This window comes from Providencia sp., assembly GCF_003533305.1.
Classification (GTDB): domain Bacteria; phylum Pseudomonadota; class Gammaproteobacteria; order Enterobacterales; family Enterobacteriaceae; genus Providencia.
In genome coordinates this window covers 1-57,671 of record NZ_DOEH01000014.1, presented here as the reverse complement: position 1 = coordinate 57,671, position 57,671 = coordinate 1, and the positions used below count along the sequence as shown (strand labels likewise).

The window sequence follows — 57,671 nt, the reverse complement described above, 5'->3', positions numbered from 1 at the left end:
ATTTTTTAGGATTAAGGGGGGCTAATTCAGAATCAGTGATCATATTCAAACTAAATGATAACCCAGCAGAATTAACGCCTTGTAATACATCTTTTGCCCCCGTAAAGCTGACTGCCGCCGTAATCGCTAAAAAAGGATATTTGACTTTATATTTTAAACCTTGTGTTCCATTAGGTGCCTGCCGCTGAAAAACATGATTCTTGGGATAATACGATAAAAGTGAAGCGGGTTCATCAGATGAAAACTCAAGAGTTCTACCATGATAAATATTGTTTTCTTTATCCGTAATTGCCAACGTTGTACAAGCAAAAGCATGATTATTCATGTTATTTCCCATTATTTAATTTATAGAACACGAAAATATAAATTAATGATCATTATCTTATAGCAATAATTCCCTCAGATGCTTTCAGGATATGATAATTTAACAACTATATTTACATATAATACATAACTCAAATTAGATCCAACATAAATATAAGATAATTTCAAATTAGTCATCATAAAAAGAACTAAAAAATATATAAACCATAGGTAAATGATAAATTAAATATTGTAACAATTAGGAAAAATATTGTTTTCAAGTAAATATCAAACAGAGCAATTAAGACTTAATAAATGACGAGTTATGATTTATTAGTCATAAATAGACACTAACATAACCACATGAATAACATGGTAAAATTTAAATTGAAATATAATTTCAATTTAATGTTATGATTTTTAAATAAAAAAACACAATCAATATTAGTATCGCAAATTAGTACTAATTTTAAGATATTGGTTTAATGACCATAATCAAATTAAGACATTTAAAATAAAATTTAATATTTGCTTTGTTAATATTAAATTTCTGTCTTATATTAAATGTAGAGCTTAATTCTCAAACGCAGTAATTAACATTTAGTTATTAAGGAAATTACAGATATGAGTAAAAAGTCATTAACACCGACCTATAGTGAGCTTGATGATGTATATTCATCATTTGATTTATCTCAATCATTACCCAAAACTCAATTTCCAGCGAAAGAAAGAGATCCACGCAATGTATTTAGCGCTGTACGCGATGAGCTAATGCTTGATGGAAATTCAAGACAAAATTTAGCGACATTTTGTCAAACTTGGGTTGATGATGAAATTCGCGAATTAATGGACTTATCTATCGATAAAAACATGATCGATAAAGATGAGTATCCGCAAACAGCCGAAATCGAAAATCGCTGTGTCCACATGTTAGCTGACCTTTGGCATTCACCAGATGCAGAAAATACTCTCGGTTGCTCAACCATAGGGTCATCAGAAGCTGCAATGTTAGGTGGATTAGCCCTAAAATGGCAATGGCGTAAAAAACGCGCGGCACAAGGAAAACCTACCGATAAACCGAACTTAATTTGTGGACCCGTTCAGGTTTGTTGGCATAAATTTGCTCGCTATTTTGATGTCGAGCTCAGAGAGATCCCTCTTGAAGGCGAACGTCTCATCATGAACCCGGAAGAAGTTCTAAAGCGTGTTGATGAGAACACCATTGGCGTCGTACCCACTTTAGGTGTGACATTCACTTGCCAATATGAACCCGTTAAAGCCGTTCATGATGCCTTAGATAAACTGCAAAAAGACACTGGATTAGATATCCCTATCCACGTAGATGGTGCAAGTGGTGGTTTTCTTGCCCCGTTCTGTGCCCCCGACCTTGAATGGGATTTCCGCTTACCACGCGTCAAATCAATTAACTCTTCAGGCCACAAATTCGGTTTAGCTCCTCTTGGTGCGGGTTGGGTCATTTGGCGTGAAGCAACGGATTTACCAGAAGAACTGATATTCAATGTGAACTATTTAGGCGGTAACATGCCGACATTTGCCTTGAACTTCTCCCGCCCGGGTGGCCAAATTATCGCGCAATACTATAATTTCTTGCGTCTTGGTCGTGAGGGCTATGCAAAAATTCACAATGCGTGTTACGCAACTGCGCAATATCTTGCACGTGAAATCGAAAAATTAGGTCCTTTTGAAATGATTTTCGATGGCGACAGCCAAAAAGGGATCCCTGCAATTGCATGGAAACTCAAAAAAGGTGCCAAAGCTACAAATTATTCTTTATATGATATCGCAGATAAACTGCGCAGCCGTGGTTGGCAAGTGCCGGCCTATTCTATGCCTGCCAACCGTGAAGATCTCGTAGTTCAACGTATTTTAGTCCGTCACGGTGTCAGTTTAGATCTTGCCGCTTTGTTAATCGAAGATTTCAAACGTACTCTAGATTATTTCGATAAACACCCTGTTAGTAAACCGCTCTCTGAACAAGAAGGCGGCGGCTTCAATCATAGCTAATCAAATTGTCGATAATTAGGCCAAAGAGTCTTCATTGTTCTTTGGTCTAATTAAGTCTTAGTGTTGTACCGATTGATTTTGCTAAATACATTACAGGAGAACGTCTATGACGACGGCAACCACAGCTCCAGCAGCAAAACAGCTGAGTTTACTGGGCTTTTTTGCGATCACGGCCTCCATGGTTATGGCAGTGTATGAGTACCCAACATTTGCCACATCCGGTTTCAGTTTAGTTTTTTTCTTATTATTAGGTGGTTTGTTGTGGTTTATTCCAGTAGCGCTATGTGCTGCCGAAATGGCAACCGTAGAAGGCTGGGAAGAAGGGGGGATTTTCGCTTGGGTTTCCAATACATTAGGTGAACGATGGGGATTTGCAGCCATTTCTTTTGGCTATCTGCAAATCGCGGTCGGTTTTATTCCTATGCTTTATTTCGTACTCGGTGCGCTCTCTTATATTCTTAATTGGCCCGAGCTCAACACCGATCCCATCATTAAAACTATTGCTGCTTTAGTGATTTTATGGGCTTTAGCCTTTACCCAATTTGGTGGTACCAAATACACCGCGACGATCGCTAAAGTTGGCTTCTTTGCTGGTATCCTTTTACCTGCTCTCATTTTAGTTGGCTTAGCGATTAGTTATTTAGTGAGTGGTGCCCCACTTGCGATTGAAATAAGTGCAGCAACATTTATTCCTGACTTTACACAAATTGGGACATTAGTCGTTTTTGTTGCTTTTATCTTAAGTTATATGGGTGTAGAAGCCTCAGCAACACACGTTAATGAGATGAAAAATCCAGGTAGAGATTATCCTGCGGCGATGTTCTTGTTAATGATTGCAGCAATATGCCTTAGCTCGATTGGTGGTCTATCGGTTGCAGCGGTCATCCCTAATAGCGAAATAAATCTTTCTGCGGGTGTAGTCCAAACCTTTAATGTGCTCGTAACCCACTTCAATTCAACGCTTGAGTGGGCTGTTCGTATTATCGCAGCATTATTACTTTTAGGTGTGTTAGCCGAAATTGCATCATGGATTGTCGGTCCATCTCGCGGAATGTATGTCGCTGCACAAAAAGGTATTTTGCCGCAAAGTTTTGCAAAGGTGAATAAAAACGGCGTCCCTGTCACATTGGTTATTTCTCAGCTATTGATTACCACTGTGGCAATCATTGTGCTCACCAATACTGGCGGTGGCGGTAATATGTCGTTCCTAATTGCCTTAGCCCTAACAGTAGTCATTTATCTTTGTAGCTACTTCATGTTATTCCTCGGATATATGCATTTAGTTTGCAAACAATCTGAGAAAAAACGTGCGTTCAATATTCCTGGTGGCAAAGGCGTTAAATTAGCGCTTGCATCTGCCGGTTTGATTATCTCGATTCTTGCATTTGTGGTTTCCTTCTTCCCACCAAGCTCTTTACCCGGTGCAGGAAGCGATAATACCTATGTCACATTACTCGCTGTCAGTTTTGTTATTATTTTCTTAGTTCCGTTTATCATCTATGCATTCCATGATAAACGTGGTAAAAAAACAGGCGTCTCAATGGTACATATCAAAACACATAATGCACCAGCCAATCATTTCTTTATTCACCCACGGGCGCGCTCTACCTATCATTTAGTTCATGATGATAAGCCAGCAGACGAGCCATCGAATAAAAAATAATTCGAGTCATAATGTGAAAAAGGCTGCCAATTGGCAGCCTTTTTTTAGACTCATCATCTCATTAATAACTAACCTGTATTACGCATACCTGCGGCAACACCTGCAATCGTCACCATAAGCGCTTGCTCAACTCGTGGATCAGCATGCTCTTGCTGACGAGAACGATGCAATAGCTCAGCTTGTAATACGTTAAGTGGATCAGTGTAGACATTACGTAGTGCAATAGACTCGGCAATCCAAGGTAAATCAGCCATCAAAGCTTCATCTTTAGAAACCGCCAGCACACTTTTAATATCTTCAGAAAGCTGATTACGCAACTTCAATCCTAAAGGCCACAAACGCTCATCAACCAAACGGTGATCATAATATTCCGCCAGCCATAAATCCGCTTTAGCGTATACCATTTCTAGCATTGCAATACGGGTATTGAAGAATGGCCACTGTTTCCACATTTCATCCAGAACCGCTTGTTTGCCTTCTTTTTCAATAACATGCTTCAACGCAGCTCCTGCGCCTAGCCATGCAGGTAACATAAGACGGTTTTGTGTCCATGCAAAAATCCATGGAATAGCACGTAACGTTTCAACACCACCGGTTGGGCGACGTTTTGCGGGCCTTGAACCCAATGGTAATTTCGCGAGTTCCAATTCAGGCGTTGCAGAACGGAAATAGGGAACAAAATCAGGTTGCTCACGAACATAGTCACGATACATATCACAAGATACATCAGACAAGGAATCCATCACCGATTTCCACTCATTCTTAGGCTCTGGTGGTGGTAATAAATTCGCTTCTAAAATCGCACTCGCATACATAGCAAGACTACTGATGGTAACTTGCGGTAGACCAAACTTAAAGCGGATCATCTCGCCCTGTTCAGTCACGCGTAAACCACCTTTGAGGCTTCCTGGCGGTTGAGATAGTAACGCTGAATGCGCAGGAGCACCACCACGACCAATGGTGCCACCACGTCCGTGGAATAAGGTTAATGTAACCCCTTCTTTTTCGCATAATTTAATCAATGCATCTTGTGCACGATACTGCGCCCAAGAAGCGGCCATCACGCCTGCATCTTTTGCAGAATCTGAATAACCAATCATCACCATTTGGCGATCGTCAATTAAGTCACGATACCAGTCGATGCTCAGCAATTTTTTCATCACACTTTCAGCATTATTTAAGTCATCCAGTGTTTCAAATAATGGCGCAACCGGTAATCTCACTGACGCGCCATTTTCTTTCAAGAATAATTTTACGGCTAATACATCTGACGGGACTTTTGCCATTGAAATAACATAAGCGGCGACAGAGTCATTTTTGGATTTTGCAATAACACGACAGGTATCGAATACTTCTTGCGTTTCTTGGCTTGGCTGCCAATCTTGCGGTATTAATGGGCGAAGGGACTGTAGCTCAGCCAGTAGGAATTGTTGTTTTTCCTCTTCTGACCATTGTGCGTAATCGCCAAGTTCCAAATATTGTGTCAACTCTGAAAGTGCATCGGTGTGACGAGTGCTTTCTTGGCGTACATCAATGCGGACTAACTGTAACCCAAAGCTACGAATACGACGTAAGGTATCCAGCAATTGACCATTAGCAATGATCTTCATATTGCAGGCAATCAATGATTGATAGCATGCATATAGTGGGTCCCATAACTGTGCGTTATCCGTCAGTAAATCTGCCGGTGGAAGTACTTGCTCGCCTTTGACTCGACGTTCTAAATATTCCAATGTTGAGAATAATTGACTCCGCAAATTTTTGGCAATTTGACGATAAGGTTCATCGACATCATCGCCGCCAGCTAACGCACGCAGTTCTGGTGTGGCCTCTATCATCGATAGCTCAGAAACCAAAACTTGAATATCTTTCAAGAATAAATCAGCAGCTTTCCAGCGACTTAATAACAGAACTTCGCGGGTAACATCTGCCGTAACGTTTGGGTTACCATCACGGTCACCGCCCATCCACGAAGTAAAACGAATTGGGTTAGCTTCTACGGGTAAAACACGGCCAACGGATTCTTCTAGCTGTTCATTGAATTCACGTAAAAAGGCAGGAACGCCTTCCCACAATGAATTTTCGACCACAGCAAAACCCCATTTTGCTTCATCAATCGGGGTTGGACGAATTTTACGAATTTCATCGGTATGCCATGACTGGGCCACCAGTTGGCGCAAACGTCGCATAATGTTGTTGCGTTCATAATCGGCAATATCATCGTGATCGAGCTGAGCTAAGCAAGTATTTACTTCAACCAGTTTGTGGATCAAAGTACGACGTGCGATTTCAGTTGGATGCGCCGTCAGCACTAATTCGATGGACAGCTGTTCAACCGCTTTATGAATATCGGCATCAGTAAAATTTTTATCTTTTAATCGACTAAACAGTTTTTTTAGCGCCACAGGGTTACTTGCTGCTTCACCATGAGGTGAAATGCTATGATATTGCTCTGCAACGTTAGTCAAATTTAAAAACTGATTAAATGCCCTTGCGACTGGTAATAATTCATCGTTAGAGAGGTTCTGCAAGGTGATAAGTAGTTGTTCTCGTTGAGCTTCATTACCTGCACGAGATGACTTAGACAGTTTACGAATAGATTCGACTTTATCGAGTATATCCTCTCCTAAGGCTTCTTTAATTGTTTCGCCGAGTAGCTTACCCAGCATACTGACATTACTGCGCATTGCGGAATATTGCTGATTCATGGGACTCCTGACTTTGTGCTTCTGGCAGAATGCGATACCGAGTTATGTCACGGCTAACAAACTGCAACCAATTTCCTGTAACAAAATTTCAGCCGGCAGTGCTGGAGTTGTAGTTTTGTGATGCATGCCGCTAAATTTACCCTTAACACTATATTCATATCAGAAAAAAAACATTTTGGGGGATTTTTATGAAATTTAATTACAGTCTTATTTTTATTAATTTTTCTTATCTAAGTATTGTTTCAGCGCAATATATTGTCGATTCAGCACTTTTAAGACATGAATGTGGCTTAAGAATTAAATCATCAGAATAAAAAAATGGAAAAAAGAAAAATTCACTAAGAAATATAATCAGCATATTAATGCTGATGCAATGAATAAATATTAAATTACGCCTAAAATAATTCAAGATGCAAGCTAGTGGCAAATACTTGCTACAACCTGACATCTTGAAATATGTTAAATTTAATTTATAGCAATTGAGAAAGACGGTTTAGATCAGATTGAATAGCCCCTGCCGTAACGTCACGCCCTGCTCCTGGTCCGCGAATAACGAGAGGATTATCACGATACCAACGACTTTCAATCGCAAAAACATTATCGCCCGGTAATAAAGAAGCTAATGGATGCTCAGGTCTAACCGCTTCCACACCAACTTTAGCTTTACCTTTGACTGCATCAAAACGAGCGACATAACGCAATACCAGCCCCATTTCTTGAGCCGCTTCTAAGCGTTGCAACATCTGCTCGTTAATCACTGCGCTGTTTTCAAAAAAAGCATCTAACGAACCCGTGGCGGCTTGAGTAGGTACTAATGATTCAACACGAACTTCATCAGGTTCAATATCATAACCCGCTTCTCGCGCTAAAATAATCAGTTTACGCATGACATCTTGCCCAGATAAATCAATACGAGGATCTGGTTCTGTCAGCCCTTGCTGCCACGCTTGTTCGACGAGTTCACTAAAGGGTACCGAACCATCAAACTGTAAAAATAGCCATGAAAGCGTACCTGAAAAAATACCGCTAATGGACAGTATCGCGTCACCACTTTCTTTTAGATCTCGCACAGCATAGTTTATCGGTAGACCAGCACCAACGGTGGCATTGTATAACCAATGGCTCGATGTTTTGGTAAAGGCATCACGAATTTGACGATACTGCTGAGTAGGCGCCGCCCCAGCAATTTTATTTGCGCTAATAACGTGAAAACCATAACTTGCAAAATCAACATAGCTATCAGCTAACGCATTGCTTGCCGTGACATCTAATACAATTAAATCGTCGTAAGGATGTGCACGCATCCATAAAAAAAGATTGTCATCTTCATGTTCAATGGCTTCATCATCAAAAAATGCGAGCGCTCGGCTTGGATCAATACCTTGATAATTCAATAAACTACGACGGCTATCAACGACACCCGCTAAAACAAAATCAAAATCACTACGAGCCGAAATATTGTGTTGCTCAGTCGTAAAGAGTTCTAACCAGCGAGCACCAATATTTCCTTTACCAAACAAAACTAACCCAATACGCTTTTCTGCACGAAATAAGCTTTGATGCATTCCTTGAATAAGATGCTCAGTCTGATTAGTACGCAAAACGGCAACTAAGCTAATACCTTCTTCCGAGTGCCAGATAAATTCAACTGGCTGACCTTTTAATTCTTCATAGAAACGATGACTATGTAGCGGTTTTTTACAGACACCGGCACCGACTAGCGCCACTAATGAAAAACCTTCACGTAAAGAAAGTGTACCCGGTAATGCGGCTTCTTCGAGTACATTCAAGGCGCTTTCGACAATTTCAGAGGTATAGCACAATTGCAGAATTGATCTATCATGGTGAATACCCCGTGCAAGAGGACGCAATTGTACACGTTTTAATAATAAGTCGATGTCCTTACAAATTTGATTAAAGTCGCGCCCAGTTGCAATACGTAATTCAATTAAACAGACATCATCATGGCTAGTCACAATTTTAGCACCAGCCCCTGAGGCTAAAACACGCTCAATCTTAGTTGAGCCCTGTTCTGGCTGATAGCTGCATCTAAGTTGTAAATCAATTTGACTCACAGAGACAGGTTGCAACGTGCGAGTGTGAAGCACTGGAGCTGCAAGGCGCGCTAGCTCGCTCGCTTCATCAAGGCGTAACAGCGGTAATAGACACGCATCCTTAACTTTTCGCGGATCTGCACTGTAAACCCCTGCCACATCACTCCAAATAGTAACTTTAGCAACATCAGCCAAAGCACCCACCTGAGTTGCAGAGTAATCACTTCCGTTACGCCCAAGCAATACCGTTTCACCTTTCTGGTTACGTGAAATAAAGCCCGTTACGACGATACGATGATTAGGATATTGCACTAATTGCTGCTGCAATAGGGGTCTTGATTGTAATTCATCAACTTGAGGTTGAGCAGCTCTTTCTGCACGTAAAAATGTACGTGCATCCAACCATGAGCTTGCTATATCTTGATGTTCTAACACGGCTGACATTAAGCGTGCAGACCAAATTTCACCATGCCCAACCACCTCTGCATAGGATGCGTCATTAATGGGTTTATCGAGCAAGGCACTTAAATGTTCTAAATCTTCAATGAATAATTTATTCAGCTGGGTCGCTTTTATCTCAGGTAATAATTCACTAATCAAATCTTGTTGATAACGACGCAACGATTGTTGAACCTGATGAGCCGATATGCGGTCACTTTGACTTAATTTCAGCCAGTTAATCAGCTGATTTGTTGTACTTCCTGCAGCGGAGACAACCATTAAATCACCGGGCTGACTATAGTTAGCCATAATAGCGGCAACTCGCTGATAACACTTAGCATCAGCTAAACTACTTCCCCCAAATTTATGTAACTGCCGGTGACAAGGTGTCACCTCAACCGCTGTTAGTACACTCATCAAAAAAACTCCGCTAACGTTGTGCTGCAACCTTAAATGCATGATTTAAATCTGCAATTAAATCCTGAGGATCTTCTAAGCCGACAGAAATACGCAGTAAACTATCAGTAATACCTGCGGCAAAGCGCGCTTCAGGTGACATGCCGGCATGTGTCATGGTTGCCGTATGCGATATCAATGTTTCGACACCACCTAATGATTCAGCCAATGTAAACAAGGTTAATGCACCAAGAAAACGGCGCAATTGTGGTTCATCGCCATCAAATTCAAAACTTAGCATTGCACCAAAACCTTTTTGCTGCTTAACCGCAATATCATGGCCTGCGTGATCTTCTAATTCAGGATAATACAATTTACGCACTAAAGGCTGAGCTTTAAGATATTTTACGATTTCATGGGCATTTTGTTGCTGTTGTAAAATACGAGGAGAAAGGGTACGAATTCCTCTTAACAACAAGTAACTATCAAATGCGCCACCCGTTACACCAATATTATTAGCCCACCACGCTAATTCTATTGCCCATTTCTCTTCTTTTGCAATCACTGCACCTGCAATAATATCTGAATGACCATTGAGATATTTTGTACAAGAATGCACAACAAAATCAGCCCCTAGCGCAATAGGTTGTTGTAAAATCGGACTAAGAAAGGTGTTATCCACGACCACTAACGCACCAGCCTCATGCGCTAACTGTGCAATATGTTGTATATCAAAAATACGCAATAATGGATTACTTGGCGTTTCGATGAGCACTAATTTAGGTTTTTTATCCAGTGCTGCCTGTAGTTCAACATCATTACTCTGATCCACAAATTGAACTTGATAAGCACCTTTTTGACTTTGGCTATTAAACAAACGATAGCTACCGCCATAGCAATCGTGGGGCGCGACAAGCAGATCCCCCGGCTGTAAAAAGACAGTACATAAAAGATGAATAGCAGACATTCCACTGTTCGTCATTACCGCTCCACTACCACCTTCCAGCTGCGCTAATGTTTTTTGTACAATATCACGTCCCGGATTACCTCTTCGTGAGTAATCATGAGCTCTCGGTTCATTAAAATCAGTAAAATTATAGGTACTGGATAAATAAATTGGCGGGACAACGCAGCCAAATTGCTGATCTTCATTTAATCCATTATGAATTGCGATAGTCGACGGTTGGTGTGCCATAAACGCTTCTCCTGATTGACGATAGCTCAAATCATACGCACTAGATGTTTGGACGTCAATATATCTAGACGTCTAAACCTCTTTACGTTTATATCAACTAATGAAATAATCAGCCCTAATTATTATGTGTAAATTGATTATCAATCACACAAAAAAACCTAGCTCATTCATTTCACAAATAAAATTGTGTTAAACTGAGTAAAGTGAATTCTAGCTTATGTGCTGAATTTGTACTGATTAGAGACTTATAACAAGTTTATCTGAAAAGTAATGCGCATATTATTTTTTATTATTAATGAATATATCCAAGGTAACTCATGGCTGAATGGAACGGTGAATATGTCAGTCCGTATGCTGAACATGGCAAAAAGAGTGAGCAGGTAAAAAAAATTACAGTATCAATCCCTTTAAAGGTACTGAAAATTTTAACCGATGAGCGCACTCGCCGTCAGATTAATAATCTACGTCATGCCACTAACAGTGAATTACTGTGTGAGGCGTTTTTGCATGCGTTCACCGGACAACCACTGCCAAATGATGAAGATTTACGCAAAGAGCGTAGTGATGAGATCCCAGAAGCGGCGAAAGATATCATGCGTGAGCTCGGTATTGACCCAGATACTTGGGAATACTAATCAGCTTCGTTATTTCGGTTGATCCCACTGATTTCGTGCCATCCCTTTATTTGCAAAGTCTTAAAACTGCGCGATTAAAGAGGTGGCATTAATCTTTAATACCCACGTATAGATTACTCCTATTTATTCCTCTTTCAGAATTCCCCTCAGGTTTTATCGCTTGTATTTATCTACACTCTGCGACATCAGTTGATAACCTCTGTTAGCAACAAAAACAATGAAGGATTATGCAATGAATAAATACAATATGGCTTTTGTAAGCTTACTTGGTGGTGCTTTACTGATAACAGCAGGATGCGCATCCTCTCCTCGATATAGTCAGATCCAAGATCAAGATGTAGCCCAAGAATTATCAGAACCCGCGTCATCAGCAAAAAAACTAGGCACTAAATGGGGTGAAGATGTTGATTCGGCGGTCGTTACCGTTGCCGCAAGCCGCCTAACTGATAAACCTTATGACACTGCGGCCATTTACTATCGCGGTGAACGAGTACCAAGCAATGTCAGCACGTTATCCAAAGTTTCGTTATCGCCCGTCAATGTAAAAGTCGTAAATGAAAATGGAAGAACAATGCCTATGTATCGTAATAAACAAGGGCAATATATTCTGCCAGCTCAAGAAGGCCAACGTTATCAACTGATTATTGCTAATGCAGATAAAAATCGTACTTATGAAGTGGTGACAACGGTAGATGGTATTGATGTACTCAATGGTCGCGTAGGGTCTTATCAAAATAGTGGCTACTTAGTTCGCCCAAATAGTGAGTTAACTATTGAAGGCTTTCGCAAAAATAGCGATCAAGTTGCCGCCTTCCGTTTTGCAGCGCCAGAAGAGTCTTATGTGAATCAAAATGTACAAGGTGATGAACGCAACATTGGTGTTATTGGTGTGGCAATCTTTGAAGTCCGTGAAGAGTTACCTGATTGTGAAGCTAACCCATTCCCTGCGGATAACGGCTATGCACCAGCCCCTTGTCGTAAACGCTAACTAAAATAATCGGTTACCGTATCGAAATCTGAAGGCATTGAAATAAAAAAAACCTGCTCAACATTAAATTGAACAGGTTTTCTTAACCGCATTATTTGAACTTTATTGAGGAACATATTTATTACTAAGTGCAATATGTTGTTCGCGCAATACCGTTCAATGCATCAAAAAAGGGAAACCAAGTTCCCCTTTTTTTACAGGCTAAATTACTTCTTAGCGCCTGGGATGCTGAAACGCTGGTTGAAGCGATCAACACGACCACCTGAAGCTACATCACGTTGCTTACCAGTATAGAACGGGTGGCAGTTACCACAAACGTCTAGGTTCAGCGAGTGACCTGCTGTTGAATTAACTTTCATAACGTTACCGCAAGAACAAGTTGCAGTAATTTCTTCGTATTTAGGGTGAATACCTTTTTTCATGGGAAAACCTCTTTAAGGCCGTGCCGCCATTCCAGCCCTAACGCCGGACACCACACGTCGTGTTGATTGAATTTAATGTATTGGTAAGTTTAATATGCTTAAACAAATAAATCATACCAAAGGCGGCGGATCATACAGAAAATCTGTTTACCGCGCAATGAAAAACAAATACTTTTTGTGTTATTCTAATCAACTAATTGATATATCATCGTATAAAAAACAGACGGAAATCCAGTTATGATCGTCGTTCAGGTGGCTTTACCTGTTCCTTTGAATCGCACATTTGATTATCGCTTGCCCGATAATATGCCACTTCCCGTTATTGGAAGCCGCGTAATGGTGCCCTTTGGCAAACGCCAAGCACTGGGCATTGTTGTAAATCACAATGACAAAAGTGAATTTTCTGAGGATCAATTAAAAACCATCGACTCTACACTCGATTCACAAACACTGTTTCCCGATGACCTATGGCAACTGTTATTATGGTCTTCCCAATATTATCATTACCCTATTGGAGAAGTGCTCTTTCACGCGTTACCAACACTCTTACGACAAGGTAAAGCGGCCGAATTCACACCGATTTGGCAATGGCAAGTTACCCCTCAGGGTCTATCCATTGATCTCAATGAGCTCAAACGATCGCCCAAACAACAGCAAGCACTCGCCATATTACGTCGTCACCCTGTGTATCGTCACCAAATTAGCGAACTCGATATCAGTGACAGCGCCTTGCCGGCATTAAAGAAAAAAGAGTATGTAGAACTTCATCCCGTACAGCCAGTCACAGAAAGATGGCAACCGCAATTTGCGGTTTGCGGTGAACGACTTCGTTTGAATAGTGAACAAGCTACCGCCGTGGGAGCAATTCGTTCACAAGATAATGAATTTTCCCCTTGGCTATTAGCGGGTATTACGGGGTCAGGTAAAACAGAAATTTATCTGAGCGTATTAGAAAATGTGCTAGCTCAGGGCAAGCAAGCTCTTGTCCTTGTCCCCGAAATAGGATTAACGCCACAAACCATTAGCCGCTTTCGTGAACGCTTTAATGCACCAGTTGATGTCTTACACTCGGCGCTAAATGACAGTGAACGTTTAGCCGTTTGGCTACGGGCTAAGCAAGGAACAAATGCCATTATTATTGGGACTCGTTCTGCATTGTTCACACCATTTGCTGATTTGGGCATTATTATTATCGATGAAGAGCACGATAGCTCTTATAAACAACAAGATGGCTGGCGCTACCATGCACGGGATCTCGCTGTTTTTCGTGCCAAAAAAGACAATATCCCCATTATTATGGGCACAGCGACACCCTCTTTAGAAACCTTATGTAATGTGCAACAAAACAAATATCGCCAATTAGACTTAACTATCCGAGCCGGAAATGCACGCCCTGCAACACAACATTTAATTGATTTAAAAGGACAACCCCTTAAACACGGTCTATCACATCTGCTAATTCAGCACATCAAAGCGCATTTAGCGAATAATAACCAAGTTATTTTATTTTTAAATCGACGAGGTTATTCTCCCGCCTTGATTTGTCACGAATGTGGATGGATAGCCGAATGTCAGCGTTGCGATCACTATTATACGCTCCATCAAAACTTTCATCAGTTGCGTTGCCACCATTGCGATAGCCAACGACCTGTTCCTCGACAATGTCCAGAGTGCGGTTCCACGCACCTTGTGCCTGTGGGTATGGGAACAGAGCAACTTGAAGAGGGTATTTCAGAGCTGTTCCCTGATACGCCAGTAACCCGTATCGACCGTGACACCACCAGCCGTAAAGGTGAGCTCGAGCAGCATTTAAATGAAGTCCATGCAGGTGGCGCTCGAATTTTAATTGGCACCCAGATGCTTGCTAAAGGCCACCACTTTCCCGATGTGACATTAGTTGCATTATTAGATGTTGATGGTGCACTCTTTTCCAGTGACTTCAGAGCTGCGGAACGGTTTGCTCAATTATATGTGCAAGTTTCAGGTCGTGCTGGACGAGCAGGCAAGCAAGGTGAAGTTTTTCTACAAACTCATCACCCTGAGCACCCATTATTGCTGACTTTACTTGAAAATGGCTATAACGCGTTTACGCATGAAGCCATGGAAGAGCGCCGCATTGCGATGTTGCCACCTTATACCAGTCATATATTAATCCGTTCAGAAGATCATAATAATCAGGATTCACGTAACTTTTTACAAAATGTTAGGCAATATATTTCTCAGCATCCACAAAGTGACTCGCGACTATGGATTTTAGGTCCTACACCTTCGATTCAAGCCAAACGAGGGGGACGTTTTCGTTGGCAGCTATTATTACAGCACCCATCACGCGGATACCTTCAACAATTTATGGCTCAGCTTTTACCTGAATTACTCAAACAGCCTGAAAGTCGTAAAGTAAAATGGAATATTGATGTGGACCCAACTGATGGTTAATCATAATGTATTTAATATCAGTAATGTATAAAGTACTTAAGTGGTATCGACACATTGAGCGGGTATTATTGATAAATTAACGTATTTAGTTATTTTTTAAATTTGCTAAATTGGTTAAATTTCATCCCACATAAATTTACCTTAAGTTTTTTCGCGTCAATTATTTTCAAAATTTGCGAAGCAGCTCTAAAAAATGACGTAAGTCACAAAATTTATGTAAACTAGGTAACAGATATTGTTGTGAAACCGATTAGAATGACCTCTAATCAGAAATAATGACGTGTTCGCGCCATTCATAAAAGCAATCGATTAAATAACCCTAAGGAAGGCGTTGTGGAAAATCAAACACACAATAACACAGCAACGATGAAAGATGTTGCAAGTGCAGCGGGTGTATCAACAGCAACAGTATCCAGAACATTAATGAACCCTGAAAAAGTTTCTCTGCAAACGCGGCAAAAAGTTGAGCAAGCTGTTATTGATGTTGGTTATTATCCACATAATCTGACCCGAAGCTTCAAACGCAATGAATCCAAAACAATTCTCGTGATCGTCCCCAATATTCGCGATCCTTTCTTTAGCGATGTGATCTGTGGGATTGAAGAGCTTGCGGCACAAGAAGGTTACTTTGTCTTAATTGGTGATTGCAAACATCAACAAAAACAAGAAAATGCTTTCATCAACTTGATTATCACTAAGCAAATCGATGGCATGATATTGTTAGGCTCTAATTTGCCATTTGATGTATCAACTGAAGAACAAAAAAATCTACCCCCTATCATTATGGCCAATGAGTTTGCGCCTGAGCTAAAACTTCCAACCGTACATATTGATAATTTAACAGCGGCATTTAATGCCACTCATTACCTTCAAAAACAAGGCCATAAACTCATTGCCTGTATTGCTGGGCCAGAAAATATGCCGCTGAGTCAATATCGTCTAGAAGGTTATAAAAAAGCCATGCTACGGACAGGTGAAAGACTGAGAGAGAATTATATTCTCAGAGCTGATTTCACCCACGAAGGTGGCGCTGAAGCGGTGAAAACGTTACTCTCACTTCCTCAACCACCAACGGCTATTTTTTGTCATAGTGACATCATGGCGATAGGGGCAATGTGGCAAGCAAAAAAAATGGGTTTAACCTTGCCAGATGACCTCTCCTTTGTAGGTTTCGATAATTTAGATCAAGCTAAATATACATTGCCTGCACTCACAACCATCAATCAGCCACGTACTGAAATTGGTCTTCAAGCAATGCAATTACTGCTTGAACAGATAAAAGGAAACGCTGTAATCGCAGGTTCACGCCTCCTAGATTCTGATTTAATCATCAGAGAGAGTACAAAAGCGCCTAAAAGCTAGGCAAAATCGTTCAGGTTAAGTAACATGTGAATCTAAATGACGACTAACGATTGATAAACTAGCGAATTAATAGCGTGGCACAAAAAGATTATGTAGCGCGAGGCCGAACATCTGCCCGCAAAAAAAGCAAAGGTAAATCGAAAAAAGCACAAGGACTACCAATCACCACGTTGGTTGTTGCTGTTGCTATTGTCGGGCTATTTGTCGGCGGTTTATTTTATATCACCCACAATAAAAAAGACGCGCCACAAACTAACAGTGCTGTGACTCCGCCACCAGCAGGTAGCACGCTACCACCAAAACCAGAAGAACGCTGGCGCTATATTAAAGAATTAGAGCGTCGTGGCGTTGATTCACCTAATATAGAACAGCCTAATACAACTGGTGCGGGCAATATCATTCGCCAATCTGATTTAACACCAGAACAGCGCCAATTGCTTGAGCAGATAGATTCAGATAGACGTCAGCCGGTCACTAATCTGCAAGAGGTTCCATTTAATGGCAAGCCTGTACCGCGTTCTCAGGTCATTATCAATGAGCCGACTAAGCCTATTGAACCACCCGTTCAAAGAAAACCCCTGATTCCGAGTGAACCAAAACCAGAAACACGACCCGTTGCCCCTATTTCGCAAGCTGAACCTGAAAAAAAATCAGAACCAAAACCAATTAATAATATGCAAAATATGATGGTGCAATGTGGTTCATTCCGCACCGCTGATCAGGCTGAGTCTGTTCGGGCGACACTCGCTTTTGCAGGTATTGAAAGCCGTGTAGCCGCAGGTGGCGGTTGGCATCGTATCGTACTGGGCCCGTATTCTAAGTCAACCGCAGAAAAAATGCGTGACCGTGCAGCCGGTGTCGGTGTTTCTGGTTGTATTCTTCGCGCGTCAGGGGGTTGAAAAACTTCCTCCCCCACCCCATCTAATGATCTAACGTACTCATGTGTGGGTGTTTTTGTTCTCAATAAATTTCAAGTGATAGTTAATCAACAACTATCACTTGAAATCTCTCTCTTGAAAATCAAAACCAACCGTACTCTTTTGTCATAAAATCAGGGGCTAACTCATGACAACAATCGTAAGTGTTCGCCGTAATGGCCAGGTCGTTATTGGTGGTGATGGACAGGCGACGATGGGTAATACCGTCATGAAAGGCAATGTCCGCAAAGTCCGTCGCTTGTATAATGATAAAGTTATTGCAGGATTTGCTGGCGGCACCGCAGACGCATTTACGCTTTTTGAGCTATTCGAACGTAAACTCGAATTGCATCAAGGGCATTTAACAAAAGCAGCCGTTGAATTAGCCAAAGATTGGCGTACAGACCGTATGTTACGCAAACTTGAAGCGCTACTCGCTGTTGCTGATGAACATACATCGCTCATCATCACAGGTAATGGGGATGTCGTTCAGCCAGAGAATGACTTAATTGCCATAGGCTCGGGTGGTCCATATGCACAATCCGCAGCTCGTGCACTATTAGAAAATACAGATTTAAGTGCCAAAGAAATCGCTGAAAAAGCACTCGCCATTGCGGGTGATATCTGTATTTACACCAACCATAATGTCAACTTTGAAGAAATCACTTCAAAATCATAAGGATTGCTAGCATGTCCGAAATGACTCCACGCGAAATTGTCAGCGAACTCGACAATTATATTATTGGTCAAAACAAGGCCAAACGTTCTGTTGCTATCGCGCTACGTAACCGCTGGCGCCGTATGCAGTTGAATGAAGCATTACGCCATGAAGTGACACCAAAAAATATTTTGATGATTGGTCCTACTGGTGTAGGTAAAACAGAAATTGCACGTCGCCTTGCAAAACTTGCCAATGCACCGTTCATCAAAGTTGAAGCCACTAAATTTACTGAAGTAGGCTATGTCGGTAAAGAAGTTGACTCTATCATTCGTGATTTGACCGATTCCGCGATAAAAATGGTACGTCATCAATCCATCGAAAAAAATCGCTACCGTGCTGAAGAAATGGCAGAAGAGCGCATTCTTGATGTACTGATCCCGCCTGCAAAAAATAACTGGGGACAATCTGAGTCTGTTGATGAGCAATCACCAACTCGCCAAACTTTCCGTAAAAAATTACGTGAAGGTCAGTTAGACGACAAAGAAATTGAAATCGAAGTTTCAGCAAGCCCAATGGGTGTTGAAATCATGGCGCCTCCAGGCATGGAAGAGATGACCAACCAACTTCAATCAATGTTCCAAAATCTTGCAGGGCAAAAACAAAAACCACGCAAGATGAAAATCAAAGAAGCCTTCAAATTACTGATTGAAGAAGAAGCAGCAAAATTAGTCAATCCAGAAGAGCTAAAAGAGCAAGCCATCGAAGCGGTTGAGCAAAATGGTATCGTGTTTATCGATGAATTCGATAAAATCTGTAAACGTGGTGGCCAAAGCTCAGGACCTGATGTGTCTCGTGAAGGCGTACAACGTGACTTACTGCCATTAATTGAAGGCTGCACAGTTTCAACGAAACATGGCATGGTAAAAACTGACCATATCCTGTTTATTGCGTCTGGCGCTTTCCAAGTTTCTAGCCCATCAGATTTGATCCCTGAATTACAAGGTCGTTTACCGATTCGTGTTGAGCTACAAGCACTCACGACTGAAGACTTTGTTCGCATTCTAACGGAGCCGAGCGCTTCTTTGACTGAGCAATATAAAGCGCTGATGGCTACTGAAGGTGTGAATATTGAGTTCACTGAAGATGGAATTCGTAAAATTGCAGAATCCGCATGGCAAGTAAATGAATCCACTGAAAACATTGGTGCTCGTCGTCTTCACACTGTGTTAGAACGTTTAATGGAAGATATTTCTTTCGATGCAAGTGAAAGTAGTGGCCAGTCAATTCAAATTGACGCTAACTATGTGAAACAACACTTAGACGAATTAGTTGCAGACGAAGATCTGAGTAGATTTATTTTATAATCTTATTAATTATCCGGTTTTCATGTATCCTTAATAGACGTCATATAAAGTGCAGCAATAATTGCTGCACTTTTGACACTCTATATTCAATCCATCACACGAAAAACACCGATGTATTTCTCAGATGATGGGTTATTAAAATTATTAAGAACATTACCCTGAATAATTTAAGTTATCGCTAGACTGCAAATTAAACGCAGCCAACAAAGCTGTAACTTGAGCGATGAAGGGCATAAACCTGTGAAATGATTAAATGAGCTCATCACCAATTCCTATTAGCCGTAAACAGGCCTGGCTAGAAAGCTTGCGTCCCAAGACCCTTCCTCTCGGGGTTATTGCTATCATTACTGGCTCTGCACTGACCTATTTAACTGGCAACTTCAAATGGCCAGTCGCCCTTCTATCGATTATTACTGCTGGTTTGCTTCAAATTTTATCTAACCTTGCAAACGATTATGGGGATGCCATTAAAGGTTCCGATACGGCCGAACGCATCGGTCCTCTACGGGGTATGCAAAAAGGGGTAATTACCCAAGCAGATATGAAAAAAGCGCTAAAAATTAATATTATTGCCGCTTGTATCTCTGGCTTATTATTGATTTTTGTCGCTTGTGAAAAACCTGAAGATGCTATTGGCTTTTTAACGCTCGGTCTCATCGCTATCCTGGCAGCAATTACCTATACCGTAGGTAAAAAACCTTATGGTTATCTAGGTCTTGGAGACATCTCAGTCTTGGTTTTCTTTGGCTGGCTGAGTGTTATCGGCACTTTTTATCTGCAAGCTAATAGCTTCAATGTGATTACTATTTTACCTGCTACTGCTTGTGGACTACTTTCTGTCGCTGTTTTGAATATTAATAATATGCGCGATATCGAAAATGATATCAAAGCAGGAAAGAACACATTAGCGGTTCGCTTGGGTCCTCAAGGCGCAAGAATTTATCATACCATCATTATCCTTGCGGCCATTCTATGCTTAGCCTTCTTCAATTTATTATATTTGCAAGGTTGGAGTGGCTGGCTGTTTTTACTTGCCGTTCCAATGCTGATGAATCATATACGCCGAGTCCTGATGGACCCAACGCCTGAAGGTATGCGTCCAATGTTAGTCAATATGGTCAAAGCAGCATTATTGACCAATGTGCTTTTTTCTATTGGCGTTGTAATGAGTAAATAGTGATTCACAGATAGCGATGAGCAAGTTGTACAATTATTTGCTGTTTTTTTGACTTTCCCACCTGTTTAGGGTGGGGAACTTTGCCAATCACTATTAAAAAGGGATATACTTAATTTCTCTTGCAGCAAAAAAAGATCTGAATCCTATGAAATATGATACTTCCGAACTCTGCGACATCTACCAAGAAAGCGTTAACGTGGTAGAACCTCTTTTTTCCAACTTTGGTGGACGTACTTCATTTGGCGGTCAAATTATTACAGTTAAATGCTTTGAAGATAATGGCATTCTGTATGATTTGCTGGAAGAAGACGGTAATGGTCGCATATTACTGGTTGATGGTGGCGGATCAGTCCGTAAGGCACTGATTGATGCTGAACTTGCAGAACTAGCGTTTAATAATAACTGGGAAGGTATTGTCGTCTACGGTGCAGTGCGTCAAGTCGATGCATTGATGGAACTAGACCTTGGTATCCAAGCTGTTGCTGCTGTCCCTGCTGGCTGCCCTGACGAAGGCGTCGGCGAAAGTGATATTCGTGTCAATTTTGGTAGTGTGACTTTCTTCTCTGGCGATTATCTGTACGCAGATAACACCGGTATGATTTTATCCGAAGAGCCACTTACTGCTCCCAACAGTGAAATTGACGAATTCGAAGATCCTATCAACGCATAATACGCATAGTCCCCTCAATAAATTCAATAAATAAGGGCAGATAGAATTCACTATCTGCCCTTATTTTTACAATTCAAAATACAAGCAGCCGGTAAACAAAGATAGCGAGCGGAACAGACAAAAGTCTGTAACTCAGGTTGCTGAACGCAGCCAACACTCCTGTAAATCAAAGTATGACGAGTAAATTAAACTTCTTCCATCTTACCTAACAAAGTGCGCAGGCGTTCTTGCCACACTTGTTGTTCTTGTTTGTACTGCTCATTTTCACGCACCAGTAACTCAGTACCTGATTTTGCATTCTCTAATTCTTGGTTCAATGAACCATTTTTACTTTTCAATTCATCGATTTCCATCTGCAATAGTGTGATGGTGTCGATCGCTTGTTGAACTTTTGACTCTAGTTTTTCAAATACTTCAAATGACATGTTTTTAATCTCCCATATAAGCTTTTAACAGATTGTAAGTAGCATGATCCCCTGTGTCCAGTTCCTTACGTCTGATTCTATAGATTAGTGATTTAAAAACACTGGTCGGATCACATTGCAAAGGTCGATTGCATCACTATTTATGGTTGTTTTCTTTCGCTTTAGTGATGTAACACACATTTTTCAATTTCGATATTTCTCGTTTATGTTCATTAACGATAAATTTACAGTATGGGTTTTCAATTAGAAAATCTTAACTCAGAAAAACATTACAATAATTTTAATTTCATTTTCAATTTTCGTAGGATAGAACATATGAGCCAAATGACCACGACTACCCTCACAGGTCAGTGCATTTCGGAATTCTTAGGTACTGCACTGCTAGTATTTTTCGGATTAGGCTGCGTTGCCGCAGTTAGAATTGCAGGGGCGCAGCTCGGCCTCTGGGAAATTAGTGTTATTTGGGGCTTTGGAGTTGCCCTAGCCGTTTACCTTACCGCCGCGACTTCCGGTGCTCATTTAAACCCGGCTGTCACCCTTGCTTTATGGCTATTTGCCTGCTTTGATAAACGCAAGGTTATTCCTTACATTATTGCACAAATGCTAGGTGGTTTCTGCGCCGCGGCACTGGTTTATGCGATGTACTCACCTGTGTTCTTTGATTATGATCAGGTACACCATATTATTCGTGGTACACAAGAAAGCTTGTTTACAGCAGGGGTATTCTCAACCTATCCAGCAGCACAAATTAGTGAGCTCCACGCATTCTTCATTGAGGTTGTCATTGCTGCTATTTTAGTTTGTCTGATTTTAGGTCTGACCGATGATGGTAATGGTGTTCCTCGTGGCCCATTAGCACCTTTATTAATTGGTATTTTAATCGCTGTTATTGGCGGTTCATTTGGCCCACTAACCGGATTCGCACTTAACCCTGCTCGTGACTTTGGCCCTAAAGTTGTCGCTTACCTTGCAGGATGGGGTGATATTGCACTAACTGGTGGACGAGAAATTCCTTACTTCCTGATACCGCTGACCGCTCCAATTGTTGGTGGACTGTTAGGCGCATTTGGATACCGCAAATTAATTGGCCGTCACTTACCTTGCATGGTTTGTGAATCAGAGATTGAAGAAAAAAAACCATTAACTAAAAACGTATAATTATTACGGGAACAGGTTTAAATTATGACAACAGAAACTAATATCGTTAAAAAATATATTGTCGCTCTTGATCAAGGAACAACCAGTTCACGAGCTGTCGTACTTGATCACGAAGCCAATATTATTAGTATCTCTCAACGTGAGTTTACTCAAATTTATCCTAAGCCAGGCTGGGTCGAACATGATCCAATGGAAATTTGGGCATCACAAAGCTCAACACTCGTTGAAGTGCTTGCTAAAGCAGATATTCGTACTGATGAAGTCGCAGGTATCGGTATCACCAACCAACGTGAAACCACCATCGTATGGGAAAAAGAAACAGGTAAACCTGTTTATAATGCCATTGTGTGGCAATGCCGTCGTACCGCTGATTTTTGTACTCATTTAAAACAAAATGATAAAGATTTAGAAGAGTATATTCGCCAAAATACAGGATTGGTTGTTGACCCTTATTTCTCTGGCACCAAAATTAAGTGGATTCTCGACAACGTAGAAGGCGCAAGAGAGCGTGCAGAGAAAGGCGAACTACTGTTTGGTACAGTTGACACTTGGTTAGTCTGGAAAATGACGCAAGGACGTGTTCACGTTACCGATTTCACTAACGCATCTCGTACTATGTTATTCAATATCCGCAATTTGGAATGGGATGACAAGATCTTAAAAGCACTGAATATTCCACGCGCTATGTTGCCAGAAGTTCGTCCATCATCTGAAGTTTATGGACAAACAAATATCGGAGGTAAAGGCGGCACACGTATCCCAATATCAGGTATTGCTGGTGACCAACAAGCCGCATTGTATGGTCAGCTCTGTGTGAAACCAGGGATGGCTAAAAATACCTATGGTACTGGCTGTTTCTTACTGATGAACACAGGAGAAACCGCTGTACGCTCTAATCATGGCCTTCTCACCACAATAGCTTGCGGTCCTCGAGGCGAAGTAAATTATGCCCTTGAAGGTGCTGTATTCGTGGGCGGTGCATCAATTCAATGGTTGCGTGATGAGCTCAAACTTATCGATGAAGCCACCGACTCTGAATATTTTGCAACTAAAGTAAAAGATAGTAATGGTGTTTATGTCGTACCTGCATTCACAGGTTTAGGTGCACCTTATTGGGACCCGTATGCCCGTGGCGCAATTTTCGGATTAAGTCGTGGGGCTAACCGCAATCATATTATTCGTGCCACCCTTGAATCTATCGCTTATCAAACTCGCGATGTGCTAGATGCCATGCAAGCAGATGCAGGAGAACGATTAAAAGCATTGCGTGTTGATGGTGGTGCAGTTGCTAATAACTTCTTAATGCAATTCCAAGCTGATATTTTAGGTACAACGGTAGAACGTCCTGAAGTCCGCGAAAGTACGGCCTTAGGCGCAGCTTATCTTGCAGGTTTAGCTGTTGGTTTTTGGAGCAGCTTAGATGAGCTGCAAAGCAAGGCAACTATTGAGCGTGAATTTAAGCCAGGCATTGAAACTATAGAGCGCAATGTGAAGTATGAAGGTTGGAAAAAAGCCGTTGCTCGAGCGCAAGAATGGGAAGATCGCGCTTAAATATATTTTAAGCTAATCACTCTAAGGTCATATAATTTATATGGCCTTTTATTATTCACGATAGGATTAATTGTTTCTCCTAGTAAATCACCTGACAACTAATTATTTAATAAATGTAATCATAGCTATTAGTATAATAATAAATTAGACGTTTCATTATAAGTAATTAAAATATCCATATAGTTCTATCTCATGTCACTCATATTAATAAACACAAAGAGAAATAGGTTATGGATAACCCAAGCTCCCCCTCATCTGTTCAATGGAATAAAGAACAAAAATTTGGTTTACAGGTTCAAGTTTATGATATGACAAGCCTTGACCAAAAGACTCCCGTTATTAGACAAGTCATCGCTGTTTCTGACCTAACCGATAATGCCGCATTATTAAAAACAAGAACAACACAAAGTAAATGGGTATATGAAGGTATAATTACCATTCCGAAGAATGGAAAGTATTCCTTTATGGTTGATAAACACAGCAGTGATTTATCTATTGAGATCAATCATAAAAAAATAAAATTAAGCACAGAGGAAATCACTAATGGCCTCTGTTTTAATAATCTTAATGCCAGTGAACAGTATCCCATTAAATTTACAACAATTACCGATGGCTCAGTACCTCAATTTCGCTTTTATTGGGATACGAAGAATGGTTATGAGTATATTCCTGAGAACTTAATTCACCCTCCTACTCGGCATTCACATAATACCAAGGTACAAGAAATCATTACTAATGAAGTGAAACAGAATAACTTGCAGCTTGGTTACTACAAAAAAGGAAGGGGTCGTATCGCCGTACTCCGTCATAACTCCACACTCATCAACGCTTTAATTAAAGAGGACCCAACAAGATCAGAAACAGGTAATACCGCTTTTCACCTACTCAGTTGGTTAGCAGATAAACAGCGTATACCCGGTGGAAACCAAAAAATTCATCTACTCAGTGCTGTCAGTATTGACGAGCTTTCAGGATTTCAATTCAAATCTAAACATGGACTTTTTGTCGACAGCTTTAATTCACCACATGATTGGCTAGAAGGTGACTCTAGAGCCGCTAATCAAATGGCTGACCCATTGCTACCTAGCGGACAGTGGTATCGACACTATGAAATTGTCATCCTACCTTCAAATGCAAATGACAAACAAGTTAAGCTCGCGCGTCATTATATGGCGCTCACGGGTGGAGGTGTTTTGATTCATCATAATGACGATATATCATCTAGCAAAGCTATACAGGAGCTTATCCAAGAAATTCAACCAACGCAATATGAGCAAGAACAAGCCACTAGCCCAACTGCCGCTCACAGTAAACATGGATTACACTTAACAATTAATGAATTAAACCCACTGACTAACACAACAACACCTGTTTTTAAAACGGTTATTCCTGCAAACTCATTACAAAATAACGCTCACCTTTTATTATCTCCACGTAAAACACCTACTCAATGGGTTTATGATGGGACTATAACTGCACCACGTGATGGTTTCCTAATACTTGCATTAGAAAAATACAGCCCCGGTTTACTACAGTCATATAAAGTTAATCATCAAGACGCATCTATTGATAAAAACCAACAATTAAATACTCTCAAGTTAAATAACCTTCAGGCTAATAAAAAGTACCCTATTCAAATAATCATTACCAATAACGGAGACATTCCCAAATTCCAACTTATGTGGGATATTAACGGTAATACAGAGCAACTATCCAGCCAAGCACTTCACCACCATTTAACAGAAGTACCGTATCAAAAAGAGCGCATTCCTATTATTACTGAGCCTTCTATTTCTGAGGTTAGCTATCAGAAAGTTATTTCATTACCCTCACCTGCAATTAGCTCTCTTCATCTAACTGAAGACATGGTAACTCAAGCCGAATATTTTTCATTATCTCTACAAATAGATAGCCATTCGAAACCATTTATATTAAATGATATTAGACTTTCGCCTCACAACTCATGGCAATCATTAGTCAGTGAAATAGAAAATAAAGTTAATCAAGAAATTGAGCCTTTATTCAACACGCATATTTCAGCTAAATTTAAAGATAATAACATCACGATTCAAGGAGATAATTTATCTATCCTTCAACTGCAACTCAAAAAAAATAAAGCAATAAATTATGTACAAATAAAATCAGAATATTATAAAAAACATAAGTTCAAATCAATAAAAGAACATGGATATACCAAACATATTATTCATCTAAAACCTGAAAACTTAAATGAAATTACTCATTTTTCACTGGTATTAAAAGGCCAAGAAGCAGAACAAGTACAATTTATCAAAACAGAATTGAGGTCACCTCACCTACGTGAAACACTCCCTGAGCAATTTGTCGAACGCTTACAAAATTATCTACAGTCACATGCACAAAGTAGTTCATTAGTAGTGAGTTATCATCATGGTAAGAAAGAGGAAGATCAAAAATTATACATCAAGGATCCCCTAAATAGGACTATCGAAGATCTTAATTTTGGCATTCAGCATCAAACCCTGCCATTTGTCATAGCAAATAATACAGGAGCAGAGACAAATAAGCTCACAGTAGGCGCTGTCACCGATAAGTTACCATCGCATAAGGATATTATTGAATATCGGCTACTCGAAGCGCCGAAATTTGGTATTGTTACACTCAATAACCGAACAGGAGAGTGGCAATATCAACCCAAAAGTGATGAGTCATTTTCTGGTGATGATCAATTCGACTTTGTTGCGATAACAGAAAATGGTCAAGAATCTGCGCCAATGTCAATTCACATTCAATCTGACCGCCCGCCAATTGTAAGCTACCCCGGTAAACGAGTATTCACCATTCCAGATCCAATTTATCATGAACCAGCAAAGCGAAATTACAGTGTTCCTGATGATATGAAAATTCAAACAATTCAACTTGCTCAAACTCATTTACAAAGCCCTGATACACCTTATTTTATACTAACAGCTAACCGATGGGCCTTATTAAAGGTAGACATTACTAGCCAATCCGCTGCAAGCGCACCTAATTTAACCGCTATTGTAATCGACAAAAATGATATGGAACTTGGCCGAATTCGCTTAACAGGTCCAGACAAACTGCCACAGAAATTACCTTCCATACCAAATATACCCTCAGTGGAAAGTAAAGAGGTTCATAAACATAGTTATACTGCACCATTGAAAGGTCACTGGGTACAACCCGATATTCGCATTCAACTAATAGCTGGTGATACACCAATAACTATGCCTTATACTGATAACAATGGTTTTTTTAAACCTAAAATCAGTGTCAGCAATGAAATGACTTCTCGTATTACTCACCATAGCCTATACCAACAAGGTCACGGTGTTTACGCTTATTCCCCACTCAGTTGGGGCATAGAAGCCGCAGCAAAATTACCAGCAACTAAATTCACGCTGTATAGTTACCCAACGATTTCGCAAACGATGCCACTTGACCCTGCTATCACTCATCATTCAGCCCTGTTCATGCCAGCCTATGATAGGGTTAATGGATTTTATAATAATAGCACTGAACAGATCTCTTGGGGTTTTCACCGAAGCCATCAGAGCATCGGTGTCAATGGCCTTGATAGTGACTTTAATTACTATGCACTGACTCCGACAAATACCATTAACTTACTAGGCCTAGCTTGGAAGAATCAAGGTGCTGGTATTGCTCGTTCAGATGTAATGTGGCATGAGTTGTACGGGCACGGGTTTGGTTTGAACCATACCATTAACACTGATAACACTGATAACACTGAATTTTTTTATCCATTTGATGGTAAAACAAATGGCCAAAATATTGGCTATGATCAGCAAACTCAATCCTATATTACCTATCGATATACTGAGCCGCACAGCAAGGAAAGCAAGGAGGTCATGCCAGCTTTATATCCTTTCTTACAGAATCAAGGATATGACCATTTTAATGCCTTTACTCCACACTCTGATTTTTTTACTCAGCGCATTCAACAATTTTTAAGAAAAAAACTACGTTGGCAGCCTAACAACATTATCGATCACGATATTGAAGATAATAATTTTGCTGGAGAAGGTTATTATCAAAACTGGTCAGAAAAAGAACAAAAGTGGGTTACCCTTACTCTTGATAATTTTTCTAGCTTTTATCCTAATACACGGCATTATGAGCTCGCTCATCAACGAGATGTCCCTGTTTATTGGATACAAGCATTGATTATAACAACCCCTGATAATCAACCTCACCCTTACAGCACAATCCAACCATTACGCACAATTGGCAACCTACCAGCTAAATATCACAACCTGAAAACAGGCGAAGGCCGCCCATATCATCACCATACACCCTATGCCTTGACCGTCACATACGCCACAAAGCAAGGTTTACTGACAGAAAGTTTGCAAGCGATCCCATATATAGAAACGATTAATTTAAATATTCCAGATAAAGGAGAACTCGTAAAAATCGAAATTGCCAGAATTAATAAAAATAAACAAATTGGTGAATCAATTTATACTTATAAGAATTCAAATTCCCTAGCAAACCGCCTCTTTAGCAAATGGAAGAGCAATTCATCTCTAGAACAATTAGTTCTCGATAACTATTGGAGTGGCAGTCAGTTATTTTGGTCTGCTACCGCCACTGATTTAATTGATTTGAAAACAGGAAAAATAAACCTACACCGGCTCACTGAAGATAGTGCAATCTGTGCTGCTTGGATTGAAAATGGGCAACGACATCAACAATATTTTTCATTACACGACCCGTTAGGTGAATTTACCCAAGTCCGAACTACGCAGATATTTTTACCAATCAATCATACGAACTTACTGGAAAACAATAATATAGTACCTCAGGATTACTATACTGAATCAAATGTTCCATTACTTTCGGATGTACACATTAATCAAACTATTGATATCACAGCATTACAATTACCTGAAAATATCTGTAATTATTGGGTCACTCTTACGGTGGAAGATAAACAAGGAAAACAACAAGAACAGAACCCTTTAGAACAATGGCAGATCACACGAAAAGGCAATAAGCTATCCATTATTGGTACTATAGACAGTACACCTGCACTAAAAATAAATAAAATAAAGATTTATATTGATGAACACTTACAAGATAGAGTTGAACCATTCTCCATCACACTCTCTCAAAATTATACGTCAATAATCAGTGAAAACATGGAATTCTTAGACTATAACCATCCCGTCGTTTTCAACAAAATTGAAAATCAGCCGGAGTTATTTAGCACAATGGATAAAACCGATAGTCAAACTATAATGGGCAATAAAGCGTATATACCAATAGCGTCATCGGCGGTCTCTTCTCCACTTCTAATAGTATAAAAGTCATCAGGCGGTAACCATACCGCCTGTATTTAAAAACTAAACTGTACTTTCGGTTTGGTTCATTTTATGAGCCAAAGGCAACCAACACAGTAACACCATGATTGACATCAAAAACATTAATAAGCCTAAGCTAAATTGGCCATTTTGTGGCATATGGGATGAAATCCATGTTGCTATACCTGAGCCCACATTTTGCAAACCACCGACTAAAGCACCTGCCGCCCCAGCAAGATAAGGGAAAGGCTCCATTGCGCCAGTAGTCGCAAGCGGAAATAGCATACCCGCACCAAAGAAAAAGATGGCGGCAGGTATTAGCAATGTCCAAGTGTTCATCACACCGAACCAGCTTGGTATCCACATTAATATGCCAGCTAATAAGCAAATAATAACGGAATGCCACATTAGTGAATAAAAGCTTTTACCTTCACGTCCTGCATACCAAGCACCAAAAAAAGCAGCTGGAATTGGTAAAATAAATAAAATACTCACAGTAATACTGCTAAGCCCTAAAACGCCCCCCATTAAAACACCGCTACTGGCTTCAAAAACTGCAATTCCGGCTAATGCACCAATTAACATCGCTAAATAGGACAAAAATGGACCATTAGAAAGCAACTGAACATATGACGCGACCATTTTACGTTTTTCAGGGGAAACTGGGCGCGTTTCTGGTAACCAGTGATACATACTTAATAGCACTGATGCACCTAAGATAAACAGGAAGATATAGCAAGCATGCCATCCCCAAAAATGCGCCAATATTCCACCAAACATAGGGGCTAATAACGGGCTGACCAGTATGCCCATATTTAATAAGCTATTGGCATAACGCAATGCAGTACCTTTATACAGATCACGAGGCATGGTTCTTGCCATAACGCCAGCCACTCCCGTACCTAGCCCTTGTAAGCCACTGGCAATAGTCAACACCTCAAGTGTTGGTGAGAAAACTGCGATAACTGTTGATAACAGAAAAATGGTCAATCCTGCTAAAATTACGGGTTTGCGACCAATCTGATCTGAAAGTGGCCCATATAATAGCTGTGAAAAGCCATAAGAAAATAAATACGCAGCCATAACTTGCTGCACAGCACCCGAAGGTTCATTAAAATAAACGGCTATCTCAGCTATAACAGGGACATAAATAGTTTGAGTCATCTGCCCGACAGCAGCTAAAGCAATTAGCATCAACAACAGATTAAAATGTTCCAGTTTTCTCATTTTCTTCTCAAAAAAATAGTCAATTCTATGCACACACAAGCTCTGCATTATTAAAATTTAATAACACAGGGCGGAGTTTAAAAATTAAATACTGAATAATAAATTCTTGTTTCAAAGTTGGCATAAAAAGCAATGAAACATAAACCTTGTTCTAATGTGACTAAGATAACAAAAAATAATATTTTTTCGAGCCAGTACATCATTTTAGTTTATCTATGAATGGCAGCCATATTCGCCGCTTATGTCAACATAAGTGTACATTGACATTGCCAACTCTCTATTTCTAAGAATAAATCACTGAACCACATTATCGATAAGAACAAATAATGATCTGTTCTAGTATTAAATCCTAATAAACACATCGCTATAGAAATAACAAAAGGTACATATTTATGGCTAATTGGGTTACTGGAAATGTTGTAGAAGCAAAGTTTTGGACAGAATCATTATTTAGTTTGGTGATCAATGCACCAATTAAACCGTTTACTGCAGGACAATATGCCAAGCTCGCACTTGAAATTGATGGAGAACGTATTCAGCGTGCATATTCTTACGTCAATGCACCGAGTGATAATCAACTCGAGTTCTATTTTGTTATTGTTCCCAATGGAAAATTGAGTCCAAAACTTGCACAACTACAACCTGGTGACGAATTACAAATAACCGATGAAGCAACAGGATTTTTTGTCTTAGATGAAATACCTGAATGTCAAAACCTCTGGATGCTATCTACAGGGACGGCAATCGGGCCATTTCTTTCGATATTACAAGAAGGCAAAGGACTAGAACGTTTTAAAAACATAGTGTTACTTCATGCAGTTCGCTACCACAGAGATCTTAGCTATTTGCCACTGATGAAGAAGCTAGAACAGCAATATCAAGGGAAACTGCAAATCGTCACCGTTGTCAGTCGTGAACATGCCGAAGGCTCATTACAGGGTCGAGTACCTGCATTAATCGAAAATCATGCGCTTGAAGAGGCTGTCGGTATACCACTAAGTCCTGATACCTGCCATGTGATGTTGTGTGGTAATCCTGAAATGGTACGAGATACGCGCGATATGCTGAAAAATAGCCATGGAATGGTTAAACATTTACGCCGTAAACCAGGTCATATTTCTAGCGAGCAATATTGGTAAACTTTAAAACTCAAAATAATAATATGATTTTACCGCTTCTTTACCTGTTTTAAATACTTCAAACTGAGGAAGCGGATATTTTATCTAAAATATGGGCAATGACTCGTACAACCTTAAAATGAAAAAAACCAATAATGATGTCATTGCACCTAATCCTGATACAATAAGAGCATCCAAAGAATGAGTGAAAAAAAATGACGCAACCGATATTTCGTTCAATTCAAATTATCATCGCTATTTATGCACTTAGTTTGTCCCAAACGGCATTAGCCCAAAAAGTTCCCACCTTACCGGACACTGACTTTGAAGTGGCTTATTTAGCACCTGATGCGCCTTCATTTGATCTCACAATCCCTCAGCTGCGTACTCAGTTTAATCAACATAATCCAGATTTGTATCTACATGAATATAAAGTAATTGCGAGTCAGGATATTTCAGCACCCTATATTCGTGCAGCATCCCGTATTAACCAACAAATATATTCATCTGCTGTTTTAGAGCGGGGTAGTGAAAAAATAAAGAGCCTACAAATCACCCTGCTCCCAAGCTCTAACGAAAAAGAAGCCCAAGAAAACCAGCAGCTGATGGAACGCTATATTATTGCCTTTATTAATCAATTTGATCCTAATGCTTCTTTGGATAAAGCACCTGAATTAACCTCAGCCTTAACTAAATTCATGACCGATAAAAACCCAAATCGAGCTGAAGAAGCCAGATTGGGCACTTTGCGCTATATTTTAGTAAAAAGTGATAATAATGTGCTTACTTTTGCTGTTGAACCGATTAAGCTAGAGCAACAAGCACCCTAAACTGATAATGATCACAATGCTTAGGACATGCATGATGAAAAGCAAAGCTATTCCTAAGTATTGTTTTTATAATGCCTATAATTATCTTACTTAGAACTATCTGATTACTATCATTATCTAACAATCAGATATCTTAAATAAGTTAGGATATGCAGTGATGGTGAAAAAATTTGTCTTATTATGCGAAAAACAACAACTGCATAATATATAACTTACTGATTAATCATTTAAATCTCAGGTTGGAGGAAACAACATGCGACATCCTTTAGTAATGGGTAACTGGAAACTAAACGGCAGCACCCAAATGGTCATTGATCTAATCGCAGGCCTGCGTAAAGAACTTAGCAGTGTTGATGGTTGTGATGTAGCAATTGCACCACCAACTATCTACTTAAACCAAGCAAAACACGCCGTTGCTGGTAGCCGTATTGCATTAGGTGCACAAAACGTAGATGTAAACTTATCAGGCGCATTTACTGGCGAAACGTCAGCTGAAATGCTTAAAGATATTGGTGCTAAATATATCATTATTGGTCACTCCGAACGCCGTACCTACCATAATGAAAGCGATGAATTCGTTGCTAAAAAATTCGCGGTATTAAAAGAACAAGGTTTGATTCCTGTGCTGTGTATCGGTGAAACTGAAGCTGAAAACGAAGCAGGCAAAACTGAAGAAGTTTGTTCTCGCCAAATCGATGCTGTCCTAAATTTATTAGGTGCTGAAGCATTCCAAGGTGCAGTTATCGCTTATGAACCAATCTGGGCTATCGGTACAGGTAAATCAGCAACCCCAGCACAAGCTCAAGCTATCCATAAATTTATTCGTACTCATATTGCGAAAAAAGATGCGGCAGTTGCAGAACAAGTCATCATTCAATATGGTGGTTCAGTTAATGCAAGCAACGCTGCTGAGCTATTCACTCAGCCTGATATCGATGGTGCTTTAGTCGGTGGTGCATCACTGAAAGCAGATGCTTTCGCCGTGATTGTCAAAGCAGCCGCTGAAGCAAAAAAAGCAAAATAATTGCTTTGATAACACGCATCAACAATTAGCCGTCAGTCATGGCGGTTAATTGTTTAATTAATACCATTAAAAACCAACCTAATTATTATCTATTTCAATCTAATATTAAGTAAAATCAAATAATTAAAATAAAAAACAGTCAAAGATACTCATAAATAAAATACCAATCCTTATCACAAAAATGAAAATAATTAGATGTAAATTATTCTCTATTCTTATCCTCTATTCCTAGCAAAATTTAATTTTAATTCACCAATATAGTTGTTTTTAATTTCTATCATTCCCTAAATTATTCCTGTTCTACCTATAGCCAAGAATTGTGGACATCATTTAAGGCTTAGCATTAAATCGATGTTGAGAACATTCAACACAGACAACCTTTAATAACAATCAATGATGATTAACTCAGTATTTTAACAAGGATGATTATGAAATATATAAAGGGTCTCATTTTAGCTATCATTACCCTCTTTCCCCCCATCACTCTCTCTCAATTAAATAACGATTTTTGGCGAATAAACACCGATACTTATATCGAGATTGAAGAATATCAAGGACAACGAGACGCCTTTAAGAATAAAGTTTTCGATAAAGTCAGTATGATTGGTGAGTTAAACCTTAGAAATCCTGAATCTAATTGGCGATTCGCACTTGAACACCGAGAGTCCCTTAGAAATTACGGCCGCAATTTTTCAATGTCTCGAGGATCTTATATTCGTAACCGTACACAATTCGGTAGCACATATCAATTAGCCCAAAATGAGACGTCACAACTTAGTCTCAATTTCACTTATCGAAAAGAATCTAATGATTCCGCCCCAAATACCTTAGCTCATTCCTCTCATAGCTTATATTGGTTGATGCCAGCAGCAAGTTATCAGTTTAATGAAAAATGGTCTTTGGATTTTTGGACTGCTTTTTATTATTACAGTAATTATCACCGTTCAAATAATCACGAATGGGAAGCCCAATATAGTATTGTTTATCAATACGCTCCTAAAATAAAAGGAATACTCTCGTTATACCATGACCGAGTTTGGGCGAGCGGTTTCACAAATACTTTTTCACAAGACCAAATTCGCGGCGAACTTCCAATTACCATTAATCAAAATTGGCGTATTTTTCCTTATTTTCGCTACTACTTAAGCGAGCATGCCTATAACAGTGCGCAAGTTCTCACTCAAAAAATCAAAAAGGGTTATCGATTAGGTGCAAGAATCGAATACAACATCACGCCTAAATTAATACTATGGAGTGGTTTTGCCATTGAACCCACAAATTGGCAATATGCTAAATATAATAAAATAACCTCAGGAAATAATAATAAACAAACCTATTACCTCAGCCAACTCGGTGTGCAATATCAATGGCAATAAATAAATGATTTATCATTTTCTTAATTTAAGATAAAAAACAAGTCACATGGCCACTAAATGTGACTTTCGTATTTATCACTATTTTCATCTGTTTTATATGACACAAAAATTACTCTTAGTTATTTCAGCAGTATAAAAACAAAAATTTAATCCTTTAATTAGACGAATAATTTATTCAACTATTTATTCAGCGGAGATCACATAACAAGATAATTCCAAAGTGAAATTATTCCATATATAAATCAATTATTCACTTATATAATTATCATATAAATCAATCAAATAATTAAGGCATCATAATTCATCAGACTAGGTTCTATTCTTATAAATCTCAATTTGAGAATAACTTTAACTGTGATTTATCTCACATCATAAATAAGAGCGGCTACTTATTATCCATCGAAAAATAACTAAGGAATAATAAAATGAAAAAACTCGCCTTACTTTCTGCCTGTATTTTTAGTGCGATGTCGATAGCAGAACCGATGACGCAAGCACAGTTGGATGATTTATGGAAAGATAAACAAAAATCAGCTGAAGAAATTGTGAAAAACATGTCTGAGGCTGAAAAAATTGGCCAACTATTCATGTTAGATTTCAGATATTGGAATAAAGATAAGAATGGTGAACCCGTACCATTCCTAGCAATGAATGATGAAGTATCTAATGTTATCAATCAGTACCATTTAGGATCAGTAATCCTATTTCGTGAAAATCTAATTGATACGCCACAGACGGTCGATTTAATCAATAAGCTCCAATCTTCTCGTAGTAACCTTCCGTTATTCATTGGTACTGACCAAGAAGGGGGCTATGTCACACGCCTTCGCGTTGGAACTGAAATGCCCGGTAATATGGCGCTAGGCGCAACACGTAACCCCGCACTGGCAGAGTTAACCGGTATGATCCACGGATACGAACTTTCAAGTCTAGGCTTCAATATCAACTTCGGCCCAGTTGTTGATGTAAATAACAACCAAAATAATCCTGTTATTGGCGTGCGTTCATATTCCGATAACAAATCTTTAGTGGAACAGCTATCAGTCAATTACATCAAAGGTATTCATAAATACAATTTATTGACGTCATTAAAACATTTCCCAGGACATGGAAATGTCTCTTCCGACTCACATGTTGACTTACCGGTTGTCAATTCCGATGCAAAAACCTGGCGTTCAACCGAGTTGCCACCATTTAAATATGCTTTGGCCCATGGTGCTGATGCGGTCATGACTGCGCATATTATTGTTCCAGCCCTTGATAACCATAAAATCAAAACACTTACCGGTAAAGAAGTTGGCACGCCCGCCACGCTTTCAAAACCTATTTTGCATGATATTTTACGCGAAGAACTCAAATACGATGGTTTGATTATTACCGATGCCATGGATATGGGTGCCATTGCCGATAATTTTGATATGAACTGGGCTGTCGAAACCTCTTTGCTTGCTGGCTCTGATATTGTCCTCATGCCAATAAAAATGTGGGATAGCGCAGCGGTAACACGCCTTGATAACATGTATCGCCACCTAGAAGAACAAGCTGAAAAAAATCCTGAGCTGAAAAAACGCATTGATGAATCGGCAAAACGAGTGGTATTGAAAAAACTTCAGCAAGAAATTACAGCTCAGCCTATTGATTTAAATACCGCACAACAAGTTGTTGCCTCAAAAAGTCATAAAGATCTCGAAAATATGGTTTCGGAGCAAGCGGTTACACTGATTAAAAATGAAAAAGTACTGCCTTACCAATTGAAATCACAAAATAATATTTTAGTTATTTCAGATGAAAGCCCACGTAATACATTAATTCAGAAACATCTAAACGATATTGCTAACGAAACTAACGTCAATATTCAAAGTAGTGAACTCGTTGTAAAACTAAACGAAAACACGCTGACTAAAAGTGATGTAAAAAAATTAGTCAAAGACCAAGATTTAATCCTACTGACGACTTATAACCTCAAAGATACACCCACAAATGCGCAACTCATTATTGACGAAGCGAATGCGAGTAAAACACCATTAGTGGTTATTTCATCACGCAATCCGTATGACATTGCTTATTTGAACGACGTAAAAGCCAATATTGCCATCTATGGTATTACAGGTTTTGATGTCACGAATAACAATCGTAACTCACTGGAAACTAATATTCGCAGTGGCTTACGCACTTTATTTGCTGATAACAACGCACAACCACTCAATCCACCAAAAGGATTGTTACCGGTGAATATCAAAAACCCTAAAGGCGACAAAATATTGTTCCCTTATGGCCACGGTGAAACATACAACACCGCCCAGTAATTCTTCAACGCTCTACATTAATAATACGTACTCATAAAAATAAGCATTAATCAGCCTTTATACCTCAACCGGTATAAAGGACTGATTCTGACATCCTTAAAAAAGGTGTCTCATAAAAATAAATGTATATAAGTAATTAAAATTAAAGGGTTATTATGAAAACTTCACTGAATGGTTTACTTTTCCTCACTGCTACTGGGCTTGCGACATCTGCTTTTGCTGCGGACCAAGTCAATAATGACTACTGGCGTATTTCGTCTAACGTCTATATGGAATTAGAAAAATTCGAAGGCCACCACAACTCTAAAGATCGTAAGGTTTATGATAAAACTACCATGATTGGACAACTATTTTTATCCAATCCTGAATCTAAATGGAGTTTCTTCCTTGAACATAAAGAATCATTAAGAAGCTACAACCATAATTTTTCAACGTCGAAAGATTCATTTATTCGTAACCGTACCCAAATTGGGGCAACACGCAAAATGTATTCAAGTGACCTTGGGCAATTTAATCTTAACGTGACTTACCGTAAAGAATCCAATGACTCTGCACCTGGAACGCAAGCGCGTCCATCAAATACACTCTTTTGGCTAATGCCTAGCGGTACTTATAATTTTAATGATAAATGGGCCTTTAACTTCTGGGATGCATTCTATCATTATGACAATTTTCATGCCGCAAACAGCTACGAATGGGAATCTGAGCACGGTATAGTGTATAAAGTAAATGATTCAGCAACAGCTAAATTATATATGTATACCGACTGGACTTGGGATAAAGACTTTAATAAGACATGGGAACAAAACCAAATTCGTGGTTACTTTCCAATTACCCTCAATCAAGATTGGAGTGTAATGCCTTATTTCCGCTACTACTTAAATGAGCATAACTACGACAGTAATCAACGCACAACACAAAAAGTAAAAGACGGTTACCGCGTAGGAACTCAAGTATTCTATAACCTAACACCAAAACTCACACTGTGGGGCGGATTTGCGGTTGAACCAAGTACTTGGGAAAATCCAAAAAATGCAGGTATCACGTCTGGTAGCAATAACCGTCAAACTTTCTATCTCGGACAGTTAGGTGTGAAATACACTTGGCAATAAAAAATAATTATGCCACGGCCTAATTTAAAGTAATCACAAAGTCACACTACAGACTGTATAGTCTGGTGTGACTTTTATATTTATTAGATTTTAAAAATAACATGACTAAATTGTAATAGAGCTGTCAGGCTATTTTATAAATCCTTTTATAGAATAAATGCAAATCAAATGCATTATCAAACAGTTATTATAAAAGGACATATCAAAATGAATTTTAAAAAACATCTACTCTCTGCCATTATATTATCAGCCGTCACTATTCCCACTCTCGCCCTAGCAGCAGATAGCTTAAGCGTTCACATATTAAACCAACAAACAGGGAAACCAGCCCCCGGTGTTGAAGTTACGTTAGAGCAGAAACAAGCTAATAATTGGAAAATTCTAAATTCTGAAAAAACAGATCAAGATGGCCGAGTAAAAAAATTATGGCCTGATAATGTAAAAACTGAAATCGGAAATTATAGAGTCACGTTCAAAACAGGAAAATATTTTGCTGACAATAATCAAAGTAGCTTTTTCCCAGAAATTCCAGTTGAATTTAATATTAGCGATCCTGAGCAGCACTACCACATTCCATTATTACTAAGCCAATATGGATATTCGACTTATCGTGGTAGTTAATCTCATTTTATAAACAAAGCCGTTCTTCGACTGCCCCTCGTTGGCGGGGAGCGGTTCAAGCATCTAACTATCCAACCAACAAATACTCTAAACAAAACTCAGTAATACTCTAAATAATTCGAATTACAGCTAGGCGGCTAGTGAGCGAACCTTTAGGAGCATACATAAGTATGTGACTAAAGTTAGCGAATGAAGCCAACAACGCTGTAACTCGAAGTATGACGAGTATTCGAGATTAACGACGAATAATATCGTCAAACACCCCCCCATTCGCAAAATGGGTTTTCTGGGCTTCTGTCCAACCACCAAAGTTTTTATCAATAGTCAGCAATGCTAGCTGTGGAAATTGATGTTGATACTTTGCCGCAATGGCTGGATTACGCGGTCGATAAAAGTTTTTAGCCGCAATTTCTTGCCCGTCTGCTGAATATAAGTATTTAAGATAAGCTTTTGCGACCTCTCGGTGATCACGTTTATCGACCGTTTTATCCACTATTGCTACTGATGGCTCCGCTAAAATTGAAATACTTGGAGTCACAATTTCAAATTCATCTTTCGTATCTAACTGACTCGTTGCTAACAACGCTTCATTTTCCCAAGCAATTAAAACATCGCCGATACCACGCTCAACAAAGCTATTCGTCGCACCACGAGCTCCTGAGTCGAGAACTTCCACATTTTGATAAAGCTCTTTCACAAACTGTTTTGTTTTTTCAGTGTCTTGGTTATTTTTATCTAATGCATAACCCCAAGCGGCTAAATAATTCCAACGTGCACCCCCTGATGTTTTCGGATTTGGCGTCACGACAGAAACATCTTTACGAATTAAATCATCCCAATCGCGGATATTTTTAGGGTTACCTTTACGTACTAGAAATACAATTGTTGAAGTGTAAGGTGCTGAATTATCGCTTAACTTACTTCTCCAATCTCGTTCTATTCGGCCACTCTTAGCAATAGCATCTACGTCATAAGCTAATGCTAATGTGACCACATCAGCTTCTAACCCATTAATCACTGAGGTTGCTTGTTTACCGGAACCACCATGAGATTGGCGCACAGTAACTGTATCGCCAGTTTTTGCTTTCCAGTATTCACTAAAGGCTTGATTATATTGCTGATAAAACTCTCGCGTCGGATCATATGACACATTTAATAACTGAATATCCTTCGCCCATGCACTTGTTGCCAAAACCATTGCGGTGAGTATGAATAGTAATGCGGTGGTTAATTGAAATTTTTTCATCTGCCATAAATGTACCATTGTGCCATCCCTCATCGAATTAATTACAAGGTCAGGCTGACAGATAGTATCGATAACGGGAAATAATTAAAAAGTTAAACTTATGCATTTGGGGAATATATGAACACATAAAGGAGGCAAATAAGTTTGAACCGAAGAGCGATATGAATATAAAAATGGTTTGAAAATAGACTAAATCATTCGAGCTACAGCAAGGCGGCGTATGAAGCCAACAATGCTATAGCTCGAAGTACATAAAACTGATTTGCAATAACAGAGGCAAAAATTAGTACAGTTTTTTCGCTGTATCGAACCAATCTTTCTTAAAGACGCGTTTCATGTTCATAACGGCATCAATAATATCATGGTGAATTAATTTTTCATTTTGGATACCGACACAACGGCCACCATAGCCTTCAAGTAGCAATTGGATTGAATAAGCCCCCATACGCGAAGCCAATATACGGTCATAAGCAACCGGTGAACCACCGCGTTGAATGTGGCCTAACACGGTAGCACGGGTTTCATGGCGGGTTTGCTCTTCAATATATCTTGCCAATTCTGCAACATCACAAACATGCTCAGTAATCGCAACAATGGCGTGGCGTTTACCTTTTTCAATACCGCGTTTAATTTCTGACAGCAGCTCTTCACGATCAAACGCCATTTCTTGCTCTGGCAAAACTAAGAACTCACAGCCACCCGCAATTGCCGCAGATAGGGTCAAATCACCACAATAACGCCCCATCACTTCAACGATTGAAATACGTTTGTGAGAAGTTGAGGTATCACGCAAACGGTCAATCGCTTCAACAACCGTTTCTAATGCCGTGAAATAACCAATGGTATAGTCTGTTCCCGCCACATCGTTATCAATAGTGCCCGGCAAACCTACACATGGAAAACCTGCTTCTGTTAGTGCTTTAGCTCCTAAATAAGAACCATCACCACCAATAACCACCAGCGCATCAATATGATTTTTCTTCAAGTTATCAACGGCAATGGCGCGAACTTTTTCATCACGGAATTGCGGGAAACGAGCAGATCCTAAGAAAGTACCACCGCGGTTAATCATATCCGACACACTGTATCGGTCTAATTGCTTCATACGGTTTTCATATAAGCCTAGGTATCCATCGTAAATACCCATGACTTCTAAGCCTTCACCTAGTGCAGCACGTACAACACCACGAATTGCAGCGTTCATACCTGGTGCATCACCACCACTCGTTAAAACCCCGATTCTTTTAATCTGTTTGACCATGATGACCTCTGATTAATGAATATAAATTGCAAATCTATAAAAAGGATACGACTTACTCAGTTATTCTAAACTTAATCCTATTGTAAATCGCCAAAGCTGAATTGATTCACCTACTGACATAATACGGTAAAGACAGGATTATGCATCTGCTTTCCATCAAGATTTTCAGCTTTATACTCAAAATAATTCAAAGTACATATAAACAGCAAGCGAAGATATCCCGACAAACAGACAAAATTATGTATTCAATAACATAATACTAGCTCATGAACCCATGACTTGGAAAATAATGCGTTAAAACAATCCCCTTAAAACGCGGGTTCAATATACCGATTGTCGCCTTAGTTCGAAACAAAAATTAAGTGACAATGATAACATCGAACTTAATCTAACGCTGTATCCATCAAACAAAAAAGCACCTTAACGGTGCTTTTCAAATAAAACCATCATCATGATGAATTAAGTATAAAAGTAACGAGTCAAATGGAAAAATACCGGCGCAGCAAAACACAGAGAATCAATTCTATCTAACATTCCGCCATGCCCTTCAATAATTGCGCCAAAATCTTTAATACCACTATCACGCTTAATTGCTGACATACATAACCCACCAACAAATCCCATCAATGTAATCGCTAAAGACATCAGCCCGGCAACCCACCAACTAAATGGGGTCACCCAATATAAACAAATACCAATAGCAACCGAGGACAGTATCCCACCCAAGAAACCTTCTATCGTCTTATTTGGACTCAGTTTTGGCACGATAGGATGTTTGCCAAACAATTTACCAAAGACATACTGTAGTACATCTGAAATTTGAGTTACAACAATAAGAAAGAGTAATAATTTAACCGTCTCACCTTCGTAGCCTTGAATATTCAGCATCAATAATGCAGGCACATGACTTAAACAGAAAACTGTTACCAACATTCCCCACTGGATCTTTGCAGTACGCTCAAGAAAATGAAAAGTATCCCCAGCCAATGCAATTCGGGTCGGTAAAAATAAGAATACGAAGACCGGAATGAAAATAGAAAATAATCCGTACCATTCAATCCCAACTAATACATATTGCAGAGGAATAAAGACAAAGAAACACCAAAATAGTGCTTCATGGTCACTACGTCTGGTAGGGGTTAAGGTAATAAATTCACGTAATGCAAAAAATGAAATCAACGCAAATAAAACCACAACGCCAATATTACCGAGCACAACGGCGAGAACACAAATAATGCACATCACCCACCATGCCCGAATTCGCGCATTTAAGTTATCAATCGTTGGATTACTTTTCTCGCCTGAATACCGATAAGCCAGTATTCCACCAATGATACTCGCCACAATCAGTACGCTAAATACGCCTGATAATAATAATGATAATTCGCTATCCCACAGGCTCATGGCATTAATTCCTCAAGGGCTTTTTTGGCACGCAGCAAAAAATCTGATTTACTTTCATCTTCCATTAATGGTGCCAATGGCTGACCCACTGTCGCAGAGCAAATAACGGGCACAACGAGTTTAGACCCTTTAGGCAATACTCGATTTAAATTTTCTAAATACACAGGTACCACCTCAACATGAGGGTATTTTTTAGCTAGATGATAAATACCACTTTTAAATTCGCTTAACGCTTCGCCATCACCGCGAGTTCCCTCTGGAAATAAAATTAACGAATGTTGCGATTCTAATACAGCTTCCAATGGCTCTAGCACATTCCCTGTTGCGGGTTTGTCCCCTTTTCTATCAATCAAAACAGCACGAAAAACCTTATTCACCAGATAACGACGAAACGGAGTTTTATCCCAATAATCTTTAGCAGCAACGGGATGAACAAAGTGACGCATAAGTGGCGGTAATCCTGACCAAATCACCAATCCGTCAAGGTGGCTTGAGTGATTTGCATAATAAATTCGAGAAGCCATTGTAGGCTGACACCCAACCCAACGGGTACGTACCCCAGTCAATAGACGGCAGGTCCCCGACAACAGCATTCCCATTGTTTTAGCTAATAGAGAAACTCGCTGTACTTTTTTCATCATTTTTCCTTGCGATCGCTTTCGCATAGTGACGTCCTAAAAATTAATGGTCAGTCACGAAGGCGCAATATCAATGCTAAATCAGCAATTCAGAGTCATCATTTTAAATAAGATAGATAGCTGCCTAGCAGAGTACAACTGGGTAAGTTCTGATTTATTCATTTAGAGGAAAAATAGGAGGGAGCCAATCAGATAATATGTATAAAAAATCTATTTCTTCGATAAATAGACACTAAATAATTCAAGGCGCATGTCACTGATATAGAATCAGCAGCTATGCACCTTGAGGTATAACTGAATAATTAAATATTATTTTTTATCAGCAGCGATACGGTCACGGATATTTTGTGCACGTTCTGTTGATGGTGGGTGAGAATCAAACATACTTGTTTCATTGCTACCCATTTTTGCTAATTTCTCAAAACCCGTCACTAAACCGTTAGTGCTAACACCACGTTTTTTCAACAAATCATAAGAGAAATCGTCTGCTTGGCTTTCTTGGTGTTGAGAGAACTGAGAATTAACCAGTTTCTCACCTAAAGCAGCAACTTGAGATGCGCTCAGTTGTTCAACTACGCCACCCGCTGAAGCAGCTGCGGTACGTGCAGCAACGGTTGCATAAGCCACTTGCATCGCTTTACGTGTGTGACCTAATGCTACGTGGCCCATTTCATGGCCCAGAACGCCTTCAACTTCGTTATCGTTCATCACATCCATCAGACCACTGTAAACACGTACACAGCCGTTAGCCATTGCCCATGCATTCACATCTTCAGTTTGATAAACTTTATAATTTACTGGAACGCCATCAACTTCATTACCTAATGCTTTAGCAATTTTATCTAAACGCTTAGCGTACTTACTTGAAGCTGGTGCAATTTTGTTTTGTGCATCCATTTCTTTACATGACTGATCACTAAGTTGTTTAACATCAGAATCTGACAATGTAGCTGCTTGAAATAATTGCATGCCTGAGTTAGTTAACATCCCTTGGTCTAAATTTTTACAGCCAGTTAAAACGACAGCAGAAACCGCTATCGCAACAAGTGCTTTCATTCTCATGTTTCATATTTCCTATAGAATATATACAACAACTATTATTATTAGTAATGCTAAAGACTATGAATTCTGTTAAAAATAACAATAGGAATAAAGCCATAATTAGTCATAATATGATTTTGTTATCATATTTACGCTAATAGCAGAATTTACCAGATAAATACCTCACCAATCACACATAATTAGAGTAAGTTGCTACTAATAAAAACGCTAAATTCGTGTAATTAATCAAGTCACTTAATAAACAATTCAATAATACAAAAATCACGATTCAATTGTTGTGACGTCGTAAATTGCAACGGCTGACAATTATTTGTCACCAATAAGGTTTCAAACCCTTTTAATGAGTATTGCTCCATATTAATGACTATATCGAGCAATTTTGTATGATTAAAAATTAAAACATGGCTGGCATCGCTAATCCAAGACATGACAGATTGTGCATTCAACCACTGTAAGCGAGCCCTATATTTTTGCGGATTATAGATCAGATTAAAATCGCGAATAGCGCCATCAACAAGCTCCGCATACACCTCGCTTTCACCATGGAATGCAAAAAATTGTTTTTGCTGTAAGGTAATTGGTGCCTTTTTATCTACCTGTAACGTCAAACCAACTCCCTCTAATACGCCAATAATACGCTGCCTATCAGGGAAAAAAGAAAATGCACCCGCCGCCTTAACATCTGCAATAGAAATACGCCAATCAAAATCATCTAAACCTTCACCATGACTACGCGCAACTTCTAAAGTAAACCCTTGACCATTTTTCCATGGCATTTTTTTATAATCTTGTTCTGTTAAAACTTGGATCATGACGTTTACCTATTTTTCGATGAATGATTTAGATAAATAAAAGTAATACTGTCGATAAAAATTAATCAATAATTTGCATTAAAATGATCTTAAAGATTAGATGACTTAATTGATTTGAATTGTAACTTTAAACCAAGAGAATTAACGATTTTTATAATCGTTGTAAATGCTGGATTACCTTGCCCCGATAAGGCTTTATACAAACCTTCACGACTCATACCCACTTCTTTTGCAAGTTGGCTTATATTTCTGGCTCTGGCAATATCACCAAGCGCTGCAAGCACTAAAGCAGGATCGCCATCTTCTAAAATTTCATTGAGATACATTTGTATTTCTTCTTCACTATTTAAATGTTCAGCAATATCATACTCTTTTAACTTAATGGTCATAGTTTCTCCTCGATTGCTTTGAAAATTTGTTTAGCTTTAACAATGTCTTTCTGTTGTGTCACTTTATTTCCACCATTGATTAGAATAACAACAACATTATTTACTTTCTTCAAATAAATACGATACCCTGGACCTTCATGTATTCGTAATTCTGAAAAACCATCACCAATTGCTTCAACATCCCCGAAATTTCCATTTTTTAAGCGCCTAATTCGAACTTGAATTTTTGTTTTCGCTCGAATATCTTTAAGATCTTTCATCCAACCATCAAAGATATCTGTTGTAAGCACACTCATCATAAGACCCTCCTTGTCTTTTGGTACTATACTAATGAGCCTTTAGAAATTGTCAACTACAGTTAACACTTATCTATTTACAGGCAAAAAAAAAGCCCCTAAAAGGGGCTTAAAAGACAGGGATGGTGTCTATGGCAAGGAAAAACTTCATTTGTTGCTACTTCACTACTTACATTTTGAAACTCACTTCACGACTTAAATCTCACTTATTTCACTGCTATATTCTTTTACTATTGCATCGCTTGATATTCAGCCATTTTGTGCTGATGAATTTGTTCAAGTTGAACTTTCTGTTCAGGCGTTAATAACTGGTATAATTCATGGTGAATACGTGCCATTTCCACACGTTGTTCCAGTTCTTTTTGCAATCGCTTTTCGATTTGTTCACGGACAGCTTTATCATCAAAGCTATCTGCGATAATTAATTTGTGTAGTGCTTCACGTTCTTGCACTAAACCCGAGTTATCAACGCGATAATGCCGCTGTGTAGCCATTAAATCTCGTAATTGCTGGCGCTGTTTTTCATTTAACGTGATACCATTAAACAGGAAAGTACTTGCGCGCTCTTCATTACTAAACATTTCATGATTTTGAAATGGAACTACAACTTGAGAATTTGCTGAGGCAGATTGTTCAGGTTGCATTTGTAACATTAAAGGGGCTTCCCCTTCACGGACACTAGCATCGTTTGCTGGGATTTCCCCAAAAGCGACTGCGGGTCCGAAAACAAATGCAGAGGCTAAAACTAATACTGCTGTTTTATGTGCTGTTCTATGCATTTTAGACACCTTGTTTCCGAACTGTGCTCGTGATTCAATGTGGACAACTATACGCTGGTGGCTGCAAACTAGCGTCAGAGCTTGTAAAAGAACGTAAAGTCATGGAATCGTGAAGATTGTTATCGTATTTTGGTAGCCGGAGGACTTAAACAATGCATAAAATCCTATTAGTTGATGACGACCGTGAACTCACGTCGCTATTAAAAGAATTGCTGGAAATGGAAGGCTTCAATGTTGTCATCGCTTATGATGGTGAACAGGCATTACAGCAAATAGACTCATCAATTGACCTACTATTACTTGATGTCATGATGCCAAAGAAAAACGGTATCGAGACATTAAAAGAGCTGCGTCAATTACACCAGACCCCAGTGATCATGTTGACTGCCCGTGGCAGTGAACTCGATAAAGTATTGGGATTAGAATTAGGGGCGGATGATTACCTTCCTAAACCTTTCAATGACCGTGAACTTGTCGCTCGTATTCGCGCCTTACTACGCCGCTCAACTTGGAGCGAGCAGAACCAAGGTGACAATAGCAACACGCCTGTGCTGCAAGTTGATAAACTGCAACTTAACCCAGGCCGCCAAGAAGCGAGCTTCGATACCGAGATTCTCGATTTAACCGGTACTGAATTCACGCTACTGTATTTATTAGCACAACATTTAGGGCAAGTCGTTTCGAGAGAACACCTCAGCCAAGAAGTGCTTGGAAAACGCTTAACACCGTTTGACCGTGCCATTGATATGCACATCTCAAACTTACGTCGAAAACTCCCAGAGCGTACAGACGGTCAGCCGTGGTTTAAAACCCTACGTGGCCGCGGATACCTGATGGTTTCAGCCACATGATCAACAGTTTAACCGCAAGAATATTTGCGATTTTCTGGTTCACCCTCGCACTAGTGCTCATGCTAGTGTTGATGGTGCCCAAGCTAGACTCACGGCAGCTCACTGTTTTGATGGAAAGTGAGCAGCGCCAAGGAGAAATGCTTGAACAGCATATAGAAGCAGAACTCGCACAAGCGCCGATGAATGACCTCCTTTGGTGGCGTCGTATCTCAAACTCCATCAAAAAATGGGCACCACCCGGCCAACGCCTCATTATTGTGACCAGTGAAGGTCGCGTAATTGGTGCGATGCCGAGTGAAATGCAAGTCATTCGTAACTTTATTGGTCAATCGGATAACGCCGACCACCCGAAAAAGAAAAAATATGGCCGAGCAGAAATTATTGGCCCATTCTCGATTCGTGATGGTGAAGATCACTATCAACTCTATTTAGTTCGTCCAGCCAGTAGCCCACAATCTGATTTTATCAACCTACTGTTTGACCGACCGTTTTTACTACTGATTGCCACAATGTTAATCAGTGCGCCATTATTGCTCTGGCTATCATGGAGCTTGGCACGACCTGCGCGAAAACTGAAAATGGCGGCAGATGACGTCGCGAAAGGTAACTTACGGCCTCATCCAGAACTTGAATCCGGCCCACAAGAATTCCTCTCAGCAGGTAACAGCTTTAACCAAATGATCAGCGCCTTGGATGGCATGGTCAGCGCCCAACAACGTTTAATTTCTGATATTTCTCACGAATTACGAACTCCACTCACCCGTTTACAACTGGCAACTGCCCTATTACGTCGTCGCCATGGGGAAAGTAAAGAACTTGAACGAATTGAAACCGAAACACACCGTTTAGATAGCATGATCAACGATTTACTCGTGCTATCGCGTAGCCAACACAAAAATGAAATTCTTCGAGAAAACATTAAAGCCGATGAACTTTGGGGCGACATTCTTGACGATGCTAGCTTTGAAGCAGAACAGATGAACAAAACCTTGGACGTCACCTCGCCTCCGGGACCTTGGTCGCTGTACTGTAATCCATCCGCTGTTGGTAGTGCTTTTGAAAATATCGTCCGAAATGCTTTACGCTATTCTCATTCACATATTGCAGTTGATTTTAAAGAAGAAAATAACGGTGTCTTAATCACTGTTGATGATGACGGCCCAGGAGTTAGCCCAGCCGATCGCGAGCACATTTTCCGTCCATTCTACCGAACGGATGAAGCGCGAGCGCGAGAAACCGGTGGAACAGGCTTAGGCCTCGCCATCGTCGAGACCGCAATCACTCAGCATAAAGGTTGGGTAAAAGCCGATAATAGCCCATTAGGTGGATTACGCTTACAAATTTGGTTACCCGAACACGGTCGCTAGCCCTTATTTTAAATCGTTACCAAGCCTTCAACTTTTAATACAATAGTTATTAAAAGTTAAAGGCTTTTTTTATTTCATTATTTAATATAACTACAAACCATATTATTAATACGCTTATTGATCAGAATATTCTTATAATCGCCTATTTCATCAACCACCAAAATAACTCATCAATATATAACCCTATTTTACTCTAATTAATAATGACGCGATCGAACAAAAACGCATTAAATGCGTTCAATTCAAAACATAAAGTAATAGCTAATAAGTATTACTTTAATTATTAACTAGTTAACTCATATAGTGAGTAATGTATTAATCTGATACTCTTAAAGAGAAAAAATTATTAAATGTAAATTTCAGGATTAATTAAAATCAAATGGCACGCACTCCCAAGCCAACTTAAATTTCATACGTATATAATAAAAAAAAACAATTAGATACTCCTAATAGGAGTTTAAAATAAATACAATTTTATTTTTTATAACCCATTTAAATATTAGCCGAACTTAACTTCAAATGGACTTATCAATGAAAAAAAACAAGCTCACTCAGCTGATCATGTTAGCAGTACTAGGCGCATTCAGTAGCAGCAGTCTCGCTGGCGGCCTAGTTGTACCCGATAACAACTTGCGCAGCGACCTCGCTTGGCTTTCAGAACGTAATGTAATTCAAATCAGCCTTTCAACATGGCCCCTTTCTCAGGAAGAAATTACGCGTTCGTTGAATAATGCCAACATCACCAATGATGAGCAGCTGGCAATTATTCAACGCATCAAGAAAAAACTTGGGAACAGCAAAAATAGTGTTCAGCTAGAAACCCATTTAGCCTCTGGCAAACCGTCAATGCCACAAGGGTTTGGACAAAGTGAATACAGCGATTTTCGCTATACTGTTTCCGGTAATTACAGTACCGACGACGTTGATTTAAACCTCAAAGCTAATGCAGAACGTGCTTTGCGCGTTGAAAATGGCTCTGACTACAACCTTAACGGCTCTTATGGTGGCGTTAAAGTTTGGAACCAATGGATAAGCTTTGGTGAAATCCCGCAATGGTGGGGACCGGGCCATGATGGTAGCTTAATCCGCACCGATGCCGCGCGCCCTGTCACCGGTTTCTTAATGCAACGTGCCGACCAAAGCCCATTTGAAACTCCATGGCTTTCATGGATTGGTTCATGGCAATACCAACTTACCGCAGGCCAAATCAAACAGTATTCATCCCAACCTAATACTAAATTGATTGGTCTACGCATGACAATGAACCCAACTGACTTCTTTGAACTTGGTGGTTCTCGTGTGGTGATGTGGGGAGGCGATGGCCGCCCAAATAGCTGGAACTCGTTCTGGAATGCCATGGGTGGAAAAGATAATACCGGTGACTACAATGACGACCCCGGCAACCAACTCGCTGGCCTTGATTTTAAACTAAAACTTTATCCGCTTATTGATTTGCCAGTGAGTGTTTACGGGCAAATGGTCGGTGAAGATGAAGCCAATCTGTTCCCATCGAAAAATGCTTTTATGGGCGGTATCGAGGGATATCATACCGCTTGGGGCCAACCATTGAACTGGTATATTGAAGGCGCCAATACCCATACGGAATGGGATAAAAATGGCGTGATGTATCGCCACTTTATCTACAAAGACGGTTATTACCAACAAGGCGCGCCATTAGGCCATGCGATGGGTGGCGATGGGCGTATGTTATCTGCAAAAGTTGAATACACACTTGATGATGATAACCGCGTCAGTACCCGTTTAGTCTATGCGAAAGTAAATAAAGAGAGCTATCCACAAAATAGAATCTTCCCAGAATCTGAAACCATCAAAGGGGTCGATTTAGGTTGGTGGCATAATTTTGATAGAGACATTAGTACAGACGCCAAAGTGTGGGTTTCGAAAACTGACTATGACACTCGCGACGATCTCGGTGCGTCAGTAACAGTGAACGTGCCGTTTAAGTGGTAATACTTATTTAAAATCCGCATTATAAATAGTCTCTCATCACGGACAGCGATACTCGCCGTCCGTGTTTTTGATTAAATATTAATTTTCGTTCCACTTTTTCTGATTAAAGTAATTAAATCTAACAATTATTAAGTTAATTAAAATCATCAATTTCAGCTGTTATCAATCCTATTTTACGCCGAACCAGTGTATTGCTAGCATATTAAATAATATGAATAAAATGTATCCATAATAAGCGTAATGATATTAATAGGTTAACTTAAGTTAAACTCGGGTTAATATTCGACGTCATTTTAAGAGTTATAACCTGATAATTTAAAATAATTTATCCAATTAATACTCACCTCTAAGACTATTCTCTAACGTTATTTAAGATATAGTCTCTATGTATATTTAATGGTATTATTAACCGCTTTTTGCTTGACCCTGCTAGCTAGCAGGATTAACCTTCATCGGTTAAAAACAATAAGAAATGTTTATCAATTGAGCGATTCAGCCAAAAGTGCAACAATTTCAATTGATAAGCATTAATTTACAATTCAAATGGTGCTCTGGGACCCGACAACCCAGTGCGGTAGCTATGGATTAAATTTTATATGAAAACGATTATTACATATGGGACTTTTGATTTGTTTCACGTTGGTCACATCCGAATTCTAAAACGACTTAAAGAAATGGGTGACAGATTAATTGTTGGTATTTCATCTGATTCATTTAATAATATAAAAGGGAAAAAATCTTTTTTTTCTTATGAAGAGAGAGCCGAGATAGTTCTCAGTTGTAAATATGTTGATGATGTTTTTCCAGAGAATAATTGGGAGCAAAAAGAAAGCGATATTATCAAATACAGTGCAAATATTTTTGCTATTGGGGATGACTGGAAAGGTAAATTTGATCATTTGAAAAAGATATGCGAAGTCATTTACTTACCTAGAACAGAAAATATATCTACTACGGATATAAAAAAACAACTTTCAAATATAAGTGAATCAGAACTAAAAAAAATAGAAAGTTATTTATCTCAGGTCAATGAAATAATAATTGCGATTTCAAGGTAATATGAATATATCACTTAAAAAAATAAAATTTGGATTACTATCTTTGCTATTCCAAGTTAATCATAGCTTTCAAATAAAGAAAAAAAAAGTAAATTCTGAATCAGTGTATGTCATTAGTTTAACTTCATATTTTAAAAGGCTGAAAACATTGCATATAACATGTGAAAGTTTACTGAGACAAACATTGCCCCCAAAAAAAATATACGTATGGTTAAGTCAGGAGGACGTAGATAAAGCAGGGGGCATACCGCATAAAATGAAAACCCTTGAAAATAGAGGCGTGATAATCATCATAAAAAAAGAAAATATATATTCATATAAAAAATTATCGTATTTCAATGAAATAATTGATAATAAAATCACTCACATTTTAACTGCTGACGATGATATTATTTACCCAAGATATTGGTCATCTAAGCTAATAGAGACAAGTATAAAGAATAATTGCGTGTCCTGCTTTAGAGGGCATAATTTCGAAATCGAAAATGATGAATTTAATTACAATAAATTCATCAATAATAATACATCAAAAAACAAACCTAGCTTCAACCTTATTCCAACTGGTTGCTCTGGTATTTCATACCCTATAGCCGCATTAAATAATATCATTATAGATAAAAAATTGTTTTTATCTCTCGCGCCACAAGCCGATGACCTATGGTATAAAGCAAGTTCTCTACTAAATAATTACAAATGCTCTAGAGTAGAAAAAGAAAATATTCATTTCCCAATACTCCTCTCATCTATAAAAGATTCTTTATATTCCAGCAATGTATTTGAAAATAGAAACAACATTCAATTGAAAAAAATTGTTAACCATTTTAATCTTCATAGATTCTTCCTCTAAATAATATGAAAAAAATAAAACAGTACTTAATCAACCTACCTAATAATAACATATTAGCTGAAAAAGCCTTATTTTTTATTAGAAAATTTAAAAAGAAAAAAAAACCATCAAATCAATCCCATCATAAAGATATTGTTTTTAAAAAAATGAACTCTTTAAGTATTCAAGTTTTTCCTTTCTTTGGTACTCTACTGAGTCTTTATAGAGATAAAAACATATTATTTGCTGATGATTTTGATTTTGCTTCGACTGATTATAATATATTTACATTAAAATTTATAACTGAGTTAGCTGCTAACGAAATAGAACTTATAGCTATTTCAGTGGTTAACAATCAACTTGTTGAGTTATCATTTAATCTAAATGGCGCAAAAGTCGATATTTTTCATTTAAAAGAAGAAAATGAATGTTTAATACATGAGTGCCCTAATTTCAGAAAGGAGCGAGCACAAAAAGAATTTACATCAATAGAAAGAAATATTTATAAAACTTATTTTAAGGTTAAGTACCCTAAATTTGAATTAAAAAGAGATGCCGTCTCTGGAATGCTAATCCCTGATAAATGCGAAGAAATATTCAAAAGCCATTATGGGAATGAGTGGATGATACCCAAAAAAAGCAATTTCATTGATTACTCTAATTATCAATTTATTGATAATGAAAGTTATAGCGCCTTTGGTAGTAGCAAAAACTTAATAATCTTTATGTTAGAAAACAAACTAATAAAATAAATGAATATAAATAAAACCTCATCTAGAATAATAAGGAACTTTACTCATTTATTATTTTCCAATGTGTTAATTTTAATTTTACCTTTTATATACTATCCATACTTAATAAAAACCATTGGAACAGAAAACTATGGGTCAGTTATTTATACGCAATCTATTTATCTACTTCTTTCTATAATAATTCAGTTTGGATTCTCAATATCAGCAACAAAAGAAGTGTCTTTAAATAGAAATAATAAATATAGATTATCTACTATTTTTTTCTCTATCGCACTAATTAAACTAGTTCTTTTTTTAATTATAACCATTATTTCCTTATTTGTACTTTTTCTTATATCTATAAACACAAGTATTGACACGAAACTTCACTTAAGCTGTCTTATTTATTTAATTGGTGATTTATTTTTTGTAAACTGGTTCTTTCAGGGGATAGAAAAAATGTTTTTTGTATCTCTTGGAACCCTTATCTATAAATTATCTTTGTTGGCTTGTGTATTTATTTTCATTGGAAAATCTAATGACTATATCTTATATACATTGATTTTTTCTCTCTGCTATATTATAGGAAACTTCTCTCTATTTATCCTATCAATAATTAAATTTAAACTTTATACATTTACTTTTCAAAAATCACTATTCTTAAATCTTATAACCGACTCATGGCAGTTTTTTCTTTCACGTTTATCATCTGTATTTGTTGAACGGTTTAATATTCTTTTATTAGGTTATAGCAACGAAAAGCAATATGTGGCGTTTTACGATTTAGCGATTAAATTAGTTGGTATTGCACAATTACCATTTAACTTATTTAACCAAGCTTTTTATCCTAATGCCACAAGAGAAAAAAATACTAAACAAGTATATAACATTATAAAGTTATTAAGCCTTTTAGCCATTTTCGGAATAATTTTAACATTTATTTCAGCGCCTTATATTATATCTCTCTATGTTGGCGAAAGCATGATCCAGTCAGCATCAATTATTAATATATTAATAATTGGCATACTAATTAATGTCCCATCTCATTTTGTTGGTAATTGCCTATTAGCTCCATTTGGGTTAAGTAAGGAGTTTAAGAATTCAGTAGTGTATAGTACTTTACTATACACTCCAATTGTAATAGCTTTGTATTTAGCTAATCAACTAACTGTCTATACTCTATCTATTGCATATATATTTTATCTCATAATCATTCTTATCTATAGAGTTTACATCTGGAAAATGTATTTAAAAAAAAATGAAAACCAATATCTTAATCTATAACCTTACTCAAATTTTCTTAGCATCAATATTGTTTATTGCTGTTTTTATATACTTTCCATTTATGGCATTACTACTATGCATTTTAGTATTTATCGTAAATAAAAATATTAAAGCTTTATTTATTTCAATCTCTCTTTTTTTGTCGTTAGTTACATATACTTTGGATTATCACAATTACTACCCAGATGTTATCCGATACTATAGTGAATATGAACACAATATTTTTTATGCTCTCATTAAGTTAAAATTATATCGATTTTTTGTTTTTTCAATAATGCAATCAATAGGATTGAATGCTTCTTTTTATTCTTTTTTTTCTATATTTATATTTTTTTATTTTTTATTAAAAAGCTCCCAGAATTATCTTTTAGCTATAAATCATAAGCTAGATACTATAAAGAAAATAATTTTATTTTTAATTATTATACTATCAGGAGTCCCTTTTACTATTTATTTTTCTTTTGAAAACATGCTTGCTATTGTTATTTTCAATTATGCCATTTCATGTTATTGCTTAAATAATAAATATGCTTTTTCATTTTTTGTTTTTTTATCACTACTAATTCACAGTTCTGTAATTATACTTATCCCTCTATTTTCTATCGCTATTTTACTCTATAAAAAAAAGATTAAGATAATATCTACAATTATATGTCTAAGCGCTTTTTTTTCTATAATCACATTTCTCCTTAATTTCGAGGTAAATACTGGGATTGACTTCATCGATTCTGTATTTGATAAAGCATATAGGTATGGTAGTAATGAATGGTCTGTATTAACGACAAGCGAATTATTGCATTACATTCCTATAGTTTTATTAAAGATAGCAATAACTTTAATTATTTCCTTAAGTATAATTAAAGACAATAAATATACTAAAATAAATGTACTCATATACTTTTCCATAATATACTCACTAACTATTTTGTTTTTTATATATAATAGAATGTTCTCAATTCGATTTGGTTGGTCACTTAGCTTAATTAGTTTTATACTCATATACATTTACAGCATGGATTTTATAACAAATAACTTAAAAAAATTAATTGTTATACTAATTGTACCTGTTTGTTTAATTTCAATCCCAAATTTATTTATACTTTCAAAAATAGGTAACCAGCTTACATTTAATAATGACTTTTTATTCTTTAACTCTATCTATGATTTTAATAGAAAGATTGAAATACCAAACAGAAAGACCTTAAATCAAATTGAAAAGAAAACAACTAATGACCGTGAATAAACCATATAAACTCACAATAATTATTGCCGCATATAACGTTGAAGACTTCATTAAACCATGTATTATGTCTTTCATAAAACAAAGTAGAGCTTGGTCTCAACTAATAATAGTAAATGATGGCAGTACTGATAATACATTAAACATAATATCGAATATCATCACTAATCAAAAAAATATATTTTTAGTACAAAAAGAAAATGGTGGACTTAGCTCAGCGAGAAATGCAGGCATAGACTTCAGCATTAACAACACTGATTTTATTAGTTTTTTAGATGGTGATGATTTACTATCACCTGATTATTTAGAGTCATTTCTGGCATACTATGATAAAAATACAGATATTATAGAATTTAATATTCAACGCTTTTCTTGTGATAGAAAAAAAATATCATTAATTAGAATATGTAATTCATTTGAAAATAATGAAATGAATTACAAAACATTTGAGATTGTTTTGAAAAAATATAACTGGCATGCCTGCGGTCGTTTTTTTAACTCGAATTTATTAAGTATGAATAGATTCACTATAAACAGGCGATATGAGGATTTTATACTAGTACCTCATTTGTATCTTTTAGCAAAAAAAATAAAAGCCATACCCTCCCCATTATATTTATATAGGACAAACCCAAACTCAATAACAAAAAATGCAAAACCCTCTGATATTGATGATATAATATATGGATTTAATAAGTTAAAAGAAAAATTAAATACTTCACAAGTATATATACTAAAAAAAAGAACAAGTACTCATATAACTAAGGTTATTATAAATATCCCCCAGTCAAATAGAGATGTTGCTTTTATTAAAAAAGCTAACTTTCTAAAAAAAAGTAAGCTTAGAATAAAATTACATTTTTACTCTTATTTATTTTTATTTAATACAAAACAAATCTTTAAAAAAATTCATTCACTTAGATTGCGCTAGACGGGTAATATTATGAAAATAGCAATTGCAGGTACA

General features: G+C 38.3%; 45 protein-coding genes (1 of these 45 running past the window's edge). 29 read left to right on the top strand and 16 right to left on the bottom strand.

Annotated elements, in window-relative coordinates; all coding sequences use genetic code 11:
- Positions 1-337, bottom strand: the start of a protein-coding gene (locus tag DD649_RS07320) for a linear amide C-N hydrolase (protein ID WP_294105196.1). It extends 725 nt beyond the left edge of the window; only the first 337 of its 1,062 coding nucleotides appear in the window; the start codon lies at positions 335-337; the stop codon falls past the left edge of the window.
- Positions 338-927: 590 nt separating this feature from the next.
- On the opposite strand from DD649_RS07320, the gene DD649_RS07315 reads away from it, so the two are divergent.
- The gene (locus DD649_RS07315; RefSeq protein ID WP_294105192.1) at positions 928-2,328 is read left to right on the top strand and encodes a glutamate decarboxylase; all 1,401 of its coding nucleotides are present in this window, start codon (positions 928-930) and stop codon (positions 2,326-2,328) included.
- Between the two features lie 106 nt (positions 2,329-2,434).
- Positions 2,435-3,991 carry a glutamate:gamma-aminobutyrate antiporter gene (gadC, locus tag DD649_RS07310; RefSeq protein WP_294105190.1) on the top strand — a complete coding sequence of 519 codons (1,557 nt, stop codon included), beginning with the start codon at positions 2,435-2,437 and terminating at the stop codon, positions 3,989-3,991.
- A 68-nt stretch (positions 3,992-4,059) separates the two neighbouring features.
- Here gadC and ppc read toward each other — a convergent pair whose 3' ends face one another.
- From ppc to metB, 3 genes are all read right to left on the bottom strand, one after another.
- The gene (ppc, locus tag DD649_RS07305; protein WP_294105188.1) at positions 4,060-6,699 is read right to left on the bottom strand and encodes a phosphoenolpyruvate carboxylase; all 2,640 of its coding nucleotides are present in this window, start codon (positions 6,697-6,699) and stop codon (positions 4,060-4,062) included.
- Between the two features lie 470 nt (positions 6,700-7,169).
- On the bottom strand, positions 7,170-9,611 hold the full coding sequence (locus DD649_RS07300; RefSeq protein ID WP_294105186.1) for a bifunctional aspartate kinase/homoserine dehydrogenase II: 2,442 nt from the start codon (positions 9,609-9,611) through the stop codon (positions 7,170-7,172).
- A 13-nt stretch (positions 9,612-9,624) separates the two neighbouring features.
- The gene (gene metB / locus DD649_RS07295) at positions 9,625-10,785 is read right to left on the bottom strand and encodes a cystathionine gamma-synthase (protein WP_294105185.1); all 1,161 of its coding nucleotides are present in this window, start codon (positions 10,783-10,785) and stop codon (positions 9,625-9,627) included.
- A gap of 317 nt (positions 10,786-11,102) precedes the next feature.
- On the opposite strand from metB, the gene metJ reads away from it, so the two are divergent.
- Together metJ and DD649_RS07285 are read left to right on the top strand one after the other, a co-directional pair.
- Positions 11,103-11,420 (top strand): met regulon transcriptional regulator MetJ, encoded by a 318-nt coding sequence (gene metJ / locus DD649_RS07290; RefSeq protein WP_294105183.1) that lies wholly within the window; start codon positions 11,103-11,105, stop codon positions 11,418-11,420.
- Positions 11,421-11,652: 232 nt separating this feature from the next.
- A complete protein-coding gene (locus DD649_RS07285; protein WP_294105181.1) occupies positions 11,653-12,408 on the top strand; it encodes a hypothetical protein in 756 nt (251 codons plus the stop codon).
- A gap of 206 nt (positions 12,409-12,614) precedes the next feature.
- Here DD649_RS07285 and rpmE read toward each other — a convergent pair whose 3' ends face one another.
- Positions 12,615-12,830 carry a 50S ribosomal protein L31 gene (gene rpmE, locus DD649_RS07280; RefSeq protein WP_068438214.1) on the bottom strand — a complete coding sequence of 72 codons (216 nt, stop codon included), beginning with the start codon at positions 12,828-12,830 and terminating at the stop codon, positions 12,615-12,617.
- A 237-nt stretch (positions 12,831-13,067) separates the two neighbouring features.
- Between rpmE and priA the strand changes: the two genes are divergently transcribed.
- The 7 genes from priA (at position 13,068) to rraA (ending at position 21,417) form a co-directional block, all read left to right on the top strand.
- Entirely contained in the window at positions 13,068-15,266 is a 2,199-nt protein-coding gene (priA, locus tag DD649_RS07275) for a primosomal protein N' (protein ID WP_294105177.1), read from the top strand.
- A 333-nt stretch (positions 15,267-15,599) separates the two neighbouring features.
- Positions 15,600-16,628: a DNA-binding transcriptional regulator CytR gene (gene cytR / locus DD649_RS07270; RefSeq protein ID WP_294105176.1), complete on the top strand. Its 1,029-nt coding sequence runs from the start codon at positions 15,600-15,602 to the stop codon at positions 16,626-16,628.
- 74 nt (positions 16,629-16,702) lie between these two features.
- On the top strand, positions 16,703-17,527 hold the full coding sequence (gene ftsN / locus DD649_RS07265; protein ID WP_336429745.1) for a cell division protein FtsN: 825 nt from the start codon (positions 16,703-16,705) through the stop codon (positions 17,525-17,527).
- A 166-nt stretch (positions 17,528-17,693) separates the two neighbouring features.
- The gene (hslV, locus tag DD649_RS07260; RefSeq protein ID WP_294105173.1) at positions 17,694-18,224 is read left to right on the top strand and encodes an ATP-dependent protease subunit HslV; all 531 of its coding nucleotides are present in this window, start codon (positions 17,694-17,696) and stop codon (positions 18,222-18,224) included.
- An 11-nt stretch (positions 18,225-18,235) separates the two neighbouring features.
- A complete protein-coding gene (gene hslU, locus DD649_RS07255; protein ID WP_294105171.1) occupies positions 18,236-19,570 on the top strand; it encodes an HslU--HslV peptidase ATPase subunit in 1,335 nt (444 codons plus the stop codon).
- 253 nt (positions 19,571-19,823) lie between these two features.
- Positions 19,824-20,747: a 1,4-dihydroxy-2-naphthoate polyprenyltransferase gene (locus tag DD649_RS07250; RefSeq protein ID WP_294105170.1), complete on the top strand. Its 924-nt coding sequence runs from the start codon at positions 19,824-19,826 to the stop codon at positions 20,745-20,747.
- 145 nt (positions 20,748-20,892) lie between these two features.
- Positions 20,893-21,417 (top strand): ribonuclease E activity regulator RraA, encoded by a 525-nt coding sequence (gene rraA / locus DD649_RS07245; RefSeq protein WP_294105169.1) that lies wholly within the window; start codon positions 20,893-20,895, stop codon positions 21,415-21,417.
- 185 nt (positions 21,418-21,602) lie between these two features.
- On the opposite strand, the gene zapB is transcribed toward rraA, so the two are convergent.
- On the bottom strand, positions 21,603-21,842 hold the full coding sequence (gene zapB, locus DD649_RS07240) for a cell division protein ZapB (RefSeq protein ID WP_294105166.1): 240 nt from the start codon (positions 21,840-21,842) through the stop codon (positions 21,603-21,605).
- A 315-nt stretch (positions 21,843-22,157) separates the two neighbouring features.
- On the opposite strand from zapB, the gene DD649_RS07235 reads away from it, so the two are divergent.
- From DD649_RS07235 to DD649_RS07225, 3 genes are all read left to right on the top strand, one after another.
- On the top strand, positions 22,158-23,000 hold the full coding sequence (locus DD649_RS07235) for an MIP/aquaporin family protein (RefSeq protein WP_294105164.1): 843 nt from the start codon (positions 22,158-22,160) through the stop codon (positions 22,998-23,000).
- Positions 23,001-23,024: 24 nt separating this feature from the next.
- Positions 23,025-24,551, top strand: coding sequence for a glycerol kinase GlpK (gene glpK, locus DD649_RS07230; RefSeq protein ID WP_294105161.1), 1,527 nt, complete (start codon positions 23,025-23,027; stop codon positions 24,549-24,551).
- A 230-nt stretch (positions 24,552-24,781) separates the two neighbouring features.
- Positions 24,782-29,878 carry a M66 family metalloprotease gene (locus DD649_RS07225; protein ID WP_294105158.1) on the top strand — a complete coding sequence of 1,699 codons (5,097 nt, stop codon included), beginning with the start codon at positions 24,782-24,784 and terminating at the stop codon, positions 29,876-29,878.
- Between the two features lie 39 nt (positions 29,879-29,917).
- Here DD649_RS07225 and emrD read toward each other — a convergent pair whose 3' ends face one another.
- Positions 29,918-31,102, bottom strand: a complete 1,185-nt coding sequence (gene emrD, locus DD649_RS07220; RefSeq protein WP_294105156.1) for a multidrug efflux MFS transporter EmrD — start codon at positions 31,100-31,102, stop codon at positions 29,918-29,920.
- Positions 31,103-31,494: 392 nt separating this feature from the next.
- Here emrD and fpr point away from each other — a divergent pair, with 392 nt between their 5' ends.
- The 7 genes from fpr to uraH all read left to right on the top strand — a co-directional run bounded on the left by fpr (position 31,495) and on the right by uraH (position 39,489).
- Positions 31,495-32,241 (top strand): ferredoxin--NADP(+) reductase, encoded by a 747-nt coding sequence (fpr, locus tag DD649_RS07215; protein WP_294105154.1) that lies wholly within the window; start codon positions 31,495-31,497, stop codon positions 32,239-32,241.
- 194 nt (positions 32,242-32,435) lie between these two features.
- Complete coding sequence (locus DD649_RS07210) at positions 32,436-33,050, top strand: DUF1454 family protein (RefSeq protein WP_294105151.1); 615 nt, start codon at positions 32,436-32,438, stop codon at positions 33,048-33,050.
- A 253-nt stretch (positions 33,051-33,303) separates the two neighbouring features.
- Positions 33,304-34,074, top strand: coding sequence for a triose-phosphate isomerase (tpiA, locus tag DD649_RS07205; RefSeq protein ID WP_294105146.1), 771 nt, complete (start codon positions 33,304-33,306; stop codon positions 34,072-34,074).
- A gap of 428 nt (positions 34,075-34,502) precedes the next feature.
- Positions 34,503-35,450 (top strand): hypothetical protein, encoded by a 948-nt coding sequence (locus tag DD649_RS07200; protein ID WP_294105143.1) that lies wholly within the window; start codon positions 34,503-34,505, stop codon positions 35,448-35,450.
- Between the two features lie 425 nt (positions 35,451-35,875).
- Positions 35,876-37,756, top strand: a complete 1,881-nt coding sequence (locus DD649_RS07195; protein ID WP_294105137.1) for a glycoside hydrolase family 3 protein — start codon at positions 35,876-35,878, stop codon at positions 37,754-37,756.
- A 155-nt stretch (positions 37,757-37,911) separates the two neighbouring features.
- Positions 37,912-38,868: a hypothetical protein gene (locus DD649_RS07190; protein ID WP_294105135.1), complete on the top strand. Its 957-nt coding sequence runs from the start codon at positions 37,912-37,914 to the stop codon at positions 38,866-38,868.
- A 207-nt stretch (positions 38,869-39,075) separates the two neighbouring features.
- Entirely contained in the window at positions 39,076-39,489 is a 414-nt protein-coding gene (uraH, locus tag DD649_RS07185) for a hydroxyisourate hydrolase (protein WP_294105133.1), read from the top strand.
- 235 nt (positions 39,490-39,724) lie between these two features.
- On the opposite strand, the gene DD649_RS07180 is transcribed toward uraH, so the two are convergent.
- The 9 genes from DD649_RS07180 to DD649_RS07140 all read right to left on the bottom strand — a co-directional run bounded on the left by DD649_RS07180 (position 39,725) and on the right by DD649_RS07140 (position 47,376).
- Positions 39,725-40,735, bottom strand: coding sequence for a sulfate ABC transporter substrate-binding protein (locus DD649_RS07180; protein WP_294105130.1), 1,011 nt, complete (start codon positions 40,733-40,735; stop codon positions 39,725-39,727).
- Between the two features lie 283 nt (positions 40,736-41,018).
- Positions 41,019-41,996 (bottom strand): 6-phosphofructokinase, encoded by a 978-nt coding sequence (gene pfkA, locus DD649_RS07175; RefSeq protein ID WP_294105128.1) that lies wholly within the window; start codon positions 41,994-41,996, stop codon positions 41,019-41,021.
- Between the two features lie 459 nt (positions 41,997-42,455).
- Positions 42,456-43,400 carry a phosphatidate cytidylyltransferase gene (locus DD649_RS07170; RefSeq protein WP_294105125.1) on the bottom strand — a complete coding sequence of 315 codons (945 nt, stop codon included), beginning with the start codon at positions 43,398-43,400 and terminating at the stop codon, positions 42,456-42,458.
- Entirely contained in the window at positions 43,397-44,038 is a 642-nt protein-coding gene (locus DD649_RS07165; protein ID WP_336429764.1) for a lysophospholipid acyltransferase family protein, read from the bottom strand. The genes DD649_RS07170 and DD649_RS07165 overlap by 4 nt, the downstream gene beginning before the upstream one ends.
- Before the next feature lie 309 nt (positions 44,039-44,347).
- Positions 44,348-45,100 (bottom strand): M48 family metallopeptidase, encoded by a 753-nt coding sequence (locus DD649_RS07160; RefSeq protein ID WP_294105123.1) that lies wholly within the window; start codon positions 45,098-45,100, stop codon positions 44,348-44,350.
- Positions 45,101-45,330: 230 nt separating this feature from the next.
- Entirely contained in the window at positions 45,331-45,912 is a 582-nt protein-coding gene (locus DD649_RS07155; RefSeq protein WP_336429730.1) for a HutD family protein, read from the bottom strand.
- Positions 45,913-46,001: 89 nt separating this feature from the next.
- A complete protein-coding gene (locus tag DD649_RS07150) occupies positions 46,002-46,301 on the bottom strand; it encodes an addiction module antidote protein (protein ID WP_294105117.1) in 300 nt (99 codons plus the stop codon).
- Positions 46,298-46,600, bottom strand: coding sequence for a type II toxin-antitoxin system RelE/ParE family toxin (locus DD649_RS07145; RefSeq protein ID WP_336429727.1), 303 nt, complete (start codon positions 46,598-46,600; stop codon positions 46,298-46,300). The genes DD649_RS07150 and DD649_RS07145 overlap by 4 nt, the downstream gene beginning before the upstream one ends.
- 227 nt (positions 46,601-46,827) lie before the next feature.
- A complete protein-coding gene (locus DD649_RS07140; RefSeq protein WP_294105112.1) occupies positions 46,828-47,376 on the bottom strand; it encodes a Spy/CpxP family protein refolding chaperone in 549 nt (182 codons plus the stop codon).
- 152 nt (positions 47,377-47,528) lie between these two features.
- Between DD649_RS07140 and cpxR the strand changes: the two genes are divergently transcribed.
- The 8 genes from cpxR (at position 47,529) to DD649_RS07100 (ending at position 57,635) form a co-directional block, all read left to right on the top strand.
- On the top strand, positions 47,529-48,227 hold the full coding sequence (gene cpxR / locus DD649_RS07135; protein ID WP_336429724.1) for an envelope stress response regulator transcription factor CpxR: 699 nt from the start codon (positions 47,529-47,531) through the stop codon (positions 48,225-48,227).
- Entirely contained in the window at positions 48,224-49,594 is a 1,371-nt protein-coding gene (gene cpxA, locus DD649_RS07130) for an envelope stress sensor histidine kinase CpxA (protein ID WP_294105108.1), read from the top strand. The genes cpxR and cpxA overlap by 4 nt, the downstream gene beginning before the upstream one ends.
- 531 nt (positions 49,595-50,125) lie before the next feature.
- Positions 50,126-51,565, top strand: coding sequence for a capsule assembly Wzi family protein (locus DD649_RS07125; RefSeq protein ID WP_294105106.1), 1,440 nt, complete (start codon positions 50,126-50,128; stop codon positions 51,563-51,565).
- 596 nt (positions 51,566-52,161) lie between these two features.
- Entirely contained in the window at positions 52,162-52,623 is a 462-nt protein-coding gene (gene tagD / locus DD649_RS07120; protein ID WP_336429721.1) for a glycerol-3-phosphate cytidylyltransferase, read from the top strand.
- Between the two features lies 1 nt (position 52,624).
- Complete coding sequence (locus tag DD649_RS07115) at positions 52,625-53,470, top strand: hypothetical protein (protein ID WP_294105103.1); 846 nt, start codon at positions 52,625-52,627, stop codon at positions 53,468-53,470.
- Between the two features lie 5 nt (positions 53,471-53,475).
- Positions 53,476-54,201, top strand: coding sequence for a hypothetical protein (locus DD649_RS07110; RefSeq protein ID WP_294105101.1), 726 nt, complete (start codon positions 53,476-53,478; stop codon positions 54,199-54,201).
- Positions 54,202-55,464 carry an oligosaccharide flippase family protein gene (locus DD649_RS07105; RefSeq protein ID WP_294105099.1) on the top strand — a complete coding sequence of 421 codons (1,263 nt, stop codon included), beginning with the start codon at positions 54,202-54,204 and terminating at the stop codon, positions 55,462-55,464.
- A 1,229-nt stretch (positions 55,465-56,693) separates the two neighbouring features.
- Positions 56,694-57,635: a glycosyltransferase family 2 protein gene (locus DD649_RS07100; RefSeq protein ID WP_294105097.1), complete on the top strand. Its 942-nt coding sequence runs from the start codon at positions 56,694-56,696 to the stop codon at positions 57,633-57,635.
- Positions 57,636-57,671: the final 36 nt, after the last annotated feature.

What these genes read in the sequence shown, in the direction of transcription:
- DD649_RS07315 (WP_294105192.1), top strand. Translation starts at nt 928, where the DNA reads ATGAGTAAAAAGTCATTAACACCGACCTATAGTGAGCTTGATGATGTA.
- gadC (WP_294105190.1), top strand. Translation starts at nt 2,435, where the DNA reads ATGACGACGGCAACCACAGCTCCAGCAGCAAAACAGCTGAGTTTACTG.
- ppc (WP_294105188.1), bottom strand. Translation starts at nt 6,699, where the DNA reads ATGAATCAGCAATATTCCGCAATGCGCAGTAATGTCAGTATGCTGGGT.
- DD649_RS07300 (WP_294105186.1), bottom strand. Translation starts at nt 9,611, where the DNA reads ATGAGTGTACTAACAGCGGTTGAGGTGACACCTTGTCACCGGCAGTTA.
- metB (WP_294105185.1), bottom strand. Translation starts at nt 10,785, where the DNA reads ATGGCACACCAACCGTCGACTATCGCAATTCATAATGGATTAAATGAA.
- metJ (WP_294105183.1), top strand. Translation starts at nt 11,103, where the DNA reads ATGGCTGAATGGAACGGTGAATATGTCAGTCCGTATGCTGAACATGGC.
- DD649_RS07285 (WP_294105181.1), top strand. Translation starts at nt 11,653, where the DNA reads ATGAATAAATACAATATGGCTTTTGTAAGCTTACTTGGTGGTGCTTTA.
- rpmE (WP_068438214.1), bottom strand. Translation starts at nt 12,830, where the DNA reads ATGAAAAAAGGTATTCACCCTAAATACGAAGAAATTACTGCAACTTGT.
- priA (WP_294105177.1), top strand. Translation starts at nt 13,068, where the DNA reads ATGATCGTCGTTCAGGTGGCTTTACCTGTTCCTTTGAATCGCACATTT.
- hslV (WP_294105173.1), top strand. Translation starts at nt 17,694, where the DNA reads ATGACAACAATCGTAAGTGTTCGCCGTAATGGCCAGGTCGTTATTGGT.
- hslU (WP_294105171.1), top strand. Translation starts at nt 18,236, where the DNA reads ATGTCCGAAATGACTCCACGCGAAATTGTCAGCGAACTCGACAATTAT.
- DD649_RS07250 (WP_294105170.1), top strand. Translation starts at nt 19,824, where the DNA reads ATGAGCTCATCACCAATTCCTATTAGCCGTAAACAGGCCTGGCTAGAA.
- rraA (WP_294105169.1), top strand. Translation starts at nt 20,893, where the DNA reads ATGAAATATGATACTTCCGAACTCTGCGACATCTACCAAGAAAGCGTT.
- zapB (WP_294105166.1), bottom strand. Translation starts at nt 21,842, where the DNA reads ATGTCATTTGAAGTATTTGAAAAACTAGAGTCAAAAGTTCAACAAGCG.
- DD649_RS07235 (WP_294105164.1), top strand. Translation starts at nt 22,158, where the DNA reads ATGAGCCAAATGACCACGACTACCCTCACAGGTCAGTGCATTTCGGAA.
- glpK (WP_294105161.1), top strand. Translation starts at nt 23,025, where the DNA reads ATGACAACAGAAACTAATATCGTTAAAAAATATATTGTCGCTCTTGAT.
- DD649_RS07225 (WP_294105158.1), top strand. Translation starts at nt 24,782, where the DNA reads ATGGATAACCCAAGCTCCCCCTCATCTGTTCAATGGAATAAAGAACAA.
- emrD (WP_294105156.1), bottom strand. Translation starts at nt 31,102, where the DNA reads ATGAGAAAACTGGAACATTTTAATCTGTTGTTGATGCTAATTGCTTTA.
- fpr (WP_294105154.1), top strand. Translation starts at nt 31,495, where the DNA reads ATGGCTAATTGGGTTACTGGAAATGTTGTAGAAGCAAAGTTTTGGACA.
- DD649_RS07210 (WP_294105151.1), top strand. Translation starts at nt 32,436, where the DNA reads ATGACGCAACCGATATTTCGTTCAATTCAAATTATCATCGCTATTTAT.
- tpiA (WP_294105146.1), top strand. Translation starts at nt 33,304, where the DNA reads ATGCGACATCCTTTAGTAATGGGTAACTGGAAACTAAACGGCAGCACC.
- DD649_RS07200 (WP_294105143.1), top strand. Translation starts at nt 34,503, where the DNA reads ATGAAATATATAAAGGGTCTCATTTTAGCTATCATTACCCTCTTTCCC.
- DD649_RS07195 (WP_294105137.1), top strand. Translation starts at nt 35,876, where the DNA reads ATGAAAAAACTCGCCTTACTTTCTGCCTGTATTTTTAGTGCGATGTCG.
- DD649_RS07190 (WP_294105135.1), top strand. Translation starts at nt 37,912, where the DNA reads ATGAAAACTTCACTGAATGGTTTACTTTTCCTCACTGCTACTGGGCTT.
- uraH (WP_294105133.1), top strand. Translation starts at nt 39,076, where the DNA reads ATGAATTTTAAAAAACATCTACTCTCTGCCATTATATTATCAGCCGTC.
- DD649_RS07180 (WP_294105130.1), bottom strand. Translation starts at nt 40,735, where the DNA reads ATGAAAAAATTTCAATTAACCACCGCATTACTATTCATACTCACCGCA.
- pfkA (WP_294105128.1), bottom strand. Translation starts at nt 41,996, where the DNA reads ATGGTCAAACAGATTAAAAGAATCGGGGTTTTAACGAGTGGTGGTGAT.
- DD649_RS07170 (WP_294105125.1), bottom strand. Translation starts at nt 43,400, where the DNA reads ATGAGCCTGTGGGATAGCGAATTATCATTATTATTATCAGGCGTATTT.
- DD649_RS07165 (WP_336429764.1), bottom strand. Translation starts at nt 44,038, where the DNA reads ATGAAAAAAGTACAGCGAGTTTCTCTATTAGCTAAAACAATGGGAATG.
- DD649_RS07160 (WP_294105123.1), bottom strand. Translation starts at nt 45,100, where the DNA reads ATGAGAATGAAAGCACTTGTTGCGATAGCGGTTTCTGCTGTCGTTTTA.
- DD649_RS07155 (WP_336429730.1), bottom strand. Translation starts at nt 45,912, where the DNA reads ATGATCCAAGTTTTAACAGAACAAGATTATAAAAAAATGCCATGGAAA.
- DD649_RS07150 (WP_294105117.1), bottom strand. Translation starts at nt 46,301, where the DNA reads ATGACCATTAAGTTAAAAGAGTATGATATTGCTGAACATTTAAATAGT.
- DD649_RS07145 (WP_336429727.1), bottom strand. Translation starts at nt 46,600, where the DNA reads ATGATGAGTGTGCTTACAACAGATATCTTTGATGGTTGGATGAAAGAT.
- DD649_RS07140 (WP_294105112.1), bottom strand. Translation starts at nt 47,376, where the DNA reads ATGCATAGAACAGCACATAAAACAGCAGTATTAGTTTTAGCCTCTGCA.
- cpxR (WP_336429724.1), top strand. Translation starts at nt 47,529, where the DNA reads ATGCATAAAATCCTATTAGTTGATGACGACCGTGAACTCACGTCGCTA.
- cpxA (WP_294105108.1), top strand. Translation starts at nt 48,224, where the DNA reads ATGATCAACAGTTTAACCGCAAGAATATTTGCGATTTTCTGGTTCACC.
- DD649_RS07125 (WP_294105106.1), top strand. Translation starts at nt 50,126, where the DNA reads ATGAAAAAAAACAAGCTCACTCAGCTGATCATGTTAGCAGTACTAGGC.
- tagD (WP_336429721.1), top strand. Translation starts at nt 52,162, where the DNA reads ATGAAAACGATTATTACATATGGGACTTTTGATTTGTTTCACGTTGGT.
- DD649_RS07115 (WP_294105103.1), top strand. Translation starts at nt 52,625, where the DNA reads ATGAATATATCACTTAAAAAAATAAAATTTGGATTACTATCTTTGCTA.
- DD649_RS07110 (WP_294105101.1), top strand. Translation starts at nt 53,476, where the DNA reads ATGAAAAAAATAAAACAGTACTTAATCAACCTACCTAATAATAACATA.
- DD649_RS07105 (WP_294105099.1), top strand. Translation starts at nt 54,202, where the DNA reads ATGAATATAAATAAAACCTCATCTAGAATAATAAGGAACTTTACTCAT.
- DD649_RS07100 (WP_294105097.1), top strand. Translation starts at nt 56,694, where the DNA reads ATGACCGTGAATAAACCATATAAACTCACAATAATTATTGCCGCATAT.